We start from the raw sequence: 57,671 nt of genomic DNA on the forward strand, positions 1-57,671 counted from the left end.
CTTCTTTCTCTCCGTCTTCAGTGATATTGGTTTCCTGTTTTTGCAGATAAAATTCAATGGAGTCTGCATAGCCAGGGTTTCCCAGTTGTAAACTGTCAAACGCAATCTGCATCCGGTGCGCATATTGCAGCGACTCATAATTGGCCGTTAGTATATTGTTGGTTTGTTGCCGGAGTTTGACCAGGTAAAAAATCCCTACCCCTCCCGAGGACATTACCAGAAAGAAAAGGAAAATAGTTCCTAATCGGATTTTATTTTTAACTGTTCCTATCATCAGGATAATATGACTAAATCAACATCATTTTTTGTCAATGTTTTTAAGAGCTGATTAAAAACACCCGTTTTTAAAATAATCTGCCATAGTTTGAGATGGGGCTTTCCAATACACACGGTTGTAATTTGGCGCTCTTCTATAGTTTTAAGAATGGCCGCCGAAATATCGTCCTGTTTGTACTGAATGATTTCAGCACCCAGTTCAGTGGCGTTTTTAAAGTTATTGATTAAATGCCGTTGTATATCCAGGGGGATTTTATCCGGCGCCTCCCTGGCTGTTTGTACATAGAGCACAAACCACTGACTGTTGTAATAGGATGCCAGCCTGGCTGTTTTTCGGATGATCCTTTGTGCTATTTCATGGTTACTGGAAACACAGGCCAGGAAACGTTCGTGCCGGAAGGGATTTTTTTTATATTCAATAGAATATTCTACTTTTCTTTCCACCTGTCCAGCTACCTCCTTTAGTGCCAGTTCCCTTAACTGAAGGATTTTATCCGGCTGGAAAAAATTGGTTAATGCCTGTTGAACTTTACTATGATCATATATTTTGCCTTCCCGCAGGCGACGTATCAATTCATCGGCCGGCAAATCAATATTTACAACTTCATCCGCCACCTGCAGTATTTTATCCGGAACCCGTTCCTGCACTTCGATCCCAGTAATACCTTTTACATCTTCATTTATACTTTCAATATGCTGAATGTTTATTGCTGAAATTACATTGATTCCAGCATTTAATACATCCAGCACATCCTGCCACCGTTTTTCATTTTTACTTCCTGGAATATTGGAATGGGCCAGTTCATCTATCAATACCACTTCCGGATGAACTAAGAGGATTGCCTGCACGTCCAGTTCTTCCAACCGCTTTCCTTTATAGAAAACCTCACGCCTTGGTATCAGAGGTAAGCCTTCAACCAGGGCGTGAGTTTCTTTTCTGTTATGCGTTTCGATATAACCAATCCGCACATCCACACCATCCTTCAGTAATTGATGTGCTTCCTGCAACATGCGATAGGTTTTTCCCACCCCCGCACTCATGCCAATATAAACTTTGAGTTTACCCTTTTCATTTCGGGAACCACCTATTTTTTGTAACCATTCTTCCGGGCTATGTTGCTTTTCAGTCATACAATACTACACAGGTATAATGATTTTAAAATCCAATGGCTGTTGAGAACGTAATGGCGGTATTATTCCTGCTATTCGCTCCTTCTTTTTCAAAAATTTCATCTTTGCTGTTAAGATGACGAAGTTCCAATCTCAGCAGTACATTAGTTAAAGGAGAATAATCAACATTTACCGAAGCTCCGGTAGTCTTAAAACCATTAGGTGTTCCGGTTCCAATTATTACTCCATTTGCGTCACTGAAATATTCACCCCTGAAGGCAAACGCCCAATTAGAACTTGGAGTAATACGTAAAATGGCTACAGGTGTATACCAGGTATTCAACTCTTTATCCTTTGGAGTTTGCTGCTCCAGGCCAATATCCAGACTGGTAATCAAGCCAATTTTTTCAGACAATTGAAAAACTCCATACAAATTGTTATGATATCTCCAGAGCCTGGCACTATCCGGTTTGTCTGTTCCTATGAAAGTACTGTAGTTTAGCGTCACTTTATCAGATGGTTTGTACGTAAGCTGAGTTCCCCAGCTCAATAGTGAATTTCCTTCTACTCTTGTAATACGCTGCCAACCATTCAATGCCAGTGCTGCCAACTGCAATTTCCCATCGGCGCTGGCATAGGAAAGTTTAGCACCGCTTTCAAAATAGGGTGTATTTTCGGCTACCATACTTCTGGTAAGGGTCCAGTTGTCTTTTCCGATAGCGGATTCGAAGCCAATATGCGAGGGTATGATCCCGATGTCTAACCAGATATCATTTTTGGCGCTCAGCTTATATCCTGCATTTGCCTCAAAAATATTTTTTAGCACGCCAGGTTCGGCCGCATAGTTGGCATTCATATAGCTACCAACACCAATTGCCAGATTTGCACGGGTTCGTTCTGTAGCATATGCTGCTTTTACAAATCCAACATTCAGATTAAATTCATTGTGACGATTAAAATTGTACAAAAACCCCGGCCTGTTATTATTGTCCGGCCGGTTGAAGTCATAACTGTAATAACCTTCCACGTATCCGCTAATTGTCAGCGGATTGGTGGTTTGCTTTGTCTGTTGAGTACTGTCCTGCGCATGAGCAGCCAGGGTAGTTAAGGCGGCTGCCATCAAAACTGTCTTTTTCATTTATGATTTATTTTAAAGCATCCAGTGCTATATTCAATTTGAGCACATGTACGAGGTCTGGCCCAATAGGATTCGTTTCAATATGATTGTTAACGAGGTCTTCTACTTTGTTTTTATCCAGCTTTCTTATCCGTGCTACCCGATCCACCTGTATCAAAGCGGCAGCGGGGGATATATGTGGATCAAGTCCACTGCCGGATGCTGTTACCAGTTCAGCCGGTATTTGCTCTTTTGTGATGGCAGGATTATGAACGAGGAAACTGTCAATTCTTTCCTGAACCAACGCAAGGTAATCCGGATTGGAAGGACCTTTATTACTTCCACCAGAACCACTTGCATTATAGTTAACCGCTGATGGACGCCCCCAGAAATACCGGTCCTTCGTAAATTGCTGACCCAGTTTTTCATACCCGACAACTTTCCCGTTTACCTTAATGGTTTCGCCATCACCTCCTCCAGGCGACATTTTACCAATAACAGTCACTATTCCGAAATAGATCCCGCAACAAAGTACCAGCATTACCGCTGTCATTTTTACCGAGGGTAATAGATATTTTTTCATTTCTGCTTATTTCTTTTAGTTAGATAAATAGGCCGATGATCACATCAATCAGCTTGATTCCGAGGAAGGGCACAAGTACCCCGCCAAACCCGTATATCAGCAGGTTTCTGCGAAGGAGCGCAGAAGCGCCAATTGGTTTATAGGCCACTCCCCGCAAAGCCAGCGGAATCAGTATGGGTATAATTATCGCATTGAAAATAATGGCGGATAAAATAGCTGTCTCCGGACTTTTCAGGTTCATGATGTTCAATCCTTGTAAGGATGGTATAGAAGCCACAAACAATGCCGGAACAATAGCAAAATATTTCGCCACATCGTTGGCAATAGAAAAGGTTGTCAATGTACCCCTGGTAATTAAGAGTTGTTTTCCAATTTCCACTACTTCAATCAGTTTGGTTGGATCGTTGTCGAGGTCAACCATGTTGCCGGCTTCTTTGGCCGCCTGCGTTCCACTGTTCATGGCTACACCAACATCTGCCTGGGCCAATGCAGGAGCATCATTGGTACCATCACCCATCATGGCTACCAGTTTCCCTTTAGCCTGCTCTTCTTTGATATAATTCATTTTGTCCTCAGGTTTCGCTTCTGCAATGAAATCATCCACCCCAGCTTTTTCAGCAATGAAGCGCGCAGTGAGTGGGTTATCACCCGTTACCATTACTGTTTTTACGCCCATTTTGCGAAGTCGTTCAAAGCGGTCCTGCATGCCCGGTTTAATGATATCCTGCAGTTCAATTACTCCACGAACAATAGTATTTTCAGCTACCACCAATGGGGTGCCGCCATTTTTAGCTATACTGTTTACCTGTTCTGTTACAGCATCAGGAAACTGACCCCCATTTTTAAGGATGTAATTCCGGATACTATCCTGCGCGCCTTTTCGTATCCGCCTGCCATCCGGGAGATTTACACCACTGCTTCGGGTTTCTGCTGTGAAACCAATAAATTCCATTCCGTTGCTACGATGCATGTTAATGCCTTTCTGACCCGCCAGTTCCACAATGGATTTTCCTTCCGGGGTTTCATCTGCCAGTGAACTTAATGCAGCGAGCTCTATGAATTTTTTCTCCTCATTGCTATCAACTGCATAAAAATTAGTGGCCTTCCGGTTTCCGATGGTGATAGTACCTGTTTTGTCCAGCAACAAGGTATCCACATCGCCAGCGGTTTCAACTGCCTTGCCGCTTTTCGCTATTACATTAGCCCTTAATGCCCTGTCCATACCTGCAATTCCAATAGCAGATAACAATCCGCCAATAGTAGTAGGAATCAGGCAAACAAAGAGAGAGATAAAGGCTGCGATGGTTATCGGCGTATTGGCATAATCAGCAAATGGTTTAAGGGTAACGCATACAATTATGAATACAATTGTGAAAGATGCAAGCAGAATGGTTAACGCAATTTCATTCGGTGTTTTCTGCCGGTTGGCACCTTCCACCAGTGCAATCATTTTATCCAGGAAGGTTTCGCCTGGCGCTGTGGTTACCTGAACAATAATCCGGTCAGATAATACTTTTGTTCCTCCCGTTACAGAAGATTTATCACCCCCTGCTTCCCGGATTACAGGAGCACTTTCACCCGTTATGGCACTTTCATCAATGGTAGCAATTCCTTCGATGATTTCTCCATCCATTGGAATCGTATCTCCGGCTTCACAAACAAACCGGTCATTAAGTCTCAACTGTGCGGAGGATACAACCCGGATTTCTTCCGCAAGACTTCCTCCGCCTACGGGTGATACCAGTTTTGCAGGTGTATCCTGCCTCGTTTTTCGTAAGGTATCAGCCTGGGCCTTTCCTCTCGCTTCTGCAATGGCTTCTGCAAAATTGGCAAACAGAAGGGTAATGAAAAGGATGATAAAAACAGCCAGATTATACCCCAATGAACCCTGTGCTGTATCACCGGTGAATGCGGTATACAGTACTACAAAGAACATGATGAGGGTTCCGATTTCAACGGTAAACATTACCGGATTTTTAATCATCAATTTTGGATGAAGTTTGCTGAACGACTGTTTCAAAGCCGTATTCACCAGCGCGGGTTCAAACAATCCAATGGATTTCTTATTGTGAACAGACATATTATTTCGTTTAATCTACTATTAGCGAATGGAAAAATATTCAGCCAGGGGGCCCAGGGTCAGTGCCGGAAAAAAGGCAAGGGCTGCAATGATTACAATTACAGCAAATGTCATTATTCCAAAAGTGTAACTGTCACTCCTCAGGGTACCTGCAGTTTCAGGAATGTACTTCTTCTGTGCCAGTAATCCAGCAATCGCCAGGGGGCCGATGATGGGCAGGTAGCGTCCAAGTATCAATACAAATCCGGTGGATACATTCCAGAATATATTATTGTCTCCCAATCCTTCAAATCCACTCCCGTTATTGGCAGCGGCTGAACTGTACTCATACAACATTTCTGAAAATCCATGAGCGCCCGGATTGTTCAGCCAGGCTGCTGGTTGCACTGCCCAATTGGCTTCGGGATAATACACTAAAATATAAGAAGAAAGGGCTGTTCCCACCAGGATAATAAATGGATGTAATAAGGCAATCAGGGCCGCAATTTTCATTTCCCTGGCTTCTATTTTACGTCCCAGGAATTCAGGTGTTCGTCCCACCATCAAACCGGATATAAAGACGGCTATGATCAGGAAGATGAAAAAATTCAGAAAGCCTACACCTACTCCACCATAAAAGGCATTGATCATCATATCCAGGATTTGCATGGCTCCGCTTAGTGGTGTATGGCTGTCGTGCATGCTGTTCACAGATCCGTTTGAGGTAGCCGTAGTGGCAATACCCCAAAGCACAGAAGCTGCCGGACCAAAACGAACTTCCTTGCCTTCCATACTACCGGTTGGTTGCTGGAGTCCCAGTTTTTCCAGTTCCGGATTACCATTCAGTTCTGACCAGATCGATGTTGAAAGTATGAGCAGAAATCCAAGCGTCATCACAGAAAATATGACCCGGGATAATTTGGGCCGCTTCAGATAGTAACCAAAGGCAAAGACCAATGCAATTGGAATCAGCAGAATAGAAACGGTTTCAACTGCATTGGTAAAGTAATTGGGGTTTTCAAGCGGGTGGGATGAGTTTACTCCAAAATAACCACCCCCATTGGTTCCCAACTGCTTGATGGCAATCATGCCGGCTGCAGGACCGCGACTAACAGATACACTGTCTCCCTGCAGGGTTACAATACTGTCTTTCCCTTTCCAGGAACTGGGTGTGCCGTTAAATAGCAAAAGAACCGCCACCACCAGCGAAAGAGGCAATAAAATCCGGGTAATGCTTTGTGTAAAGAATACCCAGAAATTACCCAGTTTATCGGTTACTTTATCCCGTAATGCCCGGAATAACACGAATAATGCAGCAATACCAGTGGCAGCCGTAACAAACTGAAGAAATGCAATCACAAATATCTGAGTCAGATACGTTAATCCGCTTTCTCCGCTATAATGTTGCAGGTTACAATTTACTAAAAAGGAAATGGCGGTGTTAAAGGCCAGATCCGGTGTTTGTGATGGATTGCCATCAGGGTTAAGAAATAAACTCCCTTGTGAAATCAACAATACAAATGAATAAACAAACCATACAAGATTGATGGTAAGCAAGGCTTTTAAATGTTGTTTCCAGGTCATTTCTTCCTCCGGATTGATTCCGCAGATCCGGTAGACCAGGCGCTCTAAGGGAGCCATTAGATTCCAAATGGATTTTTCACCACGAAGCCAGCGGGCAATGCTCCTGCCAAGAAGTATTGCTAAAAGAATGGTCAGGCCATAAATCAACACTACGCCAAGAAGTTCTTTGTTCATAGTCAGTTGTTGTTAGAATTTTTCCGGTTTGATCAATACATACAGCAGGTAAATAAATACCAGCACAGATAGTACAAATAAGATGCTCATCATGATGATTAGATTTTTTCGAAGAAATCAATGGAGTTGAAAAAAAGCCAGAAACAGAGCAGTCCGGCTACCAGCAGTAAAATGGATAATAGCATACGATTCAGAATTGTTGATTGAGCTCCATCAGCCAATTCCGATGCCATATCCCAGTTCCAAATTATTCAACAGAATATCAATCAATTAAAAAAGGGAAAATTTTATTGATTGCTTGTACGAACGTTCAAAATGAAAAGCTTTTTTTCATTTTGAAAAAATTTAGTGGAGTTGGTATTCTTCCATCTTCCGGTAAAGCGTAGTCAGGCCGATACCCAGTAATTTGGCCGTTTCGGTTTTATTGTGGTTACATTGCTCCAGGACTTTCTGTATATGGGCTTTTTCCATGCTTGCCAGATCAACGCCTACTGCATCGGGTTGTGAGGGTAGGGAAGAAGGTTCCAGTTCGGTACCGTCTGTCAGGATAACACTTCGTTCTATACAATTTTTTAATTCCCGGATATTACCTTTCCAGTTCATTTTACATAACCTGGTAAGATAGGCGTCTGAAATAAACGTTACTTTTTTGTTCATCCTGGCTGCAAAGACCTGAATGAAATGATTGGCAAGCAGAGGGATGTCTTCAGTGCGGTCTCTCAGTGGTGGTAATTCTATCTGAAATACAGACAAGCGATAATAGAGGTCCTCCCTGAATCGGCCGGCTTCCATTTCTTTCTGAAGATCCCGGTTGGTGGCAGCGATCAGACGGATATTCACTTTCCTGACCTGGTTGTCACCCAACCGGTAAAATTCTCCTGTTTCCAGTACTCTTAACAGTTTGGCCTGTAAATCAATCGCCATTTCACCAATTTCATCCAGGAAAAGCGTTCCTTTGTCAGCCTCTTCCAGCAATCCTTTACCATCTTTTAAGGCGCCGGTAAATGCTCCGGCTTTATGACCAAATAATTCATTCTCCAGTAATTCGCGTGAAAATGCTGAACAGTTGATTGCCACAAAGGAATTGTCCTTTCGGTTACTTTCTGCATGGATGGCCTGGGCAAATACTTCTTTACCTGTTCCTGTTTCCCCGGTAAGTAACACGGTGGTTTCTGTTATGGCTACCCGCTGAGCAGCTGCAATAGCAAATTTGATTCGCTGAGAATTACCCAGTATGGAACTAAAGGAATAGCGGGCGCTGATTTTATCCTGCAACTCCTTTACTTTAATTTGCAGTTGTTGCTTTTCAATGGCGCGCTGAAGCAGCGGAATGATTTTATTATTATCCTCCCCTTTGGTAATATAATCAAAGGCCCCGTTTTTCATCGCCTGGATTCCATCCTGAATGGTACCAAATGCGGTCAGAACAATTATCTCGGTTGCAGGAAAATGCTTTTTTAACCAGGAAGTGAATTCAACTCCGTTTCCATCGGGTAATTTCACATCGCAGATAAGTACAGCAAAGGGTTCCTTTGCCAGCATTTCTTTCGCTGTTTTTAAAGTAGTAGCTTCTTTTACGACATATCCTTCCAATGCCAGGATCCTGGCTAGTAATCCCCTGAGTTTTACCTCATCATCTATTATCAGTATTGCTGGGTTCACTCCTGTATGCGTTTAATTTTTATATCCACCGGCGCTACAATCAATGGGAATTTTTCTATTACAACTTTTCCGGGATCCAATCCGAATCCCTTTTCTTCCGAGAGGCTGATTTCTTTCAGGAGAAAATGAAACTTCATGACAATCTTTTCCCAGAAACTTAATTCATTGTCCTGGCTCAGGTATTTTTCCATAACGATAAACTGGAAATCCCCTGCAATATTGTTTTTACCCAGGCTTTCATAGCGACTGGTTACGTTTACTTCGTGATTGATGACCAGGTCTTCTACCACCTTCCGGAAGAAGAGATCAATTTTCGGTTCAACGCGAAAGCCTAACCGAAAATCGATACGAATTATATCGTTTGGAATGATATGGGTTACCTTATACTCCGCTGTGTAAGGATCATCCAACGTATCCACATGTACAAACCAGTATATATCAGCCCGCTTGGGTTTTTTAAAGAGGATGGAATAAATGATTTTATGTTCGATTTCTTTCTCAATGTCTGCACTGGTCATATAAACAAGGTGCGTAGCATACCTGGGAACCGTTTTATCATTGCTCAACTCCTGGATCTGTGGTACGTATTGATCCAGCCGGACAAATTCCACATACCTGTTTTTAATCTTACGGGCCCGGTACCAGTCGTACATGATGAAGAATAAGCCACCTCCTACAATTAAAGTTACATATCCGCCATGTGTAAATTTTTCCATATTGGCCCACAAGAATGAAATTTCAATACTCAGGTAGACCAATAGATATAAATAAATGAGCGATGGTTTTGCTCTCTTTTGTACGAGATAGTTCGCAAACAGAATAGAAGTGGCGATCATACAAAGTGTAATTGCCAGGCCATATGCAGCTTCCATATTGGAAGCTTTTTTAAAGTAAAGCACAATCCCGATGCATCCTGCAAACAATAAAAGATTAATGGCTGGTATAAAGAGTTGTCCCCTTGCTTCTGTTGGATATACAATTTTAAATTTTGGCCATAAATTCAATCGCATGGATTCACTGATCAGGGTAAAGGATCCCGAAATAAGGGCCTGGCTCGCAATGATGGCTGCCGCCGTTGCAATGGTAATTCCGAAATAGAGAAACCATCCTGGCATAACCCCATAAAAAGGATTAAAGCCGGTTTCCAGCATGGCTGTAGTTATTACCGATCCTTTATGATTGGATAAAAGCCAGGCGCCCTGTCCCAGATAATTAAGGATCAGGCAGGATTTTACCAGGATCCAGGAATACCGGATATTCCATTTGCCGCAATGCCCGAGATCAGAATACAGCGCTTCTGCCCCTGTGGTACAAAGAAACACACCTCCAAGAATATAAAAACCTTTTGGATAGGTCACCAGGAGGTGGATACCATAGTAGGGATTGAAGGCTTTAAATACCACCCATTCATCCGTAAAGTGAAGCACCCCCAGTATAGCCAGCATGGCAAACCAGACCGACATTACCGGTCCAAAGAATTTTCCAATAAAGGCAGTTCCGAATTGCTGAAGAAAAAATAAGACGGTAAGAATGCCAATTACAATATAAATGATGGTGGTTTGGGAAATACTGGAGAAAGCAGGCACCTGCTTTAATCCTTCAATGGCAGAAGTCACGGATATCGGAGGCGTAATCATTCCATCTGCCAGCAGAGCAGCACCTCCGATCATAGCCGGAATGACCAACCATTTTCGTCTGCGTCTTACCAGTGCAAACAGGGAGAATACACCACCTTCACCCCGGTTATCTGCCTGCAGTGTTAATACTACATATTTAATAGTGGTTTGTAATGTTAAGGTCCAGATGATAAGCGAGAGCGCACCTACTACCAACTCTTCTGTAATTTGCTTTCCGCTGGTAATGGCATTTAATACATATAGTGGAGATGTTCCGATGTCGCCATAAATAATGCCCAGGGCGATTAAAATACCCGCTGCGCTGAGTTTCTGGTGTGATCCCATAATTAAGAATGAGGTGTAAAAGTAATTAGCAGCAAAAGGTTTGAAGGATTCACAACCCGCTACTTTAAAATCTTTATAAAATCTTTATACGAGGCCTGTACTTTTGCTCATGATCTCCCTGTTCCAGTTATACCGGATTAATCGCAACTATCAATACCTCTATAGTGTAGGAGCTGTGTTGCTGGTTGCCGGGAGCTGTTTTATTTTTTCCAGTCTGATTGATTATCACATTGTAGCCTTTTTCTTATTGGTTACAGTTTCCCTGGCTGCCGTCAGCTTTGATATCAAGCCTGTTTTAGTGGCAGCGTTGCTTTCTGCTCTGTTATGGGATATCTTGTTTATTCCTCCCCGCTTTACCTATGTTGTCACCAACCCGGAAGACCTGGTATTGCTGCTGATGTATTTTATAATTGTGCTGATTAATGCAGTGTTAACGTATAGAATCCGGCAGGTAGAATTACTGGCAAGGCAACGGGCGGAAAAAGGCAGGGAAGTTCATCTGTATAATACCATCCTGAATTCCCTCTCTCACGAATTAAGAACACCCATCGCTACTATCGTAGGTGCCACAGATAACCTCCTGGATAATAAGGATACCCTGAGTACGGAAAACAAATCCATTCTGTTGCAGGAGATTAGTCATGCCGCGGAACGACTGAACCTCCAGGTAGAAAACCTCTTGAATATGTCGAGGATTCAATCCGGTCAACTAAAACCTAAACCGGACTGGCTAGATTTACAGGAACTGGTATATGGACTGGTGAAAAAATTACAGGACACCCATCCAGCTAAAAGAATTGAATTCCTGCTTTCACCAGATTTGCCTTTTGTTCAGCTGGATAAAGGAATGCTGGAACAGATTTTATTTAACCTGCTGTCCAATGCATTGGTGCACACTCCAGAACGGATCAACGTGATTGTTTCGTGTACCTATACCAGTGGTTGGCTTGAATGCCGCGTGGAAGATAGTGGTACCGGATTTCCATTGGAAGAGCAGCAAAAAGTATTTGATCGGTTTTATCGGATAACCGGAACCAAAGGAACCGGAACCGGATTGGGACTTTCCATCGTAAAAGGATTTACAGAGGCTATGGGGGGTGAAGTTTTGCTTACTGACAGTAACCTGGGGGGTGCCCTGTTTATTATTAAGATACCTGCTGTTGCGGCAGCGAAAATGTCGTCAAATGAATAAGGTTCGCATACTTATAATTGAGGATGAGCCTGCATTGAGAACCATGCTGGAAATTACCTTGCAGTCGAATAATTACCTGGTTCAGTTGGCTAAAAAGGGAAAGGATGGATTGGTAATGGCAGAAAATCATCCACCGGATCTGATCCTGCTGGACCTGGGTTTACCGGATATGGGAGGACAGGAAGTACTGGCAGCGCTTCGGTCCTGGTACACCAATCCAATAATTATCATTAGTGTTTTAAAAGCCGAAGAAGAGATCATCCGGGCATTGGATGCAGGAGCTAATGACTATCTGTCCAAACCCTTCAGAACCGGGGAATTACTGGCACGAATCAGAGCGGCACTTCGTTCCGTTGTGACAGAAGACTATCAGTCAGTGCTGCAATTTTCCGGTATAGAGATCAACCTGGATGAACGAACCGTTAAACGCGACGGGGAACTGGTGAAACTAACCACCACGGAATACAATCTTTTATTATTACTGGCAAAAAATGAAGGGAAAGTTTTAACGCATGCCTTTTTGCTCAGAACGGTATGGGGACCAGGATTCATCAACCAGGCCCAATACCTCCGGGTATTTATCGCCCAATTGCGAAAAAAGCTGGAGCCGAATCCAAACGAACCGGTTTACATCCATACCGAGTCGGGGGTTGGCTACCGTTTTTTAGGTATGTTTGGATAATAATTGTGCTTATCTATGCAGGAAGCTTTCTGGAGGGAATTGCTGGCGGAATTTCATAGGCCACTGTCTAATCCCGTGTTAATTTTTTCACTCCTCCTCCTTATAATCCTGCTATCACCCATTCTGCTTCGTAAACTCAATATTCCGGGTATTATCGGGTTGATTATTTCAGGTGTAGTGATTGGTCCGTATGGGTTAAATATCCTCGCCAAAAATTCTGCAATCGATCTGTTTTCAACTATCGGGTTATTGTATATCATGTTCATCGCCGGACTGGAACTCGATCTGAATGAATTTAAAAAGCATAAAAACCGGAGCTTTATTTTTGGCGCGTTAACGTTTTTTATTCCTCTTTCAATCGGTTACCCTGTTTGTCTTTATATATTAGGGTATGATGCTAATGCCAGTTTTCTGACTGCCAGTATGTTTGCAACCCATACACTGGTTGCCTATCCGATTGTTACACGTTTTGGAATTTCCAAGCAATCTGCTGTTGCCATTGCTGTAGGAGGTACTATCTTAACAGATACAGCAGTCCTGATTATCCTGGCTGTAATTATGGGTGCCAACAAAGGAAGCCTTAACCAGGAATTCTGGATCCGGCTCGGCACTTCCCTGGCAATCTTCTCAGCTATCATGTTCTTCCTGATTCCAAGAATTGCCCGCTGGTTTTTTCGCAAACTGGAAAGTGAAAAGACATCCCATTATATTTTTGTTTTATCAGTGGTGTTCTTTGCCGCCTTCCTGGCTGAAGTAGCAGGAGTGGAGCCCATTATTGGTGCCTTCGTAGCCGGATTGGCGCTTAACAAACTGATTCCACATTCTTCCGCGCTGATGAACCGGATTGAATTCATCGGCAATGCCATATTTATTCCCTTCTTCCTTATCAGTGTAGGTATGCTGGTGGATGTAAGGGTTGTATTTAATGGGTATACGGCACTGTTTGTGGCTGCCGTCTTAACGATTACCGCCTTGTTTGGAAAATGGCTGGCAGCTTTTATCAGCCAGAAACTGTTTAGTTACAAAACAGCGGAACGCCAACTGTTGTTTGGATTGAGTTCAGCGCACGCAGCAGCTACCCTTGCTATCATACTTGTTGGGTTCAGGGAAGGAATCCTGGATGAAAATATTCTGAACGGCACAATTATCCTGATCCTGATAACCTGCCTGGTTGCCTCTTTCGCTACTGAAAATGCTGCAAAGAAACTGGTATTGGATGCGGATGCCGGTATGGCTATTGAAACGGATTCAGTTACCGACAAAGAGCACATATTATTGCCCATTGAAGAACCAGAAAGAATGGAATCCATGCTGGAACTTGCCATCCTTTTCAAGGATAAAAAGTCGCCTCACCCTATCACTGTATTATCCGTTGTGCCCAACAATGAAGAGGCAGAAAATAATCTCGCTATTGCCCGAAAAAAAATGGAGAAATCCTACCAGATTGCAGCTGCTACTGATACCAATCTGAACGTGGTTGCATCTATTGATCATAATATCAACAGCGGCATCGTTCGTACCTCCAAAGAAATCATGGCCAGCCTGGTAATGCTGAACTGGCCGGAAAAGAATACCCTGCTGGAAAAATTCTTTGGTGAGACTACAGAGAATATTTTATCGGGACTTGATCGTAATATAATGATCTGCAACATCCGTTCTGTTCTGATAACTCACAAGCGGATACTGCTTTTTTGTCCGCCACTTACTGAAATGGAGAAAGGATTTTCTTCCTGCCTTGATACTATCATGCGGCTTTCAAAAGAATTATCAATTCCTGTTTTCTGTTATTGTAATGCAAAGTCCAAAAGGGATATCAGTGCCTATCTGTCAAGCTCCAAATCGGGCACGATAAGTTTTCACCAGTTCGACGACTGGGCCGATTTCCTGGTCTTATCCAGGGTAATTTTGCCAAATGATCTGATTGTATTTTTCTCATGAAGAAAGGGCTCTATTTCTTATGATCCCGTATTTGATAATGTTCTGTTTAAACTGGATAAATACTTCAGTTCTACCTCTAAACTGATGGTATATCCAAGTCAGTTTGATACCGACCATAAGTTTGAGGAATACGAAGACATTAATCCGGAAACGCTCAATAAAGGAATTGAAAAGATCCAGAAAATCGGTCGTGAAATTGGAAATATATTCAAGGGAGGAAAGGGGGATTAAAGTAATATCTTCAGGCAAAGCAACTGCAAATGAAAACCTGGTTATTGGTCCTTAGCCTGTTTGTGGGCAGCACCCTTTATTCGCAATCCAACCGACTGATTGCACACAGGGGTGGTGTAGTGGATGAGAGCAGTCCGGAAAACAGTCTGCCCGCTTTACAAAAAGCAATTGAACAACACTACTGGATGGTTGAAATTGATCTGCGCCTTACTGCAGACAGTGTCCTGATCACCCAGCACGACCGGAATTTTAATCGGTATTTTGGTGTTGACAGCCTGGTGACTGCTATGAATTGGTCAGCTGTACAAAAACTTCGTTCCAATGCAGGAACCCGTGTACTACAATTTGAGGAAGTGCTGCAGCAATGCCAACAAAAGATCCATGTAATGATTGATAATAAAATTCAGGGCTTTAATGAATCCCTTTTCCAACGGGTACTCTCCTTGCTTGACAAGTACCAGTTGCGGGAATCAGCTCTGATGATCGGCACAGATGAATCAACTGAATTTTTCAGGGGAAAGATCAAACTTAGTTGCACCCGCAAACAACTGGAGGAGTATCAACAACGACCTGATTTTAATCCTGCACACTATTACCTTTTTTCTTCTCAAATCTCCAAAGAGGATGTGACATGGGCAGAAAAGCAGGGAATCCTGGTGGTTGGGGTACTGAATCACCGGAATCCGAATTTAGCGGAAGCAAAGGAAAAAATGAAACTGCAGGCAGCTGAACTGATCAGATCCGGTGTAAGGATTTTTCAGCTTGATTCTGCATTTAAGGATTTTGTAAACTAACATCAATTCATTGATTCTCAGAACTTCATTTTTGCCAAATTGTTAAATTACTGGTACTAATAGGTAAGATTCAATTAGATGTATATCTTTGCATTCATTAAATAATACGATTGCCTGCATCTAGCAGGCATTTTTTGTGCCCGCTGGTCGATTTAGTAACGAAAATGAAGTGTATGAAGAACCAGTCATTACCTATGCCCAATTGGAAAAAAATGTATGTAGCCTACCCGGCTGCCAAAAAAACAACCGCAGCTGTTAAACCTGCTGTTCAGGAAACGGAAGCAGTTGAAAACGAACCGGTTTCCATTCCGGAATTTCAGCGTAAAGCCTTTGTAGGCAATTATTTCGCTGGCCCGCATTGCCTCTTTGATCCGCGACTTTTTAAATAACTCCGGCTCTAGGAAGGTTCAAAAACTTGGAGTAAATTAGGGACATAACCTGTTTACTCCATGATGGACTTCCTGCTTGCTGTTTGGGAACAATTCCGTTCCTTTTTTGGTTTTGATTCACTGATTCAACTGATTGCTGAGGGAGATTACAGCAAACTCAGAACCTTTGAAGGCATTGCTGCTTTTATTTCTCCTGTCATTCCTATCATCCTGATCCTGGAATTAGTAAGAGGAATTTTTTATAAAAAGTTCAGTGTCATTTCTTATAAGATTCCCTTCTTTTCCTATGTATTGAATGCCTTCCTGGGAAGATTTATTGCCATTGGTATGACTTTCCTGGTGATCGGATGGCTGGAAGATAAAGCCCTCTTTACCGTACCATTTACCTGGTATTGGTTTGTCTATGGCTATGTGATATGGGAACTCGCGCATTTTGTTTACCACTACCTTGGGCATAAAGTACGTTTACTCTGGTGCCTGCATTCAACACACCATGCCCCCGAAACAATGCATCTCGGGGTTACGCACGCACATTTTTTTCTGGAAGCGCCTTACGCTGATTTGATTCGAACAACTATCTGTATTTTATTGGGGGTTCCTCCTCCCATGTTATTTGTAATCATGTTTATTGATGGTACCTGGGGTGCGTTTATACATGTGGGTGAGTCAGTAATGAAAAAAGGGAATATGGGAAAACTAGGTCAATGGATTCTCACTCCTTCCCATCACCGGGTTCACCATGCAAAAAATGTTGAATACATGGATACCAATTTTTGCAACCTGCTCAATATCTGGGACCGTGTTTTCAAAACCTACCAGCCAGAGAAGGAGCATGTTCAGATTAAGTATGGCATCACACGTGATATTAAACCCAATAATTTTCTGGATGCCTACTTCGGTGAAATCGTTGCGCTTGCAAAGGATGTGTATCGTGCACCTGGTATAAAGAATAAATTATTGTACCTGGTGATGCCACCGGGCTGGAGTCATACAGGTGAACACAAAACCGCACGTGTCATGAAACAACAGTTACAGGAAAATAAGTGATCAACCTAAATACCATTGCTATGCCTGCCAATCTTGCCAAACGCCAATTCAACGGAATCCTCCTGATGGTCATTGGAGCATTCATCGGTTTCATCAGTTGTGTACTGAGCCTGATCAACCCCATTCCTGAATTCTATGGTATCTTTTTGTATGGTCTTACTTCTATTGCAATCATTCTTGCATTAATCGGACTATACTTTTTACTCGAATGAAATTTTTATTACTTTTCCTGCTTGCGGGTTTTTCTTCTTATGCAGGTGAACCCGCCCCGATTGATACGAAAGCTACCAAAGAAACCAGGGCGCTTTATCGTAACCTCCACCAGTTAACTGAAAAGGGTATCCTGTTCGGGCATCAGCATGCCACTGAATATGGTCATGGCTGGAGCGGAGAGTCCAATCGATCCGATGTCAAATCGGTTACAGGTTCTCATCCCGCTGTTATTGGTATCGATTTCAGTGGTTTATCCGGCCGGCCAGACAGCCTGATAAAGCGGGAAGAAAGCCACCTTCGAAAGATTATAACGGATACGTATAACCGGGGTGGGCTCATTACCGTTTCCTGGCATTTCAACAATCCGCTTTCGGGAGGTGGATTTTATTGGAAAGAAGGCGTATCAAAGGCTTCTGTGAGAGAAATGATCCCAGGCGCTGTAGCACATGATACATATAAAAGCATTCTCAGAAGAATAGCTGATTTTTTGCATACGGTAAAGGGTGCTGGTGGTGAACCCATCCCAATGATCTTCCGGCCCTTTCATGAACTGGATGGTAGCTGGTTCTGGTGGGGGAAAAATCATTGCAGTCCGGATGAAATAAAGACGCTCTGGAGATTCACAGTCACCTATATGCGTGATTCAATGAATATTCATCAGCTGCTCTATGCCTTTTCACCGGATTGTACTTTTCAATCTGAATTCGAATTTCTGGAGCGATACCCTGGTGACGACTTTGTTGATATGGTAGGCATGGATAACTATGCCGATTTTGGTCGGGATGGAAAATATAATCTTCCCGCTGCACTAAAAAAATTACAGATCGTCCAGGCTTATGCCAACAAGTCCGGCAAGCTGGCGGCTCTTACAGAAACAGGACTTGAATCCATTCCAAACCCAAATTGGTGGACAGAAGTATTATTAAAAACGATTACAACACCGGGCTTGCGTTTATCTTATGTACTGGTATGGCGAAATGATAAAACAAGTCCAACGCATTATTATGCGCCCTTTCCAGGCCAGGTTAGTGAACCCGATTTTATCCGGTTTTACAACTTGCCTGTTACGATTTTTGAAAAGGATTTACCGGCTTTATATACCGATTAGATATTCCCTTTTTTCATTTCCTGAACGGCATAATCACAGGCTCTTGCGGTTAATGCCATATAGGTAATGGATGGGTTTACACAAGATCCGGATGTCATACAGGCCCCATCTGTTACAAATACATTTTTCACCGCATGCAGTTGATTGAACGCATTCAGTACAGAGGTTTTTGGATCTCGTCCCATGCGCGCTGTACCCATTTCATGATTGGCATTTCCAGGGAATGAAATCTTGCCACTCACCGTAATATTTTTGTATCCGGCTTTTTCAAACAATTCCACTCCGGTTTTGGCAGCATCTTCAAACATGCGTTTTTCATTGTCCCGGAACTGTGCATCAAATTGTATGATAGGTCTTCCGAATGGATCTTTTTTATCGGGATGCAGACTCATTTTATTCTCCTGATAAGGCAGACATTCACCAAAATGATAAATGCTGATCTTCCAGGGACCTGCTTCACTCATATTCGCTTTTAGCTCTTCACCAATGCCTTCTGCCTGTCCGCGTGTCCGATAGGCGCCTCCCCCAAAATGATATCCTCTCAAAAAATCGCCGGTTGCCTCAGTAGCATTCCGGAATCTTGGTATATACATATTGGTAGGTCTTCTTCCCTTGTAATAACGATCTTCAAATCCGTCAACATCTGCTGCTATTACCAGCCCTTTATGATGATCCATCAGGTTCAGTCCCAATTGCCCACTGTCATTTCCTAAACCATTCGGGAAACGATTGGATACAGAATTTAACAGGATAGCTGTTGTGCCGATCGTGGATGCATTGATGAACAAAAGCTTAGCATAGTACTCTTCTGTTTGTTTTGTCTCTGTATCAATGATCTCTACGCCGGTTGCTTTTCCTTTCTTTTCGTCATATAAAACCTTATTCACCAGTGCATGTGTTCGGATGGTTAATCTTCCTGTTTCCATGGCTGCAGGCAGCGTGCTGGAATTCGAACTGAAATAGGCACCAAAGGGGCAACCTCTGTGGCACAGACTTCGCGACTGACATACACCCCTTCCCTTGAGCGGTGCCGTTAGGTTAGCGGATCTTCCAATGATTACTTGCCGGGTGGAATAGGCTTTGGCAATTTTTGCTGTAAAGTCCTTTTCCACACAATTCATTTCGAAAGGAGGTTGAAATACACCGTCTGGTAAATGCGGAATACCATCTCTATTCCCACTGATGCCTGCAAATGATTCAACATAATCATACCAGGGCGCCAGGTCTTTATAACGGATAGGCCAGTCCACCCCATGCCCATCTTTGAGATTCGCTTCAAAATCAAGATCACTCCAACGGTAGCAGGCTCTTGCCCATAAAAGGGAACGGCCTCCCAGCACATCCGCCCTGATCCAGTCGTACCGTTTTATTTCTTCATACGGGTTTTCCAGATCCCTGGTATAGAAATGTTTATTGTCTTCATTGATGGAATAATGCCTGGTTTGGATGGGATATTTTTCCCGGTCGGCTTTACATAAACTGTTGCGGTGTTCAAACTCCCAGGGATGCATCAACGAAGTTGGATAACTGGGATGCTGAACCGGCCCGCCTCTTTCTAATAAGAGAACGCGTAAACCTTTTTCACATAATTCTTTTGCGGCCCACCCTCCGCTAACGCCGGATCCAACAATGATGGCATCATAGGTATTTTGATGTACAACTTTGGTATTTAAGTAAACGGAATCTCCAGGCATTTTTCAATATTGGATAGATTATGCAAAATGTGTTTTCATTGCTTGCGGAAAATCTGCCAGCGCTAGTTCTGGTTCGGCAATTTCGGGATGCCATAATTTTTCCCATTCAAAACTATAAAACCCTTTATAGTTATCCCTTGCAAGCAGGTCTATTCCTTCAAAAATAGGCACCTGCCCCTTTCCTAAAAAGGTATAGCGAAGTTTTCCTTCATCTTTAATGGCATCCTTTACATGTACATGCCGGATGTATTTTTTCAACGCCGGATATACTTTGGCGGGGGCTTCACCAGTTACCGTCCACATGTTGGAAATATCCCAGATCAAACCGATTTTCGGATTATTTACTTCTTTCATGATCTTTTCCAGATCAGCCAGATAAACAAGGTCGCCATGTGTTTCCATCAATACTTCAACACCTGATCCTTTGGCATGTGCGGATAATTCAAGCAATCCTGCTTTAATCAGATCCATGGTTTCTTCCCTGCTCTGTTCTTTGGGAAAATTATTGGGGAAGACCCTCACATAGGGACATTTCAGTTGCTCGGCAAGGTCAATAAAACGTTTGCCATCCTCCAACTGTTCTTTTCTTTTAACCGCTTCCTTAAAATGCAAGGTGGAGGAAGATCCCAATCCAACAAAACGCAGTCCTTTTTCCTTCATACGCGCCATGGTTAATGACCTGGCCGATGCTGAATTGAATACGGGCGATTTCACTAAATCGAGTTCACGCTGAATACCCCGGATCTCCAATCCTTTATAGCCATGTTCGGCTGCGAATTGCGTGATCTTGTCAAAGTTCCAGTCGGGGCAACCTAGTGTAGAGAAACTTAGTTTAGGAGCGTATCCGGTTTTTGCAAATGCAGGAAGATATAAAAGACCTCCCAGCAAAACCGAACTTGTCTGTAAAAATTCCCTGCGTGAACGGGTTGATTTCGCTTGCATGTCGAAAAGATAATAAATAGCAGGGAATTAGCGGTAATATTCAGGTAATATTGGGATAGTAGATTACCTGAAAGCAACGATTATGGATGCGTTTATTTATACTCTCCTTGCAATCGCAGTATTGGTTTTTATAATATGGACCTGGAGGGTCAATCGTAAGGAAAAGAAGAAATTAAGTAACCGGCTGAACAGGGACTTCCCTCATCGCGAAACCCATAAAGAAACAGGGGACCCTGATGATCTTAAACAGGATTAACTATAAATCGATTTCCTCTTCAATGGCAACATAGTTGGTTAATCTGCCAGCTTCATTTGCCACAGGATAGCCCTCAATCAGGCAATTGTAGAGTGTCCCATCCTTTCGATAATTCAGAATGGTGCAGTTGAAGGGCTTCATTTCAGTCAGTGCATTCCGGATCATCAGCCTGCTGCTTAGCTGTGTAGCTGGCCCCTGGAATAGTTTCGGTGATTTTCCTATTACTTCCCAGGGTTGATATCCATTCATGCGCTCAATATTTTTACTGGCAAACAGAATCTTCAGATCTGCAGTGGTAACCAGTATCGTTTTATTTTCCCATACCAATGCATTATCTAGTGACCTGCCTGGAGAATACTTCCAATAGCCCGACTCCTGCAAGTGGTTCAGGTAAGAGATATCCTTGCTGAATTCTTCTCTTCGGGATCTGCCCTCCAGTATGATATCCCAACAAAGCAATGGATGCGACATATAAAACTTTTATTGAAACTACGTTAAGGTTCATTGAATCGCATCATTTGTTGAATATTAAGAAGTCAGAATTATGAAAGCCTTATAGCTTTGTTTCATATTACTGATTTATCAGATAGAAATGTTACACAAATTCTATTTCCGTCACTAGCAAGTATGGTTCAACTTATTACAATATGTGGATTTGCTCTGGGTAGCATTTGTCAAACTGAATCGCAGAAAGACTCATTACCCAAGCGCTACGATGTGCTGAAAACGCAGCACAAAATTCAGATTGATGGGAAAGTAGATAAGGTCTGGAAAAAAGCTGCGTGGACCAGTTATTTCCAGGATATTGAAGGCAGCAAAAAGCCGGTTCCAAGATTTAAAACCCGGGTTAAAATGTTGTGGGATGAGCAGTACCTGTATATCCTTGCCGAAATGGAAGAGCCTCATCTCTGGGCTACACTTACCGATCGGGATGCTATCATTTTCAACGATCACGATTTTGAAGTATTTCTGGATCCTAATAACGACCAGGAACAATACTTCGAATATGAAATCAATGCACTAGGTACGATCATGGACCTGTTTATGACCAAGCCGTATAAAAAAGGCGGACCTATGGTGATGGGCTGGAACTCGGATCGATTGTTATCTGCAGTACAACTTAAAGGTACGCTTAATGATAACCGTGATATTGATAAAGGCTGGATAGTTGAAATGGCGATTCCCTATAAGGATCTGGAACGTCCAGGCCGTATTTCACAACCTCAACCCGGTGCTACCTGGAGAATCAATTTTTCAAGAGTGCAGTGGACCATGGACATGGATGGACAATCCTATAAAAGGAGAATAGGGCCGGATGGTAAGCGGCTTCGCGAAGATAACTGGGTATGGTCTCCACAGGGATTAATTGATATGCATGTGCCTGAACATTGGGGATACATTACATTCAGAGAAAAGTGAACTAACAAGTATGAGTAACCGCAGAAATTTTATAAAAAACAGTTTGCTTACAACAGCCTCCCTTTCAATTGGGTCTTCTCTCAGCGCTGCAGATTTGGATTTCAAAAAAAGAAAGGCAAAACACTGGATCTGGACCAGACCGAATCCCAAGGATTCAGAAGCAGAATTGTATGAACGATATGCTGCATATGCTGCAGCCGGAGTTCGGGGTGTTTTATTTGAAGATGATTCCGAGAAACATTTCAGGGCCGCCAAAAAAATGAAGCTGGAAGCGCATCGCTGGAACTGGACCATGAACAAGGGAGTAAAAACCCTGATGGAGCAACATCCAGAATGGTATGCGATTTCGAGAGAAGGGAAATCGGTTATTGATCATCCGCCCTATGTTGGATATTATCGCTGGTTATGCCCCTCCAAACCAGAAGTTCAGGCTTACCTGAAACAGGAAGCAGAACAGATTCTTTCGAAAGATTATATTGATGGTCTGCACCTCGATTACATCCGGTTTTGTGATGTGATACTTCCGCTTAACCTTTGGAAGAATTACAACCTCGTGCAGCAGCAGGAATTGCCTGCTTATGATTTCTGTTATTGTTCTACCTGCAGAGCTGAGTATAAAAAAATATCCGGTAAAGATCCGCTCGATCTGCCTTACCCGGATGGCGTTTTGTCCTGGCGTCTCTTCCGTTACAATGCCATCAACAAGGTAGTTAACCAATTAGCAGAAGTTGCCAATCGTCATAAAAAATGGATCACTGCGGCAGTATTTCCAACTCCCGAAGTGGCGCGCAGGATTGTACGGCAGGACTGGACCAACTGGAACCTGGATGCTGTATTCCCCATGATCTACCATAAGTTTTACCAGGAAGATGTTAAATGGATTGGCGATGCGGTAACGGAAGGGGTTCATTTCCTGGCTGGAAAATTTCCGCTGTATGCTGGTTTGTACCTTCCCGATTTTGATTCCATGGAAGAACTAAAAACGGGGATTGAACTATCAATGGCAAATGGTGCAGCAGGAGTATCCCTGTTTGGTAATGTAACTCCTGAGGTATTGGCTACCCTTAAGAGTACGCAATTTGCTTAACATAGAAATGTGTATCTACCGGCATTCTCGGAAAAAAATCCGGTAATGCTTCTACAGCGATTTTATGAAAGTCATTTTTTTCATAGAATCGCTGTGCTGCTTTTAGCTGCTCTACTGTTCCAAGATAAATACTGCTGATTTCATGTTCTTTACACCAGTTAATGGCAGTATCCAGTAATGCCTGACCCAACCCTGTTTCCTTTCCACGATAATCAGCCCGTACAAACATCTTTCGTATGGCAGCAGCCTGGTGCCCGATGTCAATCAGTCCGATGCTGCCGATTACATTTTCCTGATCTGTTGCAACCCAAAAATTGCCTTTGTTTTTCTGATAAAATTCAGGAATAATCAAAAGGTCAGGTTGATCTTTAATTGTGACAGGCACACCAAATTCGATTTGCTGTATGGGTAATATCAGGTTGATAACACCCTGCTGGTAGTTATCATGATAAGGATGAATGGAAAATGTTTTCATCAGGAAAATACAATGGTTTTATTGCCAGAAACAAAAATACGGTCTTCTAATACCAGTTTTAATGCATCCGCAAGTACGGATTTTTCAATTTCATGTCCCGCTTCAATCATGTCGGTTAAGCCATCATCATGTTTTACCGGTATGATCTGCTGAGTAATAATGGGGCCTTCATCCAGATCGTTGTTTACAATATGCGCCGTGGCACCGATCAGTTTCACACCCCGTTCAAATGCTTTTTTATACGGATTGGCACCAATGAAGGCAGGCAAAAAAGAGTGATGGATATTGATGATCCGATCTTTGTAACGTTGTACGAACTCTGGTGTGAGTATACGCATAAATTTAGCCAGCACAAGGTAGTCGGGTTGGTAGGTTTCCAGCGTTTGCAGGATGGTTTCTTCAAACGCTGTTTTGCTTATACCCTCATGACTTATATAATGAAAGGGAATTTCAAATTTTTCAGTAAATGATTGTAGCATGTTATGATTGCCGATTACTGCAAGTATCTCAGCGTGCAGTTCATTAAAATAATGACGAACTAACAGATCGCCAAGGCAATGGTATTCTTTAGTTACCAACAGTACGATCCTTTTCTTATTTCTGGGTATGATTTCAACTATTGCGGAGGGTGGCAACAAATACTTAAGTTCCGATTCCAGTTCCTGAGGTTCTAATTCTCCGGCGATTTCAAGCCTTGCAAAAAACTGTCCGGTTTCGGTTTCCACGTATTCTTTCATCACCAGGATATTGTATCCCCGTTTGAAGAGAATCCCGGCGATACCGGCAATAAGTCCTTTCTGATCCGGGCATTTAATTCTTATGACGTGATTTTTTTCCATGCTGCCTGCTTGAGTAACAAATTTACCTGCTTTCTTAAATTCGGCTACATTTGCTTTGCTCCCAGTTCAAATAAACAATATGATAAAAGTTGGCGAATTCAATACACTGCGGGTTATCCGGACAGTAGATTTTGGTGTTTTCCTCGATGATGGAAAAGAAGGTATTCTCTTGCCCAAACGATTTGTACCTGCTGGATTAAAGGTCGGTGATGAATTGGAAGTATTTGTTTATCATGATTCAGAAGACAGGTTGATTGCTACTACGCAGAAACCACTGGGTACTGTTGGAGATATCGTGGCATTAAAAGCAGTGAGTGCAACAAAACTGGGAGCTTTTTTGGATTGGGGACTGATGAAAGATCTCTTTGTTCCCAAGTCGAAACAACTCGGTACGATGCGGGTTGGTGGTATTTATATTGTCAGAATTTATATTGATGAACAGACAGGGCGTGTTGCCGCTACAGAAAAAATTGAAAACTTTCTTTCCAATGAAGACCTCGACCTGAAAGAAAAAGATGCTGTTGATCTGTTGGTCTATCGTCGTACGGATATCGGTTATCTCTGTATTATAAATGGAAAACATACCGGTGTTTTACACTTTAGTGATATCTACCAGAATATCCAGGTTGGCGACCGGCTTAAAGGTTATGTACGTAAGATCCGCGAAGAAAATAAAATTGATCTGGCACTTGGCGAGCGTGGCTACCAGCGGGTGAGCGGAGAAGCAGGAAAGATACTGGAACTGCTCGACCAGCACGGTGGTTTTTTGCCCTACCATGATAAGTCTGATCCTGAGGATATATATGATAACCTCGGGATGAGCAAAAAAGCCTTCAAGATGGCAATCGGTAACCTCTTCAAACAGAAACTCATCCGTATCAAGGAAAACGGAATCGAGAAAATTTGAACTCAGGAGTAGATCCTTTCGATCTCATCCCGGTACTTTTCCTGGATTACTTTGCGTTTCAGACTCAGTTTAGGGGTCATTTCGCCGGTTTCAACGGACCAGTCCTGGGGCAGTAATTCAAACTTTTTAATTTGTTCTACGTGGTTGAAATATTTGTTGAAACTCTCTACCAGGTCGAGGTATAACTCAGCCACTTTAGGATGGCGGATCATCTCCTCATTGCTGGAATATTCAATATTTTGCTGCCGGCACCAGTCGCGCAGGTTGGCAAAGGAAGGCACGATCAGGGCCCCTACAAATTTTCTTTCTGCACCCACTACCAGCACCTGTTCTACATATAAAGACTCCTTGAGTTTGTTTTCAATTGGAAGAGGCGCCACGTATTTGCCTCCGCTGGTTTTGAACATTTCTTTTTTGCGGTCGGTAATCTTCAGGAATTTACCCTCTTCAAACAATCCGATATCACCCGTACAGAACCAGTCGCCCTGCATCACTTCAGCTGTCAGGTCCGGCCGTTTGTAATATCCCATCATAGTGTTCGGTCCGCGGGATAAAATCTCTCCATCTTCAGCAATCTTCACTTCCACACCGTTAATAAGTGTACCAACGGTTCCAAATTTGCGGCCGTGTTTGCCATAGCGGTTCACTGCAATTACCGGAGACGTTTCAGTAAGGCCATAGCCCTCCATAATCGGAATTTGTGCGGCTGTAAAAATCCGGATGAGTTTTACCTGGCAGGCCGCGCCGCCACTAACAATCGCTTTGAGATTCCCGCCCAATGCTTCTCTCCATTTACTGAATACCAGTTTATTGGCAAGTGCAAGTTGCGTATTGTACCAGAATCCCTGGTTTTTATGCAATTCAAAATGATCGGCAAGGTCATGTGCCCAGAAAAAGAGCTTACGCTTAATACCCGTTAGTTCCATTCCTTTCAGCATAATCTTTTCGTACACTTTTTCGAGCAGGCGGGGTACCGTAGTGAATAGGGTAGGCTTAACTTCCTTGAGGTTATCACCTATGGTTTCCATGCTTTCAGCATAATAAATAGTGGTGCCGGAAAACAGGTAGATATAGGTAACCATTCGTTCAAAAATATGGTTAAGAGGAAGGAAGCTGAGGGCTTTTTGTCCCTCTACACCAATTTCCAGGAAAGCCGATTCTATACTGCTCAACACATTACTTAGTACATTCTTGTGCGATAACATCACACCCTTCGGAGTGCCTGTAGTACCCGATGTATAGATGATGGTGAAGAGATCTTCGTAGGTGATTTTTGAGACGATCGCCGGAATTTGTTGCTGTGCTTCCTCACTGTTGTTCCGGATTACATCTTTCCAGTGTGCGGCATTAGTAACGTGTTCGAACGTAAAAATGTGCTGGAGACTGGGCACCCTCGACTGGACGCTCAGGATTTTGTGATAGAGTTCTTCATCGTTCACAAACGCCATTTTAACGCCGGCATCATTCAATACAAACTCAAGTTCCTTGGCGTTGATTGTTGGGTAAACAGGCGTAAGGATGGCTCCTATCTGTTGAACGGCCAGGTCCACTATCACCCACTCCGGGCGGTTTTTGGAAAGGATGGCAATTTTATCCCTGCCTTCCGGCGTCATATCGCCACAGCTCATACCAAGGTTGAGCAGGCCCCCACTTAGCTGGTCTACGAGTTCCTTCACTTCCTGAACCGAATACTCTTTCCATTGTCCGTTTTCCTTGCCTGCAAGCAGGGGTTGGGCGGGATTTTTGTCCATAAGTACCTGCAGACAGTCAAAAAGGCGTTGTGGCTGATTCATATGCATCAATCGTTAGTGTGTGAATAATCCATTTCAAATATAGGTAACCACCTCCATAAAAAAACCGGGAGCCGAAGCTCCCGGTTGATCCAACTCAAAACATCACTAGAAAAAAGCGAGTTATAATTTGTTGGCGTTGATATTCAATTTGATATTAACCTCCGGACGGATGAATTTATCACCCAGGCTCTGGTCATTGCCATAGAACATACCCCACTGGGTACGGTCAATATTGAAGTTAGCAGAAGCTTTCACGCCTGTCTCTGCTACAGTTACCTGTGCAGGGAAGCTAACATTCTTGGTGCTGTCTTTCAGTGTCAGGTTACCGCTGATTTTGTGGGTAGCAGTACTGTCGCCGGAAATAGGCTCAACTCCGGTAATCACGAAGCTGGCAGTAGGAAACTTCGCAACATCGAAGAAATCAGCGCTCTTCAGGTGACCTTCCAGTTTGTCTTTCATTTCACCGTTCATGTCCAGGTCTGTCAGAGAATTTACGTCAATGGTGAAATTTCCTGCAGTGATGTTTCCTTCAGCAATGCTGAACTCACCGGTAGAAATTTTCATAGTACCATTGTGCTGACCAACGGGTTTGGTTCCCAGCCATTCTACTACGCTGGAAGTGGTGTCGATACTGTAGGTAGCCCCTGTGCCGGCAGCAGCAGCCTGTGCGTCAGCGGTAGTTGCAGTTTCTCCTTCCGGAGCATTGTTACAAGCAGTTGCCAGGGCGGCAAAAGCAGCGAATACAAAAATTGCCTTTTTCATTGTGTGTTGAAATTTTCTTTGTCGAACAAAATTAATAAAAAGTATAACACCAATGTTCAAACATTGATTAAATTATTTGTCAAAATTTGGTAAATATTTTTAAACAATTGAAAATCAATGCTTATTTCTTATTGTCCAGGAATCGATAATCCTGGTTCGCAGGTAATTTGAATACCCTGCCACGCTGGTATTGCAAAAAGGCTTCATATGTGGTGGCATTGGCCTGGGACCATTGCTGGAATGCAGGCAGGTTTTGAGCTGCACCGAAGAGCCACTGATTATAGGCTTCAAAATAGCCTTCTCTTAATAATTGACGGTGATATTCAAACAGACGGAAAGGATAAGCGACCGGCTCTTTTTCATACCAGTCGAGTATGAATTTGCTGCGCAGTTTGGTTAGGCTGGCTGCACTGATTCCGGAACTTACCGTTCCGGCATGTTTGTCGAAGATTCCGCTTACAGTCAGTTCAAATCCATTTTTGGGGTTGGCTGGCTGTAATTCACCCATCTTGCCATAGTATTTTTTGTATCCGTTTAGCAGGAGTTCCTTGATCTCCGGAGTACGCCGGCTGTAACTTTCCAGATTAACGAAAATCTCCCCATAGATCAGTGCCCAGATTTTGTCCTTGGTCAGGTAATAATGCTTGGCAGCATTATAATAATTACCGGAATAATTGGGATCTGCCGCTATTCCCTTTTCCCATTGCTCTACGGCCGCTTCAAATTTCTCTTTAGCCCAGAGGTATTCTCCAAATTCATTGTACAGTACACCACTATTGGGATGAATACGTATCCCGTTTTTATAGAGTTTTTCTGCTTCCTTATTTTCTTCAATAGCGCGATAGGTGAGTCCCAGTAACTGAAAACTACGAATATCCGGCTTGTCCGTGTTCACCAGCTGTTTTCCCAATTCCATGGCTTTTCCATAGTTACGGGCCAGGTAATAAGTGAATAGCAAATCATTTTGCAGGTCTGCATTCGCTGGTTCAAGGGATAATGCCTTATTCAAAACCAGCACAGCGTTGGAATAGTCGGATTCCTGCATATATTTCCTTGCATTGGCATGTAAGGATTTGACATCTTCCTGTGCAGCCAGTTCAATACTGCTTCCCAACCAAATCAGACAACACAGAAGAAGGACTTTTCGCATTATTCGTAGATTAAATGAGTCAATAAGCCATCGCGTAACTTGGGCTCAAACCAGGTACTTTTTGGGGGCATTACATTTCCGCTGTCGGCAATATCAAACAATTGCTGTATACTAACGGGATGAAGACTGAAAGCGATTTTCATTTCGCCGCTGTTCACCCGCTTTTCCAGTTCGCCTAACCCGCGTATGCCGCCAACAAAATCAATTCGTTTATCCGTCCGCTGGTCTTTAATGCCAAGCATAGGATCCAGTATCAGTTCCGAAAGAATGGTCACATCCAGCACACCAATCGGATCAGTTTTATACGTTCCTTCTTTGGCTGTCAGTTTAAACCATTGCTCTCCCAAATACATACCGAATTCATGCAGCCTGGTGGGAGAAAAAGCGGAAGGCATACGCTCCACTTCAAAATGATCATATAAGGCCCTCAGAAAATCTGATTCAGTATGTCCATTCAGATCTTTTACCACCCGGTTATAGTCCATGATATGTAATTCACCGGCAGGAAACAAGGTCGTTAAAAAATAATTGGCATGATCATGATAACCTGCCTCCAGTGATTTCCGCACTTTTGCTGCGGAAGCTGCCCGGTGATGTCCATCCGCTATGTAGGTATATGGTACTTCTTTGTCAAATAGTTCTGTTAACTGCGCGATGGCTGCCTCCTCGTTAACCACCCAAATAGTATGACCGATACCATCTTCTGCTACGAAATCGTATAATGGTGTCCGTTGCTTCCAATCTTCAATCAGTGAGTTAATGGCTGCTACATCGCGGTAAGCCAGGAATACATTTCCTGTTTGGGCACCGCTGGTGCGAATATGATTGATTCGATCCTGCTCTTTTTCAGGCCTTGTGAATTCATGTTTTTTGATAATGTCCGCTTCATAATCATCTACAGATGAAACTGCAACAAGTCCAGTTTGATGCCTGCCATTCATTACGAGTTCATAAATATAATAGCAGGGTTTATCCTCTCTGATAAGTATGCCTTTCGAAAGAAAATCCTGCAGATTGGATTTTGCTTTTTCATATACTTCAGCGGTATGAATATCAGCAATTCCCGGTAGATCCACTTCGGATTTGGTAATGCGTAAAAAACTGTTGGGATTGTTTTTTGTCTGTTCAGCAGCTTCTGCTGAATTTAATACATCATAAGGTGGAGACGCTACCTGGGCGGCTTTTTCTGTCTGCGGGCGAACTGCTTTGAATGGTTGTATCCTGGCCATGTTATTTAAATGTAAGGATTATCCTTTTTTTGTTGCGAATTCTTTCATGAATTCGGTTAATGTTACTACACTTTCATAGGGTAATGCATTGTACATGCTGATGCGGAAACCACCAACGGAACGATGTCCTTTCACACCATAAAACCCTTCCGCTTTTGCGGCTGTTAAAAATTCTTTTTCTACCTCCGTATCCTGTATGGTGAATACCGCATTCATCCGGCTCCGGTCTTTTTTGGCTACCGGTGCTGTATAGATGCTGTTCTGATCAATGGTATCATACAAGAGTTGTGCCTTCTTTTCATTGATTTGCTGAATAGCTGCTACTCCTCCCTGTTGTTTCAGCCAGCGTAAGGTGAGCATACATACGTATACGGCAAAAACAGGTGGCGTATTCAGCATGGAACCGTTTTTAATATGCTCCCTGTAATCCATCATAGTGGGGAGGGCCCGATCTGCTTTACCAAGAATGGAAGGATCCACAATCACCAGGTTTACCCCTGCTGCACCAATGTTTTTTTGCGCTCCTGCATAGATCAGCGAAAAGCGATTGAAGTCCATCTGCGTGCTCAGTATATCACTGCTCATATCTGCTACGAGTGGAACATTCGTTTCGGGAATTGAATGCATCTGCGTGCCTTCTACCGTATTGTTGGTAGTATAATGAAAATAGGCTGCATCATTGGGAATCGTATAACCATCAGGGATATACGAATAATTTTTGTCCTTCGAGCTGGCTACTACTTCTACAGTGCCATATAGTTTGGCATCTTTTATTGCTTTAACTCCCCATGTTCCTCCATCCAGATAGGCAGCCTTACGATCTGCTGCCAGGAGGTTCATTGGCACCTGGAAAAACTGTGTGGAAGCACCGCCGTGAAGGAATAATACTTCTTTCTGGTCATTTAGCTGCATCAGTTCTTTCACCAGTGAGCGGGCTTCGTCCATTACTGCCTGGAAAGCATCGGTGCGATGCCCGATTTCCAATATGGAGAGCCCCATGTTATTATAGTTGAGAATGGCTTCGCTGGCCGCCTGGAAGACTTCTTTGGGTAAGATAGACGGGCCTGCATTAAAGTTATGTACCACTTCGTTGGCTGGTTTGGTGAGTCCGCAAGTTCCTTAAAAAATGTCAATTCTCCTTGCCCTTAGTCGCAGGATTTACCCTTGATAGGTTGGCTTCTCCATAAAATACTCAGGCTGTCAAGTCCTGGCTCTGCATTCGGTTGGGTTTTGTTTGTAACCAATTGTTGCAGGGATGGCTGTCCCGCATTTACCCAGGCCGTGTACCAATAATCTGCTACTGCCTGCACTGATTGTCGCATCCGGCGTTCTACCATTCCTTTCAGGGCCTGGTTATACAGCCTGCTGAACTCGCTTGAATACTGTCTCACCAGGGTTTGCTTGCGCCACTCAAAGGCAAATTTCTGATCGGGTGGAATGGTTTTACTCAGTATCGCTTCCAGCTCCAGCACCGAATCCACAGCGGCTGCACTTTCCAGGATGATCTGCCAGGTTCTTTCCGCTGGCTGTGGGATATAACTGGCTTTTTCCAGAAAGAAATCCCATTCCTGATCCGCCAGCAATTCAGGTAGCCGGCTTTCCCAGAAGCCATGAATGCCATGCTGGTTGGTTTTCTGGCCATTGTGATTGGAACTGGTATGCAGGGGCACATGCGCATCTCCGATATAATGCCCGAGATCAGCAGAAAGCTTCAGGATCGAAGCGGTATTCTTTCCCCTGAAAGCACTGGTCAGCATACCGAGCACTTGTAAAATACGCCAGGGAAGAATGCCATGCTGTTGCAGGCTGTCCTCCCCGAATTTTTTACGGGCATCTTCCCATTTTCGGGGTAATTCGGTAAATGGGTATTGGCCATATTGGTCCAGGTCGATGAAATGTCTTGGCCCTTCTGCTTTTACCACATATCGACGTTTATCCGGATCGGTTGCATGGGTTTGCAGGAAAGCCTGTGATGGCTTGTAGAATACCAGCATTTCCGGAGGCAGCAGATAAACCGCATACCCATTGATTTTTTCATGTGCAAAGAAACCCCAGCAATAAACGGGGTTATACAGCAGAAGAACTGCTGCCAGTAAACATATAGTTCGCATATCCAACAATTTCCTACTCGCGGGGAGGGGTAGGTTCCTGGTCGGGTTCGGCGATTCCTCCCGATACCACATATTTCATGGCATCAGCTGGTTTGATATGATCCAATGGACGCACCCTGCTCCTGGGAACGAGATAGGTTTGTCCTGCAAAGGAGTAAGAAAATGGAATGTATACCGTGATATAATCAGAGAATCCGAATTCGCTGGCATCCTCATCTGTTATAAACCCGATCTGGAATACATCGGGCTGATGCAGAGATACCGCCACCGGTTTATTGAATTTACGTTTGTTACCTGCAAATGCCTCGAAGAAATCCTTGATGGATGAATAAATGAATTTGATGCCTGGAGCTTTCTCCAGGAACTGGTCGAAAAAACTGAAGAGTCTGCTGGTGATAAAGTTGGAACTCAGGTACCCGATAACTATCAGCGCCACAATAATGATGATAAACCCTAAGCCATAATTCCGGGTGGATAGTCCGCCCTCGGGTGTTTCTTCCTGGAAGATGGGAAGCAGGTTATCCACCGAAGAAACAAACCAATAAACCAAATAACCCGTAATTACTACAGGAGCAGTAACCAGTAATCCTTGTAAGAAATACTGGAAAATTTTTTTCCAACGCCAGCCATCGGTTCGAATCGGTTGATTGTCCATAGTTCAGTTCCTGGTGCAAACCTACTAAAATGCGGGCAGGCACCCTGCCGGTATTTTAACCCGACTTCGTAGGGCGTGGCGCTACTCCGCTTTTGGCGGATGGCATTCGCCAAGGGAGTGTTGAAGGACGGTGGAACACTCAATTTCTGGACGAATGGTAAAATAATGTGATGGAAACTTTTGTTACATTTAAAGTTTCCATAGTTTTGTGCCCGATTATGAGTGAACAGGAAACAAGGGACCGCATTCTTATCCGGAGCCGTGATTTATTTATGAAATACGGCATCCGGAGCGTGAGTATGGATGATATCGCCAGTGAAATGGGGATCAGCAAAAAAACGATCTACCAGTATTTTGCCGATAAGGAAGAACTGGTGCTGGAAGTGATTCAATGTAAAATCTGTGAATCAAGGGACCGATGTGATATCGATAAGTTCAGTGCAGAAAATGCCATCGATGAAATGTTTAAAGCGATGGAAATGGTGGAAGAGATGTTTCGGAATATGAACCCCTCCGTGATACTGGATCTGAAAAAATATCATCCTAAAGCCTATGAAAAATTTCTGCAACACAAAAACGATTTCATCTACAATACCATTCGAGACAATCTGATCAGAGGCATTCAGGAACAACTCTACCGTCAGGAACTGAATGTCGACATCATCGCCCGATTCCGTATTGAAAGCATGCTTATGCCATTGGATCCCGTGTTTTACAGCGGGAACAAATTAACCCTTGCCGATGTTGAGCAGCAGATTATTGAACATTATCTGTTTGGTATCGTCACACTGGAAGGGTATCGGTTGGTTCTGGAGTATCAGCAAAAAAAGAAAAAGATCTAAATCAGTTAACAATGAACAAGCAAACGTTGTGGAGGTTCTTATCAGTTGGATTACTACTTATACTGATAAGCAGCTCTTTGGACAGCTACGCACAGGAAGGAAGAAAAACAGAAGCCTTAAGCATCCAGGAAGCAGTTGCCTATGCCAAACAGCACAGTTACCAGGTAAAAAAAGTGCTGGAAGATATTCGTATCCAGCAACAGGTAAACCGCGAAGTTACTGCCAGCGCCCTGCCCCAGGTGAATGGTTCTTTTAATCTAATTGATAATATCAAACTGCCGGTCAGCCTGGTTCCCGGAGAATTTTTTGGTGGAGCACCCGGCACTTTTATTCCGGTACAATTTGGTGTACAGTACTCATCCACCACAGGTGCTGAGCTCAACCAGATCCTGTTCGACGGACAGGTATTCGTAGGATTGCAGGCACGGAATGCAGCTATGGAATTCGCCCGCAAAAATGCAGAGATCACCGAAGTTTCCATCGCTGTCAATGTTCATAAAGTTTACTACCAGTTATTGATCGGTGAACAGCAACTGGAGCTTTTTCATGATAATATAGAACGCTTTGAAAAGCTCTACCATGATACCCGTGAGATCTATAAAAATGGATTTGCAGAACAATTGGATGTAGACAAGGTCAATGTTACCCTTACCAACCTGCGTACCGATAGCCTGAAACTTAAAACCCAAATCAATAACGGTTACTTAGGACTGAAAATGTTGCTGGGTATGCCCCTGACCGACAGCCTTGTGCTAACAGATAAACTCAGCGATGATCTGATCAAGGAAAATTTACTGGATTCTGCCTATTCGGTTAATGATCGCCGTGAATTTCAGTTATTACAGATCGGTAAAGAACTGAATGATTATAATGTCAAACGATATAAACTGATGGCCCTCCCAACCGTCAGCGTATTTGGGAATTATTTCACCAACGCTCAGCGAAACGAATTCGATTTCTTCAAATCTGGTGGACGCTGGTTCCAGCAAAGCACCCTCGGGCTTCGCATCAATGTTCCCATTTTTGATGGCAACCGTCGCCGTGCCTTATTAGAACAGGCAAGGTCAGCAGTGAGAAAGACAGAGTATGATATGGAACTGCTCAAGCTTTCCATTGAAAACGATGTAGCCAGTGCCAGGAACCGATACCGTGCATCCGTGCTGGCTGTAGACGCACAAATGGAAAATGTGGAATTGGCAGAGCGGGTGTATGATCAGACTAAAAAGAAATACGAACAGGGCCTTGGCTCGAATACCGAAATAAATGCAGCACAAACGGAATTAAGAACTGCTCAAACCAACCTGTTCACAGCTTTATATGAAGCTGCTTTAGCCAAAGTAGATTATCTGACGGCAATTGGAAAAATTTATTAATCAACTGAATCCATCTAAATCGATTTATATGCAAACCGGTATACAACAACTACTCTTGTCTTCTTCCCTCTTGCTTTTGGTAGCATGTGGTGGCAGCCTGCTGGAGAAGAAAAAAGCAGAACTAGCTTCTTTGAAAGAAACGAAAGTGACCACAGAAACAAGGATTGCTGAACTGGAAAAAGAAATCCTGTTATTGGATTCCACTGCCATTCCCCCTGAAAAGCCAAAACTGGTTGTTACCACTCCCTTATCGTCAGCACCTTTTACTCACTATATTGACCTGCAGGGTAAAATTGAGGCCCAGAATATTTCCTATGTAACTCCACGTGGAATGGGCGGACAGGTACGTGCTATCTATGTGAAACAGGGTGATGTTGTTTCAAAAGGAAAACTGCTGTTGAAACTGGATGATGCAGTGATCCATCAGCAACTGGAAACGGCCAAAACACAACTGGACTATGCTAGAAACCTGTACTCCCGGCAGAAAAATCTCTGGGATCAGAATATCGGTACCGAAGTTCAGCTGATCACCGCCAAAAACAATGTAGACCAGGCGGAACGCCAGATAGGTATTCTGGAAGAGCAATTGGCGATGACAAACGTATATGCCCAGGTGAGTGGGATTGCGGATGAAGTAAATATCAAGGTTGGTGAAACCTTTACCGGTTCTCCAATGAATGGTATCCGTATTGTAAATACCAGTGAATTGAAGGCAGTTGCACAAGTTCCGGAAAATTACCTGGAAAGAGTTAAAGTGGGAAGCCCGGTAAAAGTAATACTGCCCGATATCAGCAAAACATTCAATACAAAAGTGAGTGTATCAGGAAAGCTGATCGATCCAAACAGTCGTTCTTTCTACATCGAATCCAAAATGCCGACTGACAAACAGATACGTCCTAATCAGATAGCCAATATCCGGATCGAAGATTATACGGTGAATGATGCTATTACCATTCCTGTGAATACTCTGCAAAATGATGAAAAAGGCAAATTCGTACTTGTAGCAGTGAACGAAAATGGTAAACTCAGAGCCAAAAAACGTCCGGTTGAAACAGGCGAACTCTATGGCAATGAACTGGAAATCCACAAGGGACTGCAGGCCGGTGATATCCTGATCATTGAAGGATTTCAGGGGCTCTATGATGGGCAGTTGATAACAACTTCCCTATGATTTCAAAGCCATTGACATTCACCATTCACTATTCACCATTCACGGTGAATGGTGAATAGTGAATGGTGAGTACAACTAATTGCAAACGAGTAAACTAATAAAATGAGTGCGCTTGAAAATATGAAGGAGAAGTTCAAACAATTTGGACCTACTACCTGGAGTATCAAAAATAAAACGTCGATTTATCTCCTGATGATCTTCGTGAGTATTATTGGAGTATTCCAGTTTGTGACACTGCCCAAGGAGCAGTTCCCGGATATTGTGATTCCTACAATTTATGTACAAACTGTATATGTAGGAAACTCACCCAAGGATATCGAAAACCTGGTTACCCGTCCCATTGAGAAACAAATCAAAGGGATTACCGGTGCTAAAATCAAAAAAACCACCAGTACCTCACAGCAGGATTTTAGTGCCATCATCGTGGAATTTGATACGGATGTAAAAACAGATGTGGCCCTGCAGAAAGTGAAGGATGCGGTGGATAAGGCAAAAAAAGATCTGCCTACTGATCTTACGGAAGAACCTTCGGTACTGGAGGTTAGCTTCTCCGAACAGCCAATCATGTATGTGAACGTAAGTGGTGATTTTGATTTGCAGCGACTCAAAAGTTATGCGGATGAATTACAGGATAAGCTCGAAGAATTGCCACAAATCAACCGGGTTGATCTGGTAGGTGCTCCTGAGCGGGAATTCCAGATCAATGTGGACAATAACCGGATGGAAGCAGCCAATATCACGTTTGATGATATCGCCAATGCCGTTGCCCGGGAAAACCTGGATATTTCAGGTGGTTTGCTGGAAGTGGGCAACATGAAAAGAAACCTGCAACTGAAAGGTCAGTTCAAAACAGCCTTTGATATTGAGAAAGTGATACTACGCAATACCAGTGGTGCACCCATTTATCTTAAGGATATCGCTACTATTAAAGACACTATCAAAGACACGGAGAGTTATGCCCGTTTAAATGGCAAAAAAGTAATTACGCTTAACATCATCAAACGTTCCGGTGAAAACCTGATTGAAACATCTGATGAAGTGAAAAGAGTGGTGGATGAGTTGAAAGCAACAGAGTTTCCTCGTGAACTGAACCTGGTAATTACGGGTGATCAGAGTAAGGCTACCCGCGTTTCCTTCAACGACCTCGTAAACTCCATTGTGATCGGATTTATCCTGGTACTCATCATTCTGATGTTTTTTATGGGGGTTGTCAATGCCTTCTTTGTAGCATTAAGTGTACCACTTAGTATGTTCGTTGCCTTCCTCTTCTTACCGGCCGCTGAACTGATTGTTGGGGGAAATGTTACCCTGAACTTTATTGTGCTTTTTGCCCTGCTGTTCGGACTCGGAATTATTGTAGACGATGCCATCGTTGTTATTGAAAACACCCACCGGATCTTTATGGAGGGTAAGGGCAAAATCAATTCAGAGAAATCAGCAATGATGGCAGCAGGCGAGGTATTCATTCCTGTATTGGCAGGAACCCTCACCACGCTGGCTCCTTTCGTTCCGCTTTTATTCTGGCCGGGTATTATCGGTAAGTTCATGATCTATCTTCCTACCATGCTGATCTTTACCTTATCGGCTTCTCTGGTGGTCGCTTTTATCATGAACCCGGTATTTGCAGTGGATTTTATGAACCACGATGAAGGAGATGGCAATAAAACTTCCATTTTTAAAAAGAAAGGATTCTGGATCGCTGTTATCCTGGGTGTATTGCTGATTACAGCAGGTACCAGTTTCGGTCAGGCATTACCGGGAGCGATTAACTGGTATTTCTTCTGGGGTAATTTGCTATTGTTCTTTGTGGTGCTGGCCATTCTGAATGTTTTTGTCCTGGATAGAACCATTCATAACTTCCAGAATCGTGCACTACCCTGGATCATGTCGCACTATGAAAGTTTGCTGCGCTGGTCGCTCCATGGATGGAGGCCTGTAAAAATTCTTCTCGGTACAATTGGATTACTCATTTTTTCATTTGTATTCTTTGGTCTTCGTAAAGTACCTGTTGTATTCTTTCCTTCCGGAGATCCCAACTTCGTTTATGTATACCTGAAATTACCTGTAGGAACTTCCGTTCAATACACCGACTCAATTACAAGACAACTGGAGCAACGGGTGTATAAAGTGTTGGATATGGATGGAGGTAAAAAGCAAAACCCGATTGTAGAATCAGTAATCTCCAATGTGGCGGTAGGTGCCAGTGATCCAATGAGTGGTGATCGTAGCACACGTCCCGAGCTTGGAAGAATTCAGGTTTCTTTTGTGGAGTTTGAAAAACGCCATGGTGAATCCACCAAACCCATACTCGATTCCATACGGGCAGTTGTAAAAGGTATTCCCGGAGCAGAGCTGAGTGTTGACCAGGAACAAAGCGGTCCGCCTACCGAACCACCTGTTAATATAGAAATCGCCAGTGAAGATTTTGACAATCTCACGAAATCTGCTGTTGCTCTCAAAAACTACCTCGATTCCATACAGGTTTCCGGTGTGGAAGAGTTGAAAATGGATATCGATTTGAACAATCCTGAAATTTCGCTTACTATTAACCGTGAGCGTGCATTGAGGGAAGGCGTTTCTTCGGCCCAGATCGGTATGCAGATCAGAACAGCGCTGTTCGGTCGCGAGATCTCCAAGATAAAAGATGGGGAAGATGAATACAAAATTCAACTGCGAAATACCGCAGTGCAGCGCCAAAACCTCGTGGATCTGCTCAATATGAATATTGTTTTCCGTGATTTTGCCAGCGGAGGCGCGATTAAGCGAATTCCAATCAGCTCACTGGTAGATGTTGATTTCACCAGTACACTGGGAAGTGTTAAGCGCAAAAACCAGAAGCGGGTTATCACGTTGCGCTCAAATGTATTGTCCGGTTTCACACCAACGGAAGTGAATCAGCGCATTAAAGATCATATTGATAATTTCAATCTCACTGCAGAGGGAGTTACCATCCGTCAAACAGGTGAAGGGGAACAACAGGCAGAAACAGGAGCATTCCTTATAAAAGCACTTTTTATTGCATTGATGCTGATTTTGTTCATCCTGGTATTGCAGTTTAATTCCATCAGTAAACCGGTTATTATTCTTACGGAAATTGTATTCAGTGTAATCGGAGTATTACTTGGTTTTGGAATTACCAAAATGGAAGTGAGTGTGGTGATGACAGGTATTGGTATTGTGGGACTTGCAGGTATTGTGGTGAAGAATGGAATCCTTGTGATCGAATTTGCGGATGAATTGAGGGCACGTGGCATGAAAACCCGGGAAGCCGTTATCCAGGCTGGTAAAACCCGGATCATTCCAGTATTGCTGACTGCATTGGCTGCGATTCTGGCGCTGATTCCGCTGGCAGTTGGATTTAATATCAACTTTATTACTCTGTTCGCAGAACTGGATCCGAAAATTTTCCTTGGTGGGGACAACGCAGTATTCTGGAAGCCACTGAGCTGGACAATCATTTTTGGATTGACAGTTGCCTTCTTCATGACCCTGGTTGTAGTACCTGCCATGTACCTGATGTCTGAAAGATTGAAAAGGCCCATGCGCAACCAATTCGGAGGAAAATGGGTCTCTATCATGGGAATTCCACCATTGACTTTGTTCTTTATTCCAATGGTACTCTACACTATGTTGAAACATAGGATTAGTGTTGCCAGAAGAAAACGCAAGATCAAAGGCAATGAATCTGATCCTGCCTACAAAGCATTTGTTGGCAGTTGGTTCTAAAACTTAGTAATTTTATTCCATGAGAAGTAATCACGAAATTGACTACAGGATTTATGGGGAAGAAATGCAATACGTTGAAGTAGAGCTGGACCCCAATGAAACGGCCGTTGCTGAAAGCGGAAGTTTTATGATGATGGACGATGGCGTTCAAATGGCCACTATTTTTGGCGATGGTTCCAAACAGCAAACCGGTGGTTTTCTGGGTAAGCTGGTGAGTGCAGGTAAACGCGTGTTAACAGGTGAAAGTTTGTTCATGACAACCTTTACCAATATGGCGCATGGAAAAAAGAGAGTAAGTTTTGCATCACCTTATCCCGGTAAAATCATTCCACTGGATCTGATGCAGTTGGGAGGAAGGGTGATCTGTCAGAAAGATGCTTTTCTCTGTGCTGCAAAGGGTGTGAGCGTGGGAATCGCATTACAACGCAAACTGGGTACCGGTATTTTTGGTGGTGAAGGTTTCATCATGCAGAAACTGGAAGGAGATGGTATGGCCTTTGTGCATGCAGGTGGCCATGTTTTTGAGCGTGAACTCCAGCCCGGAGAAACCTTGAAACTGGACACTGGTTGCGTGGTTGCTTACACACAAACAATCGACTTTGATATCCAGTTTGTAGGAGGAATCCGGAATACCATTTTTGGTGGTGAAGGATTGTTTTTTGCAACGCTTCGCGGACCAGGTAAGGTATGGATTCAAACCCTGCCAATCAGCCGCCTTGCCAGCCGCATCATGCAATATGGGGGACCCCGGAGAAAAGAAGAGGGTGGTATCCTGGGCGGACTTGGAAACGTTCTGGATGGAGATGGATGGTAAAACCAATCAACACTATAGAAAGCCGGGCTTAGTCCCGGTTTTTTTATGGCTTCCGCTCAAGTAATTTTTTTCGGATGGGTTGGAATTCAGTCCAGGGAATAAAATGTCCACCATCCAGCCAAAGCGTGTCCAGTTTGGGGGCATTGATCAGTTTCTTCAAACCGAACTCAACATTGACAGGTGGTACCCAACTATCGGTTCGTCCGTGTATAAAATAAACCGGCAGGTTAATAGCACTTAATGCCGGCTCCATCTGTTTCAGGTCCTTTTTCAGATAGATCAGTTCCGTATTAGAAGGCCTGAATGCACCGGGTAAAAAAAGCTTGAGTGGTGTTTTATCCATCACATACCGCCATCTTTCCGGTTTCTCAGCAGCCGGATCTATGCTTCCGGAAATAATTACCAACCCGGTTGCCAGTTGTGGATAATCCAGGGCCAATTGCAGGATCATCGGTCCACCCAGGCTATGTCCCACAAGCCAGAAGGCCTCCTTATTTTTAAGTGATTCAAGTACAGGTCCGATTATCCGCGATTGGTCCGGCAGGTTCAGCGCTTTTCCGAAATTACTGTATCCGAAACCCGGGCGATCAATACTGATCAGGCGGTAGTGCGCTCTCAGTGTACTATCTTTTAAATAACGGTCAAAAGCATTCCAGCTTCCCGGTGTTCCATGAATGAAAACGAGTGTGGGCAGGCTATCATTTCCTGTTTGCACATAATGCAGCGGAAAGCCCTCCTCATTTATAGTAGCTGTTTTCAACGGGATGCCATCTTTTTGAAAGCTGCTGATCGCTTTTGAATCAGCAGTTCTGAATGTGAAACAACTTTGTGCGAGGATCAGCCATCCACCCAAAACCAGTAAAATCAGCAACAATGATTTTTTCATAAATAGCCTAACTTGTACAAACAGATTTAAAATTAGTTCGATATGAAGAAAGGTTTCCTGATTGGTAGTTTGTTGATACCCGCTGTATTGTTTGCGCAAAAGAAACCCACGGTGAAGGAATTGGATAAATGGAAAACACAGACTTCTTCGGTTATACAGGAACGTTATAATCTTTATAAAGATATTGCATTTAAGATATGGGACTATGCAGAGTTAGGTTATAAAGAAGTAAAAAGTTCCGCCTTATTACAGGAGACATTGAAGAACAGTGGGTTCAGCGTAGAAGCAGGGGTGGCCGGCATTCCAACTGCATTTGTTGCCACCTATGGTTCAGGATCGCCGGTATTGGGAATATTAGCTGAATTTGATGCATTACCGGGCTTATCGCAACAGGCAGTTGCTGAAAAAAATCCGATAGCCGGACAGGCAAACGGACATGGATGCGGGCATCATTTATTTGGGACCGCCTCTGTAGCGGCTGCCATCGCAGTGAAAGAACAACTTCAGGCCCAGGGATGGAAGGGTACGATTAAAGTTTATGGAACACCGGCGGAAGAAGGAGGTTCCGGAAAAGTATATATGGTTCGGGCCGGGTTATTTGATGGAGTGGATGGGGTATTGCACTGGCATCCGGCTGATGAAAATACTACCTGGGCGGATGGTGCACTGGCTAATAAATCAGCCAAGTTTCGGTTTTATGGAACTGCTGCACATGCAGCGGCAGCACCAGATAAAGGAAGATCCGCTTTGGATGCAGTAGAGGCAATGAATCATATGGTGAACATGATGCGGGAACACATTCCATTCGATGCGAAAATCCATTACGTAATTACACAGGGTGGGAAGGCTCCGAACGTGGTACCTGATTTTGCTGAAGTGTACTATTATGTACGGCATCCAAACAGGGAAATTGTTATGCAGTTGTTTGAACGCATTCAAAAAGCAGCTGAAGGGGCTGCAATTGGAACTGAAACCCGAACTGATTTTGAGATTATTGGGGGAACATATGATTTGTTGCTCAATAACCAGCTTGCGGAAATCATGCAGGCGAACCTTGTTAAAGTAGGAGGGGTTACTTACACTAGTTCTGAAAAGGAGTTTGCCAGTAAAATACAGGATGGCCTGGGATTTAAAACTGATCCGATTGAAACAGCAGGAACGGTAAAGCCCATCCAGATTAATACCGGAAAAACCACCGGCTCAACGGATGTGGGCGATGTAAGTTATACGGTACCAACGGTGGGCTTACGTGCCGCCACCTGGGTTCCGGGTACACCAGCCCATAGTTGGCAGGCGGTTGCCTGTGGGGGAACGGAAATCGGAATCAAAGGAATGATGGTGGCCGCGAAGACTATGGCGATGACCTTACTGGACCTGTTGCACCAACCGGAGCAATTGAGTAAGGCCAAAGCGGAGTTCGATGCTGCCCGTGGTCCAGGCTTTCGATACATTCCATTGTTAGGAGATCGCCCGCCCGCCCTCAATTACCGAAACTGATTCAACGTGCCAGTTCAATGATCTGGATGGTGTTGGCACCGTCAGTAGATTTCCATTGCTGAAAGTGGCGTTTGTCGCGCACAATGATCCAGCTTTTGGCAAAATCGGTATTGTTGCCACTAATAGTTACAGTATTGCCGTGACGCACCCATTCAAAAGGCTGGTTATCGAATTTGGTGATGCCAAGAATAGAATATTGTATATCCTTTTCACCTGTTCCATTTCGGTTGAATTCCATCGAACCCACATTACTAATAATTAGACCGGATTCTCCCTGTTTGATTACTTCAAATCGTTGTACATTCCAGTTCCCAACTGGCCTTGGTGAACAGGCGGTGAAGCCTGTGATTAATGCTGCTAATGAGCCTGTTAAAAATAACTTATACATGCCCGTTATAGACCAAGAATCATTCCGTTTAATAAAGGCTTGATTTTTTTCGAAAAACATAAAAAAACAGGGCTAAGGTAGTATAGCCCTGGGGAAAATATTGCTCAATATGTGAAGATTGTTATCAGTTTGAAGCACTGCTAGCTTCTTCAGCAAGCTGAATCATGGCAGAAATTTCATCTACTGTTTGTGATTCATTTCCTCCATATCCAACTGATTTAAAACGTACTTTACCATTTTTATCCAGGATGAATTTGGTTGGGATACCATCTACTTTGAAACTACTTACCATTTTATCCTCAGTATCCAGCGCATGTTGGGTAAAGGAATAGGGTTTGCCCTTAAAGAATTCCTCAACATTTTTCTTTTTGTCTTCTGCCTGCTCCCAGGTATTAACAAAAAGAAAAACTACATCCGGGTTTTTAGCATGTTTTTGTTGTGCGGTATACATGGCAGGGAAGGAGGCTATGCAGGGACCACACCAGGTTGCCCAGAAATCAACTACTACAACTTTTCCTTTCAGGGAAGCCAGGCTCACTTCTCCACCATTCAGATCTTTTAATTTAAAATCAGGAGCTGGTTCATTCAGGATAGACGCCCTCAATTCCTTCATTTTATTCTCTTTCATTTGTTGAGTGAGGCCGTCGAAGTATTGATCAAATGGCTGTTTCTTTTTGGAGGCAGTGTACAGTGTTTCCAGCTGTTTCTTCATACCACTCGAGTAGGCCCCTTTAATAACAGACTTTTCCAGAAAATCAAGGGCTTTGGCAGCACCTTTTTCTTTTTCCAACAATAAGGCATACCGTTCATTATATTCAGAAGATCCGGTACCAACTAAATCAATGGAACGCTGCATATATTTAAAGCCTTCCTTATAGTTCCCCTGTTGATATAGTATGTAGGCGTACGTGTCTGAAAACATTCCTTCTGCTTCATCCAATTCTTTCAGGTAATCTGTTCGGGTGTTATAGCTGGGTTTGTTACTCAATGCCTTTTTCTCCAGGTCTAAAACCTCTAATGATTGTTTGGATATTTTAGCAGCCTCCTCAAGATTTGCCCCTTTTTCGGCAGCATTCCATGCAATGCTGTTCAGCATTGATGCCAGATTAATTCCTTTCTGGTTAGTTTCTACTATTTCCCGTGCTTTGGAAAGATTTCCTTCCCTGCCATGCATTACTGCAATATTGGATTCAATATTGGTAATTACGTTTTTTTGCCATTCCTGCGGCGCTCCTTTTATGGAATTTTTAAAACTGTCAAGCAAGGCGGCTTTTCCAGCGGCGGTTTTTTCAGCATTGAACCTGGGATATAATTCTCGCACTTTCCAGGAACCATCCGGATATTTCAACTTTAAATAGGCTGTCAATAATTTACTCAATGGCTTATTGCCATACCGGTCAGCAAAAAAAGGAGCCTGGAATAAATCATCTTCTATTATGTTTGGATCAGAAGGTAAATCTGCCAGATAATTGATCAATGCAGTACTGTCTTTTTTTTGTTGATAATATGTAATGGTTTCATTAAAACTGGCATCTTTGGGTAAGCCCTGATCATAGTATTTATTGAAATAATAATCAGCCTTTTTCTCGTCGGGTTCAAAGCCCATTCTTTCTCCACTTCCCCGATAAAAATTCCACATGCTGTAATAGGATTCCTTTATCGGTTCACCTGAATCATCCATCACAAAAAAGGCATAGCCCTTCTTATCATTATTATCCGTTTCTTTTCCTGCAACAATTTTTACAAAAAATGCAGCGGCACTGTCTGGCAATTGAAAGTTACCTGTCCAGTTAGTTTTGTTTTTTTTCAACTGCAGCTCACTTGCTTCCATTCTTTTTCCGATAAAATAGTAGATAGCCGCTGTTAATGTGGGTTGCTTTTTAAAAGTTGCCGATTCCGGCTGGTAGTTAAAGGTGATGTTACTACCTGGACGAGGAGATTCCGGTTGTATCTGTAATCGGGAATAGCTTACCTGTTGTGCAACAGCAGAAATACCGGTGACAATTACAGTCAGCAAGAGCAGTAGTTTTTTCATTCCGTAAGGTTTATGTTATCATAAATGTACCGCATAAAAAGAAAACCGTTTAAGCCGGGAGGCGTTAAACGGTTTATAAAATTTTACTACATTAAACTAGTATACTTATGCGCCAGGGTTCGGACCGGGTTTGGGTCCTTTTGGAGCTCCACCTCCCTGAGTTGGACCACCACCCTGGTTACCACCTCCCTGTCCCTTAGGATTTCCACCTTGCGGCCTTGGTGGACGTGGGCCTCTTTCCTGTTGTTGTGGTCTTGCGGGTCTTGCTCCCGACTGCTGACCACCACCCTGCGCCGGACGATTTTGCTGCGGCCTGCCCTGTTGGGTTGCCGGAGTTTTTCCCTGCTGTTGGGGACCAGCTGGTCGATTTCCTCCCTTCTGTCTTTGTTGTTGCTGTTGCTGCTGTTGTTGTTTTCTGCGGCGATCATTTTTCTCCAGGCTGCGCAGGCTGATTTGTCCCACTACATCCACAAATTCCGGCTCTACTTCCTTGGGCTTGGTACTGGTTACATCTACCGCTTCCAGTTCATCCGGGATGATTCCCTGCGCATTCTGTGAAAGAATCTTACGTACCCGCTCTATCGTCAGTGGATACTGTTTGTTACTATCAGGTAATGTATACCACATCAGGTTTTTGAAAATATCCTTCTTGATCAGCGTTGCCGTTCCTTTTGCAACCCGAATGGTATCTGCGCGATCCGGAAAACTTTGAAGCGCATCCAGGTAGGTATCCAGCTCATAATTCAGACAGCATTTCAAACGGCCACATTGTCCGCTTAATTTGGTCTGGTTAATACTCAGGTTCTGGTAACGGGCTGCCGTCGTATTTACACTTTTGAAATCTGTAAGCCAGGTACTGCAACAAAGTTCCCGACCGCAGCTACCAATTCCACCAACTTTTGCGGCTTCCTGGCGGGCCCCGATCTGTCGCATTTCAACTTTCACTTTGAACTCGCTGGCGTATATTTTGATTAACTCACGAAAATCCACCCGATCATCCGCTATATAAAAGAAGGTAGCTTTTCGTCCGTCTGCCTGAATCTCTACTTCGCTGATCTTCATTTCCAGTTTTAACTGGCGGGCAATGGCACGTGCGCGAATCAAGGCTTCGGCTTCCCGGGCCTTATTGGTTTTCAGCAATTCCAGGTCTCGTTCATTTGCCCTGCGCAATACTTTCTTCATCTCGGGGTCAAACTCATTTACCCCGCGTTTTTTCATTTGAATTCGTACAATCTCGCCCATCAGATTTACTTCGCCAACATCCACCCCGCTTACTCCTTCTACTGTTACCAGTTCCCCTTTTTCAAAAACGGTGAGGGTATTGTTGCGAAAAAAATCCTTTCTGCTGCCATTATTAAAAGAAATCTCAACCACTTTACATGCCGCTTCCGGATCTGCAAAGGGAAGATTCTGTAGCCAGTCGTACGCATTCATCCGGTTGCATCCGCCCGTTGCGCATCCGCCGTTGCTTTTACAACCATTTGGTTTTCCTGTTCCACAACTACTGCATCCCATATATGTCTAATAAAATGAATGTGAATTAATTGTATTTTACAAATATAGGCGAAAACTACCACGGCTCCACCCTGGCCCGATCGCGAAGAATATGGAATAACTGGAGGCTCAAAGCATGAAAGAGCATTTTCGCATTAGCATTTCTTTCAATATAATAGGCGGCTTTATCCAATTCCTCTACAATAGCTTCCTGTTGTGCCAGGTCGGCCATTTTATTAATTCGTAGTATGAAGTCTCGTTCGGCAACAGGAAGATTGGAAGCCCATTCACTGTTTTCACCCAAAATCCGGATCCGGATACTCTGTTGCAACAGGTGATTGAAAAAGCGAAGGAACTGCTTTTGCTTTTCTCTTCCCTGTTTGCTTATGTCCTCGATCCATTTAACCAGGGAGACAGGCCCATTTTTCAAAATGGCATTCAGCCACTCCCGTACCAGTAATTGCCAGTCTTCGCCTGCATGATTCAGTTCGGCAAGCGCTTCGCGATAATTTCCTTCTGTGATGGCTGCGATTTGACGCGCCTGTTTTTCATCCACACTTCGTTTCATTATCAATGCATTGGCAACGTCCTGATCCGACAAGGGAGGAATTCTTACCAGCTGACAACGCGATAGTATGGTAGGCAGGATTAATGCTTCACTTTCCGCAACTAACAGAAAGAGTGTATTCGGTGGGGGCTCTTCAATCAGTTTTAGCAGTTTGTTGCCTTCCTTGCCCAGCATTTCCGGCATCCACATCACAAGGATCTTATACTTGCTTTCAAAGGTTTTCAGGCTTAGCTTCCGTATGATCTCATTACATTCTTCGGAAGTAATATTACCCTGTTTGTTTTCAGCCTGGATGAACTGCAGCCAGTCGTAAAGGCTGCCATAAGGCTGCTCACCGATAAAACTTCTCCACTGGGTAATATAATCCGTACTGATGGGCTTGTCGCCACTTTTTTTAGGTATAACCGGATAGGAATAATGGATGTCTGGGTGCACCAGTGCAGTAGCTTTTGTGCAGGCTGCACAACTACCACAAGCTGCGGATGGAAATACAATCTCTTCGACTGGTTCAGCTTCACCAAATAAGGAGGGACCTTGCGGAACCGGGTTCAGTGCCAGCTGGACTTTCTCACATACTATATATTGTGCAAAGGCAAGCGCCAGGGGTAATCCGCCAGAACCATCTTTCCCTAATAAAAGCAAAGCATGGCTCAATCGGTTGGATTGAACCATGTCGCGTAATTGATCTTTTATTTCTTCCTGGCCTACTATATCGTCGAAAAACATTCGGCGAATATACTAATTCAGGTACTTGGTAATTGCTTCGTCAGTGGGTTTAACGCCGCTTGGGAATACAGCCAGCAGTTTACCGTTTTCATCAATCAGGAACTTGGTAAAATTCCATTTGATTGGTTCTTTTACTCCCATCTTACCCGCTTCTTCGGTGAGGTATTTAAACAGGGGATGGATATCGGATCCTTTCACACTTACTTTTTCGGCCATCGGAAAACTTACCCCAAAGTTTTTCTTACAAAAACTGGCGATCTCTTCATTGGAGCCGGGTTCCTGTCCACCGAAATTGTTGGCTGGAAAACCTACCACCGTTACTTTTGAACCGTATTTTTCATACAGCTCCTGGAGGTCAGCATATTGCTTGGTATAACCACATTTGGAGGCTGTGTTCACGATCAGCATTTTTTTGCCTTTGAACTGGGCCATATCCATAGGTTTACCATCAAGTGTCTTTAGTTTAAAATCGTAAATACCTGTAGTAGCTATCAGCAACATAGATATTATTAATGTTTTGAGCATAAGAATACATTTATCAGTTATCTAACAAATATCCGTCATTATTGTTTTTCATAAGCGCCCAGGTCGGGCATCCCGACAGGTCTTTTTTTTCCATCCAGGTCAAGTGTTGTGCCGGTAATGATTCCACGATCGATAGCAGGAGACATATCTTTCAGCCGGAAATTATAGGTGCCTGATCCAGGTTCCAGCAATTCAAATTGCGGATCAAGATTGGTTTCGGTATCAGCTACTTCGATATGCTGCACGGGCTGGCTCATTTTCCAGATACCAGTTTCAAACCGGACCAGGTATGGCTGCGTACCTTCCCGAAGGGCTACCATTTCATTTTCGACAGTACCACCTCCACTCCATATTATACTGTTGCGGAAGAATGCCTCCAGTGCAGCTTGCACAGGGTTGCCATTCACCAGAACAGAGTTGCTGATTAATACCACCGGATCTTTGTGTACAATAAGGTTATTGGAATAAGCAGCAAGCGTGGCATGATTAAAATTATATTTTCCGCCGCCGCCGATCTGCAGGTTCTTGCCACAATTACTGATCAGCAGGTTATTGGCCCGAACTGAACTGTTGATGCAAAGCAGTCCGGCATCAAATGCATTGTCAATGATGACCTGGTCCATTTCCAATTTGTATTCACCAACTGTTTCCCTTCCTTCCAAAACAACAGCCTGGTAGGCATTCCGGATATTCGTGTATGCAAAACGGTTAGTATGGCTGGTATTGGTAAAATAAATCCCTGGCCAGGAAGCGGGGAAACCAGCATAGGGCTGGTCTAACCGATCACCTGTGAATACTACCCGATCTGTTTGAGCGGTATCGCCTGCTGCCTGCAAGCTTCCCTTTACGAGGATAGGAGCATCTGCATGCACATAGATCCGGGTGCCTTTGGAAATGGAAAGTGTGGTGTTTTCTTCAATGGTGAAAGGACCAATTAAAACATAGGGTAATGAATTGTCCCAACTGGTATTGCTGCTGATGATTCCATTCCGGATATAACGTGCATTTTGTCCGTATGCATCCAGCTGGATCCACTTTTCCTGTCCGTTCCATTGAATGGAAATACTATCCCGGACCAGGAAAGGAAGTGTTTCACTATTGGCGGGAATCTGAAGGTTTACGAAAACATGTGCACTGTCGCCGGCGGCTATTTCCACAGCTTCCACCAATGGCCCTGGTTCACCATTCACATTCATTCTGAATACTCCTGTGTTTGAACCTGCAAGGCGAATGGAACTGATGCGGATGCGTTGATCATTATTATTAATGATCCGAAAAGATTGGGTTATTGAACCTGCTGTTGTGAATACAGTATCGAAGTGAAGACTATCTGCACTGAGACCTAAAGGAGCATCCGAACTGGTTAGCAAGCTGTCTTTGCTACAGGATATGATAAGCATACTGAAAATAAACAACCACAGAAATCGCCCCATACCATCAAAAATAAGGCAGGCAGCAGGAAATGGGAAATTTTAATGGGGTAGGGTATAAGCAAAACAGAGCAGGCTTAGTCGGGTACCGGGCACCTGAAGTATTTTTTCACCCATGGCCTCCAGGGTGGCACCGGTTGTGATGACATCATCAATTAATAATACGTGTTTCTGTTCGATGGCAGTAGGTTTACTGACGCGGAAAACTTCCCGCATATTTTGCCAGCGTTCGGATCGGTGCTGTGTTGTTTGGGAACGGGTTGGGGTAATTCTTTCCAGGCAATCGGAATATAAGGGAAGGCCGGTTTGCTGTTGAATGCCGATTGCCAGCAGTTCAGCCTGGTTATATCCTCTTGTTGCTTTTCTTTTGGGATGAAGTGGCATCGGCAGGAGGCAGTCTATTTTTGAAAACCAGTCTGCAGATTGAAGGTGAAAGCCCATCCATGCGCCCAATTGAAGTCCTAACTCTTTTCTGTAAGCATATTTTAGCTGGTGTAAAATTTCTTGTACGATGCTTTTGTGTGTGAAATAGGTGGTAGCAGCAGCATGTTCAAGTGAAAGCCTGCCATAAAAAATCTTTTCTACCTCATTGGCTGGCAACTGAGTAAATCCGGTTACGGGTAGTTCAAAAAGGCAGGAACTGCAAATGCCAGCATTCTCCGGTAATTGATTGGTACCGCAAGCAGCACAGATGTGTGGAAAGAAAACAGATTGGATGGCATGCAGTAATGGCGAGTTCATTCGCCAAGCTACAAAGGTGGGCTCTCGGTTGCAAGCGTGTTTTCACCGGATTGTTACATCACCCAAATAACAACTGATAAACATCTTCTACTCTTGCCAGCGGTACTATTTCTATATTACCAGTATGGGTGATGTTTCCTTTTTGTCCAAATCGGGAGATGAGTATTTTCTCTAGTCCGAGTTTTTCCGCTTCAGAAATTCGTTGTTCTACTCGATGTACGGAACGAATTTCTCCACTGAGTCCAACTTCTCCGGCAAAACAGGTGGTTGATGGAATCGGGATATCGGTAAAGGAACTGAGCAGCGCACATAATACCGCCAGGTCGATAGCCGGGTCCTCTACTTTTAATCCGCCGGCAATGTTCAGAAATACATCTTTGGTGCCGAATTGAAAGCCGCCTCTTTTTTCCAATACGGCTAATAAAAGCTGTAAACGTCGCGAGTCAAATCCTGAAACAGTACGTTGGGGCGTGCCATAAACGGATGGTGTAACCAATGCCTGCACTTCAATCAGGAAGGGACGCATTCCCTCAATAGCGGCTGCGATGGCGATGCCGCTGAGTTGTTCACCAGTATGGGATAACAGAATATCACTTGGATTGAGTACTGGTTTCATACCGGCAGAGCTCATTTCATAAATGCCTAATTCGGAAGTGCTTCCAAAACGGTTTTTCTGAGTGCGAAGAATCCGGTAGGCATAGTGGCGGTCGCCTTCAAATTGTAACACAGAGTCTACCATGTGTTCCAGGATTTTTGGTCCGGCTATTGCACCGTCTTTCGTAATATGCCCGATCAGGAATACCGGTGTATTGGATTCTTTTGCATACCGTTGCCATTCTGCTGCTGTTTCTCTTATTTGAGAAACACTGCCAGGAGAAGATTCAATGGTAGGGGTATATAAGGTCTGAATGGAATCGATGATAACCAGGTCGGGCTGGAGTTGTTTTATCTCCTGAAAAATTTGCTGGGTATTCGTTGCCGTTAGTAAATAGAAGTTTTCACTTTCGTAGGGAAGTCTTGCTGCCCGAAGTCTTACCTGTTGTTCGCTTTCTTCTCCACTTACATATAAAACTTTCACCTGGTTGAGTTGCAATCCTAATTGTAAGAAGAGTGTTGATTTGCCGATTCCCGGTTCACCTGCAACAAGAATAATGCTTCCATTTACAATTCCTCCTCCGAGTACACGATTCAATTCGGTATCGGGTGTTACCAATCTTGCTTCTTTGGTTACCGGAACATCCTGTAATCTTGTAACAACTGCTTTATATGCTGAACCTTGTTGCCATGGATTGGAAGGTGCTGATTCTTTTTGTTTGATTTCTTCAACGAAGCTGTTCCATTGTTGACAAGCGGGACATTTACCTAACCATTTGGGACTTTCATATCCACATTGCTGACAGAAGAATGCTGATTTGGTTTTGGCCATGATGAAGGTGAAATGTGAGACGTGAGAAGTGAGACGAAATATGTTTTTGAATGCAAACTTAGATGAAAGTAAAAAGGCCAGCATTGCTGCTGACCCTTTACTTACTAACCCATTAAATTCTTGCACTAAATTACGAATAAGGGGCACATTTCAAAATAAATTTTTGCCCCTGTGAATAACTTTTGCAGGTTGGGGGCGGGGTGGGCGAGACCTTTAAGGTGGTATTTAAATCGTTGATAATAAATAAATTATGTTTACATATTAAAAATGACGAAAACCTCTCATAGGTAATATTGTCAGGTTGAATTCGGGTGATTTTACCCGGGTGACAAAACGGCGGAAGTCCCGCGTAAAAAAGGCTGATTTGGAGGAAATTAGTTAAATTGGAAAGTGGTTTGATAATAGAATTGTTGCTTAAAAATTGACTTATGACACCTTCCATTATGTTCGTTTCGTTGTTGTTTGTGGGCATCAGTTTGCTGGTTTCCTACATGCTGAAGAGTAAGATCCGGAAGTATTCGGAAACACCGATGCGTTCAGGGCTATCCGGACAGGAGATCGCGCAGCGTATGTTAAAAGAAAATGGTATATATGACGTGCAGGTAACCATGGCTCAGGGTTTTCTGAGCGACCATTATAATCCATTAACTAAAACGGTTGCTTTAAGTCCGGATATCTACCAGGGTCGGAACGTGGCAGCTGCTGCAGTGGCTGCACATGAATGTGGCCATGCCATCCAGCATGCAACAGCGTATCCCTGGTTAACCATGAGATCCAAGCTGGTACCGGTTGTTCAAATGAGTTCCATGCTGGTACAGTGGGTACTATTGGCGGGTATTATGCTAATTAATACCTTCCCCAGCCTTTTGCTTGGCGGTATTATACTTTTTGGTCTTACTACTTTGTTTTCTTTAATCACCTTGCCAGTAGAGTTTGACGCCAGCAAAAGGGCCCTTGCCTGGCTGGAGCAGACCAATATCACTACTGCTCAGGAGCAGCCACAGGCAAAGGATGCGCTGAAATGGGCGGCCATGACCTATGTTGTTGCGGCGATAGCCTCATTGGTAACATTGATCCAATACATCTTTATATATATGGGAAGAAGCAGAGAATAACTGCTTCTTAAAAATGTAAAGCCGGTTTGTAAAGTACAAACCGGCTTTTTTTATACATAAACAAATAGTTATAAAAAATATATAAAGCAAACGGTTAAAAAATCATGTTAATTATTGAATATTGTTATTGAAGATAAATATGTAATTTAAATTAATATAACATATTTTTCTAAACTTTTTTTACCATAAAAACAGCAGAATTGGAAACTAAACTGTCTAGCTATTAATAATTTGATATTTTTTTAACAAAAAACCCTCAAATTTGTCGGGTTGAATTTTTAACCGCCACCTTTTTTGGCAAAACTAACACACGTGAATATGGCTGCAAGAAAAAAAATGGCCGGATGGCTCTGGAGCCTTGTGCTTCTGTTCGCTGCACTTACGGTGCAGGCCCAGGACCGGCAAATCACCGGAAAAATTACGGATCGTTCAAATGGTTCTCCCATGGTTGGAGCTACCGTTACAGTTAAGGGAACTACAATTTCGACTTCTACAGAAGTTGATGGAACATTCAGACTCTCTGTTCCCGCCAATGCAAAAACTTTAGTAATTACATCCATTGGATTCCAGTCTACTGAAGTGCCTGTAACTGAAAGAGTGGATGTTAGCATGGTAACGGGAAATGATGCCCTAAGTGAAGTGGTTGTTGTCGGGTATGGTTCACAGGTTCAGCGTGAACTAACCGGTAACATTGCACGGGTTAAATCAAAGGACATTGAGAACCTTCCCTTACCAACCGTTGACCAAGCTTTACAAGGTAAAGCCGCGGGGGTATTCGTAAATGCCCAATCCGGAAAGCTTGGTCAGGCCGTTACAGTCAGGGTTAGGGGCAACTCCTCAATTAGTGCGAGTAGTCAACCACTATATGTATTGGATGGCGTGCCCATTACAACCGATGATCAGAGTTCATATGGTGGTAATATGAACCCCCTAATTGATCTTAACCCTAATGATATTGAGTCAATCGATGTACTTAAAGATGCTGCAGCGGGTGCTATTTATGGTTCACGAGCTGCTAATGGGGTGGTTTTGATCACTACTAAAAAAGGCAAGACTGGTAAAACTAATATTTCTGCAAATTTTCAAACAGGATTTTCAGAAGCCACTCGAAGAGTGGATTTCATGAATGCAAAAGAATATTCTGAACAACTATTGAAAGCAGCTGGATATACAGATAACTTCGACGGACTCGACCCATCTGACCCTACCAGTACTACAAGTTATGTTCTTGATTTCCTCGACTTTTTTAGCTTTGGAGAGTGGTCGCCAACATCCACTGCGAACTATGATTGGCAGGATAAGGCGTTCCAGCGTGGCAATTATAACCAGGCTGATATCCAATTGTCTGGAGGTAATGATAAAACACGTTTCTACAGTTCATTACAATATCTGGATCAAATTGGAACAATAGTAGGTAATGATCTGAAGAGATTGTCTGGTAGAATTACACTTGACCATAAGGCTAATAATTGGTTGAATGTCGGATTTACCAGTAGTTTGGCAAGAACTACAACAAGACGTCTGCCGGATGACAACGCCTTTTCAAACCCTTTACAGGCATCAGCATTGCCCAACATCACACCATTTACTGATCCGGAAACCGGTTTGATGACTGGAACTCCTCCAGGTGAAGTAAACACTCCTCTTTATTACAATCCATTCCTTACAGTTAAATATGGCAGATTCACACAGCAGAGTTATCGTAATTTTAGTAATGCATATGCTGCTGCAACTATTCTGCCGGGATTAACCTTTAAAACAGAATTTGGATTGGACCTGTTATCGCAAGAAGAAGAAAGTTATTTCCAGTCACAAACAGTGCGTAACCAAACAAGAGCTGGAAATGGCTTAGGCTCTTATTCTACAGCGTTTGTATTTAATTACAACTCAAACAATTATTTTACTTATCTGAAAAATTTCGGGAAACATTCCATTGAAGGAACGCTTGGAATGCAGTACCAGAAGTCGTTATCTAAATATAGTTTTACAGAAGGTTTGCAATTCCCATCTGATTCCTACCAGAAAATTATCAGTGCTGCAACTAAATCAGATGGAAGTTCATCTGAGACAGAGTTTGCTTTCCTTTCTTATTTTGGACGTGTAAACTATAAGTTTGACGACAAATATCTCTTATCGCTCAGTCTGCGTAGAGATGCTTCATCCCGTTTCGGTAGAAATTCACGCTACGGATATTTCCCAGCTGCTTCAGTTGGCTGGATCATTTCGGATGAGAAGTTTTTCAATAAAAGCGACTTTTTATCTTTCCTGAAGTTAAAAGCCAGCTATGGTGTTGTGGGTAATGCTGAAATCGGAAACTTCCCTCAACTTGGCCTGTTTACCGGGGATGCCGGATATGCAGGAAGTGGTGGTCAGCGTCCTTCCCAAATTCCTAACCCGGATCTGAAATGGGAAACTACCGCACAGTTTGATGTAGGTATTAATTATGGATTTTTCAATAACAGAATCACCGGTGAAATTGATTACTATATTAAAAAGACCTCCGATTTGTTGCTGAATGTAAACGTACCAGCAACAACAGGATTTAACACACAAGTTCGAAATGTTGGTAGTCTTGAAAATAAGGGCGTTGAGTTTGTATTGAATACAGAAAACCTGGTTGGTAAATTCAGATGGTCAACCAATATTAACCTTGCATATAATCGTGGCCGTGTTACTGATATTGATGGTCAGATTATTGAAGGTGGTATCAGCAGTATGAACCGCGTTATGGAAGGCCAACCAATTGGTGTTTTTTACACAGTTGAATATGCTGGTGTAGATCCGCAGAATGGTGATGCACTTTTCTATAGAAATACAAACAATAACGGACAGTTAGACAAGACAACCGTTAATGCCAGTGGTTACAATCAGGCGCAACGTATAGTTACAGGCGATCCGAATCCGGATTGGATTTTCGGAATTACCAATAACTTCTCCTATAAAGGATTTGATCTTTCAGTTTTCTTTAATGGCGTTTTTGGAAACCAGATCAATATTTATGGTATGGGTCGGTATTCCTCTGCTAACTTCCGCTTCGAAGACAACCAGACAAGGGATCAACTTGCTGCCTGGACCACACCAGGCCAGGTTACCAATGTTCCACAAGCAAGATTGTTCTTCAACAATGGTGCACAGGTTAGTAGCCGTTACATCGTTGATGGTTCCTTCATGCGCTTACGTAATATAACCTTAGGATACAACCTGCCAAAAGCTATAACATCAAAAATTAAACTGGACAGAGTGCGATTGTATGTTAGTGGTCAGAACCTGTTAACATTTACTAATTATCCATATTGGGATCCGGAAGTTAATGCTGATTCATTTGATTCCAATATTGCTAAAGGAAATGACTTCTACACACCACCACAGCCAAAAACTGTTTTATTTGGTCTGAACATCGGTCTGTAATTGAAGTGTTTGATTGTTTATTTTAATATTTAAATTATGAGAATTTCGATAATAGCTATAGCATTAA

52 protein-coding genes (2 of these 52 running past the window's edge) are annotated in these 57,671 nt (G+C 43.3%); 21 read left to right on the forward strand and 31 right to left on the reverse strand.

Annotation, left to right across the window (positions count from 1 at the left end; genetic code table 11):
• The 10 genes from L0U88_RS14470 to L0U88_RS14505 form a co-directional block, all read right to left on the reverse strand.
• Nucleotides 1-274, reverse strand: partial view of a sensor histidine kinase gene (locus L0U88_RS14470; protein ID WP_234866788.1) — the beginning only. The gene continues 1,421 nt to the left of window position 1, outside the view; only the first 274 of its 1,695 coding nucleotides appear in the window; its start codon is at nt 272-274; its stop codon lies beyond the left edge, outside the window.
• Nucleotides 274-1,407, reverse strand: coding sequence for a sensor protein KdpD (locus L0U88_RS14475; RefSeq protein WP_234866789.1), 1,134 nt, complete (start codon nt 1,405-1,407; stop codon nt 274-276). Before L0U88_RS14475 ends, L0U88_RS14470 begins: the two co-directional genes overlap by 1 nt.
• Before the next feature lie 25 nt (nt 1,408-1,432).
• Nucleotides 1,433-2,524, reverse strand: a complete 1,092-nt coding sequence (locus L0U88_RS14480) for a porin (RefSeq protein WP_234866790.1) — start codon at nt 2,522-2,524, stop codon at nt 1,433-1,435.
• A gap of 7 nt (nt 2,525-2,531) precedes the next feature.
• Nucleotides 2,532-3,086 carry a potassium-transporting ATPase subunit KdpC gene (gene kdpC / locus L0U88_RS14485; RefSeq protein ID WP_234866791.1) on the reverse strand — a complete coding sequence of 185 codons (555 nt, stop codon included), beginning with the start codon at nt 3,084-3,086 and terminating at the stop codon, nt 2,532-2,534.
• Nucleotides 3,087-3,105: 19 nt separating this feature from the next.
• The gene (kdpB, locus tag L0U88_RS14490; RefSeq protein ID WP_234866792.1) at nt 3,106-5,166 is read right to left on the reverse strand and encodes a potassium-transporting ATPase subunit KdpB; all 2,061 of its coding nucleotides are present in this window, start codon (nt 5,164-5,166) and stop codon (nt 3,106-3,108) included.
• 21 nt (nt 5,167-5,187) lie between these two features.
• A complete protein-coding gene (gene kdpA / locus L0U88_RS14495; RefSeq protein WP_234866793.1) occupies nt 5,188-6,903 on the reverse strand; it encodes a potassium-transporting ATPase subunit KdpA in 1,716 nt (571 codons plus the stop codon).
• Between the two features lie 12 nt (nt 6,904-6,915).
• A complete protein-coding gene (gene kdpF, locus L0U88_RS21105; protein ID WP_353620668.1) occupies nt 6,916-6,996 on the reverse strand; it encodes a K(+)-transporting ATPase subunit F in 81 nt (26 codons plus the stop codon).
• A 5-nt stretch (nt 6,997-7,001) separates the two neighbouring features.
• Nucleotides 7,002-7,136, reverse strand: a complete 135-nt coding sequence (locus L0U88_RS20930) for a hypothetical protein (RefSeq protein WP_255723132.1) — start codon at nt 7,134-7,136, stop codon at nt 7,002-7,004.
• 112 nt (nt 7,137-7,248) lie between these two features.
• Complete coding sequence (locus L0U88_RS14500; RefSeq protein WP_234866794.1) at nt 7,249-8,565, reverse strand: sigma-54-dependent transcriptional regulator; 1,317 nt, start codon at nt 8,563-8,565, stop codon at nt 7,249-7,251.
• Nucleotides 8,562-10,526, reverse strand: a complete 1,965-nt coding sequence (locus L0U88_RS14505) for a KUP/HAK/KT family potassium transporter (RefSeq protein WP_234866795.1) — start codon at nt 10,524-10,526, stop codon at nt 8,562-8,564. Before L0U88_RS14505 ends, L0U88_RS14500 begins: the two co-directional genes overlap by 4 nt.
• A gap of 109 nt (nt 10,527-10,635) precedes the next feature.
• On the opposite strand from L0U88_RS14505, the gene L0U88_RS14510 reads away from it, so the two are divergent.
• The 9 genes from L0U88_RS14510 (at nt 10,636) to L0U88_RS14550 (ending at nt 18,120) form a co-directional block, all read left to right on the forward strand.
• Nucleotides 10,636-11,718 carry a sensor histidine kinase gene (locus tag L0U88_RS14510; protein WP_234866796.1) on the forward strand — a complete coding sequence of 361 codons (1,083 nt, stop codon included), beginning with the start codon at nt 10,636-10,638 and terminating at the stop codon, nt 11,716-11,718.
• Entirely contained in the window at nt 11,711-12,400 is a 690-nt protein-coding gene (locus L0U88_RS14515; protein ID WP_234866797.1) for a response regulator transcription factor, read from the forward strand. The genes L0U88_RS14510 and L0U88_RS14515 overlap by 8 nt, the downstream gene beginning before the upstream one ends.
• A 15-nt stretch (nt 12,401-12,415) precedes the next feature.
• Entirely contained in the window at nt 12,416-14,338 is a 1,923-nt protein-coding gene (locus tag L0U88_RS14520) for a cation:proton antiporter (RefSeq protein ID WP_234866798.1), read from the forward strand.
• An 84-nt stretch (nt 14,339-14,422) separates the two neighbouring features.
• On the forward strand, nt 14,423-14,569 hold the full coding sequence (locus tag L0U88_RS14525) for a hypothetical protein (protein WP_234866799.1): 147 nt from the start codon (nt 14,423-14,425) through the stop codon (nt 14,567-14,569).
• 29 nt (nt 14,570-14,598) lie between these two features.
• A complete protein-coding gene (locus L0U88_RS14530) occupies nt 14,599-15,363 on the forward strand; it encodes a glycerophosphodiester phosphodiesterase (RefSeq protein ID WP_234866800.1) in 765 nt (254 codons plus the stop codon).
• Nucleotides 15,364-15,536: 173 nt separating this feature from the next.
• Nucleotides 15,537-15,752 (forward strand): hypothetical protein, encoded by a 216-nt coding sequence (locus tag L0U88_RS14535; RefSeq protein WP_234866801.1) that lies wholly within the window; start codon nt 15,537-15,539, stop codon nt 15,750-15,752.
• A gap of 60 nt (nt 15,753-15,812) precedes the next feature.
• Nucleotides 15,813-16,799, forward strand: coding sequence for a sterol desaturase family protein (locus tag L0U88_RS14540; protein ID WP_234866802.1), 987 nt, complete (start codon nt 15,813-15,815; stop codon nt 16,797-16,799).
• A 20-nt stretch (nt 16,800-16,819) separates the two neighbouring features.
• Complete coding sequence (locus tag L0U88_RS14545; protein ID WP_234866803.1) at nt 16,820-17,011, forward strand: hypothetical protein; 192 nt, start codon at nt 16,820-16,822, stop codon at nt 17,009-17,011.
• Nucleotides 17,008-18,120, forward strand: coding sequence for a glycoside hydrolase family 26 protein (locus L0U88_RS14550; protein WP_234866804.1), 1,113 nt, complete (start codon nt 17,008-17,010; stop codon nt 18,118-18,120). The genes L0U88_RS14545 and L0U88_RS14550 overlap by 4 nt, the downstream gene beginning before the upstream one ends.
• On the opposite strand, the gene L0U88_RS14555 is transcribed toward L0U88_RS14550, so the two are convergent.
• The 3 genes from L0U88_RS14555 to L0U88_RS14565 all read right to left on the reverse strand — a co-directional run bounded on the left by L0U88_RS14555 (nt 18,117) and on the right by L0U88_RS14565 (nt 21,483).
• Nucleotides 18,117-19,814, reverse strand: coding sequence for a GMC oxidoreductase (locus tag L0U88_RS14555; protein ID WP_234866805.1), 1,698 nt, complete (start codon nt 19,812-19,814; stop codon nt 18,117-18,119). The genes L0U88_RS14550 and L0U88_RS14555 overlap by 4 nt on opposite strands.
• 18 nt (nt 19,815-19,832) lie before the next feature.
• On the reverse strand, nt 19,833-20,756 hold the full coding sequence (locus tag L0U88_RS14560; protein WP_234866806.1) for a sugar phosphate isomerase/epimerase family protein: 924 nt from the start codon (nt 20,754-20,756) through the stop codon (nt 19,833-19,835).
• Between the two features lie 256 nt (nt 20,757-21,012).
• Nucleotides 21,013-21,483, reverse strand: a complete 471-nt coding sequence (locus L0U88_RS14565; protein WP_234866807.1) for a PAS domain-containing protein — start codon at nt 21,481-21,483, stop codon at nt 21,013-21,015.
• A 156-nt stretch (nt 21,484-21,639) separates the two neighbouring features.
• Here L0U88_RS14565 and L0U88_RS14570 point away from each other — a divergent pair, with 156 nt between their 5' ends.
• Nucleotides 21,640-22,431, forward strand: a complete 792-nt coding sequence (locus L0U88_RS14570; RefSeq protein ID WP_234866808.1) for a carbohydrate-binding family 9-like protein — start codon at nt 21,640-21,642, stop codon at nt 22,429-22,431.
• Nucleotides 22,432-22,441: 10 nt separating this feature from the next.
• Nucleotides 22,442-23,518 (forward strand): glycoside hydrolase family protein, encoded by a 1,077-nt coding sequence (locus L0U88_RS14575; RefSeq protein WP_234866809.1) that lies wholly within the window; start codon nt 22,442-22,444, stop codon nt 23,516-23,518.
• On the opposite strand, the gene L0U88_RS14580 is transcribed toward L0U88_RS14575, so the two are convergent.
• Together L0U88_RS14580 and purU are read right to left on the reverse strand one after the other, a co-directional pair.
• Nucleotides 23,496-23,993 carry a GNAT family N-acetyltransferase gene (locus L0U88_RS14580; protein ID WP_234866810.1) on the reverse strand — a complete coding sequence of 166 codons (498 nt, stop codon included), beginning with the start codon at nt 23,991-23,993 and terminating at the stop codon, nt 23,496-23,498. The genes L0U88_RS14575 and L0U88_RS14580 overlap by 23 nt on opposite strands.
• Complete coding sequence (purU, locus tag L0U88_RS14585) at nt 23,993-24,832, reverse strand: formyltetrahydrofolate deformylase (RefSeq protein ID WP_234866811.1); 840 nt, start codon at nt 24,830-24,832, stop codon at nt 23,993-23,995. The genes L0U88_RS14580 and purU overlap by 1 nt, the downstream gene beginning before the upstream one ends.
• 79 nt (nt 24,833-24,911) lie before the next feature.
• On the opposite strand from purU, the gene L0U88_RS14590 reads away from it, so the two are divergent.
• Entirely contained in the window at nt 24,912-25,739 is an 828-nt protein-coding gene (locus tag L0U88_RS14590) for a CvfB family protein (RefSeq protein WP_234866812.1), read from the forward strand.
• A gap of 2 nt (nt 25,740-25,741) precedes the next feature.
• On the opposite strand, the gene L0U88_RS14595 is transcribed toward L0U88_RS14590, so the two are convergent.
• The 7 genes from L0U88_RS14595 to L0U88_RS14625 form a co-directional block, all read right to left on the reverse strand.
• Complete coding sequence (locus L0U88_RS14595) at nt 25,742-27,532, reverse strand: AMP-dependent synthetase/ligase (RefSeq protein ID WP_234866813.1); 1,791 nt, start codon at nt 27,530-27,532, stop codon at nt 25,742-25,744.
• Between the two features lie 120 nt (nt 27,533-27,652).
• Nucleotides 27,653-28,294, reverse strand: coding sequence for a YceI family protein (locus tag L0U88_RS14600; RefSeq protein WP_234866814.1), 642 nt, complete (start codon nt 28,292-28,294; stop codon nt 27,653-27,655).
• Between the two features lie 121 nt (nt 28,295-28,415).
• Nucleotides 28,416-29,444, reverse strand: a complete 1,029-nt coding sequence (locus L0U88_RS14605) for a tetratricopeptide repeat protein (protein WP_234866815.1) — start codon at nt 29,442-29,444, stop codon at nt 28,416-28,418.
• Nucleotides 29,444-30,673, reverse strand: coding sequence for a DUF1015 domain-containing protein (locus tag L0U88_RS14610; protein WP_234866816.1), 1,230 nt, complete (start codon nt 30,671-30,673; stop codon nt 29,444-29,446). The genes L0U88_RS14605 and L0U88_RS14610 overlap by 1 nt, the downstream gene beginning before the upstream one ends.
• Nucleotides 30,674-30,691: 18 nt before the next feature.
• On the reverse strand, nt 30,692-31,759 hold the full coding sequence (gene serC / locus L0U88_RS14615) for a 3-phosphoserine/phosphohydroxythreonine transaminase (RefSeq protein WP_234866817.1): 1,068 nt from the start codon (nt 31,757-31,759) through the stop codon (nt 30,692-30,694).
• A gap of 59 nt (nt 31,760-31,818) precedes the next feature.
• Nucleotides 31,819-32,784, reverse strand: a complete 966-nt coding sequence (locus L0U88_RS14620) for a zinc dependent phospholipase C family protein (RefSeq protein ID WP_234866818.1) — start codon at nt 32,782-32,784, stop codon at nt 31,819-31,821.
• A gap of 13 nt (nt 32,785-32,797) precedes the next feature.
• The gene (locus tag L0U88_RS14625; RefSeq protein WP_234866819.1) at nt 32,798-33,439 is read right to left on the reverse strand and encodes a DUF502 domain-containing protein; all 642 of its coding nucleotides are present in this window, start codon (nt 33,437-33,439) and stop codon (nt 32,798-32,800) included.
• Nucleotides 33,440-33,609: 170 nt separating this feature from the next.
• On the opposite strand from L0U88_RS14625, the gene L0U88_RS14630 reads away from it, so the two are divergent.
• The 5 genes from L0U88_RS14630 (at nt 33,610) to L0U88_RS14650 (ending at nt 41,365) form a co-directional block, all read left to right on the forward strand.
• A complete protein-coding gene (locus L0U88_RS14630; protein ID WP_234866820.1) occupies nt 33,610-34,281 on the forward strand; it encodes a TetR/AcrR family transcriptional regulator in 672 nt (223 codons plus the stop codon).
• Between the two features lie 11 nt (nt 34,282-34,292).
• Nucleotides 34,293-35,654 carry a TolC family protein gene (locus L0U88_RS14635; RefSeq protein WP_234866821.1) on the forward strand — a complete coding sequence of 454 codons (1,362 nt, stop codon included), beginning with the start codon at nt 34,293-34,295 and terminating at the stop codon, nt 35,652-35,654.
• A 28-nt stretch (nt 35,655-35,682) separates the two neighbouring features.
• Nucleotides 35,683-36,825: an efflux RND transporter periplasmic adaptor subunit gene (locus tag L0U88_RS14640; protein WP_234866822.1), complete on the forward strand. Its 1,143-nt coding sequence runs from the start codon at nt 35,683-35,685 to the stop codon at nt 36,823-36,825.
• A gap of 102 nt (nt 36,826-36,927) precedes the next feature.
• Nucleotides 36,928-40,551 (forward strand): efflux RND transporter permease subunit, encoded by a 3,624-nt coding sequence (locus L0U88_RS14645; protein WP_234866823.1) that lies wholly within the window; start codon nt 36,928-36,930, stop codon nt 40,549-40,551.
• Between the two features lie 19 nt (nt 40,552-40,570).
• The gene (locus L0U88_RS14650; RefSeq protein ID WP_234866824.1) at nt 40,571-41,365 is read left to right on the forward strand and encodes a TIGR00266 family protein; all 795 of its coding nucleotides are present in this window, start codon (nt 40,571-40,573) and stop codon (nt 41,363-41,365) included.
• A gap of 43 nt (nt 41,366-41,408) precedes the next feature.
• Here the strand turns inward: L0U88_RS14650 and L0U88_RS14655 are convergent, their stop codons facing one another.
• Nucleotides 41,409-42,251: an alpha/beta fold hydrolase gene (locus L0U88_RS14655; RefSeq protein ID WP_234866825.1), complete on the reverse strand. Its 843-nt coding sequence runs from the start codon at nt 42,249-42,251 to the stop codon at nt 41,409-41,411.
• 42 nt (nt 42,252-42,293) lie between these two features.
• Here L0U88_RS14655 and L0U88_RS14660 point away from each other — a divergent pair, with 42 nt between their 5' ends.
• Nucleotides 42,294-43,748: an amidohydrolase gene (locus tag L0U88_RS14660; RefSeq protein ID WP_234866826.1), complete on the forward strand. Its 1,455-nt coding sequence runs from the start codon at nt 42,294-42,296 to the stop codon at nt 43,746-43,748.
• Nucleotide 43,749: 1 nt separating this feature from the next.
• On the opposite strand, the gene L0U88_RS14665 is transcribed toward L0U88_RS14660, so the two are convergent.
• The 8 genes from L0U88_RS14665 to radA form a co-directional block, all read right to left on the reverse strand.
• Nucleotides 43,750-44,136: a hypothetical protein gene (locus L0U88_RS14665; protein ID WP_234866827.1), complete on the reverse strand. Its 387-nt coding sequence runs from the start codon at nt 44,134-44,136 to the stop codon at nt 43,750-43,752.
• Nucleotides 44,137-44,260: 124 nt separating this feature from the next.
• Nucleotides 44,261-46,171, reverse strand: coding sequence for a redoxin family protein (locus L0U88_RS14670; protein WP_234866828.1), 1,911 nt, complete (start codon nt 46,169-46,171; stop codon nt 44,261-44,263).
• A gap of 105 nt (nt 46,172-46,276) precedes the next feature.
• Nucleotides 46,277-47,686: a regulatory iron-sulfur-containing complex subunit RicT gene (gene ricT / locus L0U88_RS14675; RefSeq protein WP_234866829.1), complete on the reverse strand. Its 1,410-nt coding sequence runs from the start codon at nt 47,684-47,686 to the stop codon at nt 46,277-46,279.
• A 55-nt stretch (nt 47,687-47,741) separates the two neighbouring features.
• Nucleotides 47,742-48,959, reverse strand: a complete 1,218-nt coding sequence (locus L0U88_RS14680; protein WP_234866830.1) for a DNA polymerase III subunit — start codon at nt 48,957-48,959, stop codon at nt 47,742-47,744.
• Nucleotides 48,960-48,971: 12 nt separating this feature from the next.
• The gene (locus L0U88_RS14685) at nt 48,972-49,484 is read right to left on the reverse strand and encodes a glutathione peroxidase (protein WP_234866831.1); all 513 of its coding nucleotides are present in this window, start codon (nt 49,482-49,484) and stop codon (nt 48,972-48,974) included.
• A gap of 38 nt (nt 49,485-49,522) precedes the next feature.
• Entirely contained in the window at nt 49,523-50,917 is a 1,395-nt protein-coding gene (locus L0U88_RS14690) for a choice-of-anchor Q domain-containing protein (protein WP_234866832.1), read from the reverse strand.
• 39 nt (nt 50,918-50,956) lie between these two features.
• Nucleotides 50,957-51,655, reverse strand: coding sequence for a ComF family protein (locus L0U88_RS14695; protein ID WP_234866833.1), 699 nt, complete (start codon nt 51,653-51,655; stop codon nt 50,957-50,959).
• A gap of 58 nt (nt 51,656-51,713) precedes the next feature.
• Nucleotides 51,714-53,081, reverse strand: a complete 1,368-nt coding sequence (gene radA, locus L0U88_RS14700; RefSeq protein WP_234866834.1) for a DNA repair protein RadA — start codon at nt 53,079-53,081, stop codon at nt 51,714-51,716.
• A gap of 428 nt (nt 53,082-53,509) precedes the next feature.
• Between radA and L0U88_RS14705 the strand changes: the two genes are divergently transcribed.
• From L0U88_RS14705 to L0U88_RS14715, 3 genes are all read left to right on the forward strand, one after another.
• A complete protein-coding gene (locus L0U88_RS14705; protein ID WP_234866835.1) occupies nt 53,510-54,196 on the forward strand; it encodes a zinc metallopeptidase in 687 nt (228 codons plus the stop codon).
• A gap of 318 nt (nt 54,197-54,514) precedes the next feature.
• The gene (locus L0U88_RS14710) at nt 54,515-57,604 is read left to right on the forward strand and encodes a SusC/RagA family TonB-linked outer membrane protein (RefSeq protein WP_234866836.1); all 3,090 of its coding nucleotides are present in this window, start codon (nt 54,515-54,517) and stop codon (nt 57,602-57,604) included.
• A gap of 36 nt (nt 57,605-57,640) precedes the next feature.
• Nucleotides 57,641-57,671, forward strand: the 5' end (the start) of a protein-coding gene (locus tag L0U88_RS14715) for a RagB/SusD family nutrient uptake outer membrane protein (protein ID WP_234866837.1). Its footprint extends 1,331 nt past the window's final position; only the first 31 of its 1,362 coding nucleotides appear in the window; the start codon lies at nt 57,641-57,643; its stop codon lies beyond the right edge, outside the window.

The organism is Flavihumibacter fluminis, assembly GCF_021491375.1.
Lineage (GTDB): Bacteria > Bacteroidota > Bacteroidia > Chitinophagales > Chitinophagaceae > Flavihumibacter > Flavihumibacter fluminis.

Bases quoted from the DNA above. Each gene is read 5' to 3' on its own strand.
- L0U88_RS14475 (WP_234866789.1), bottom strand. From the start codon at position 1,407: ATGACTGAAAAGCAACATAGCCCGGAAGAATGGTTACAAAAAATAGGT.
- L0U88_RS14480 (WP_234866790.1), bottom strand. From the start codon at position 2,524: ATGAAAAAGACAGTTTTGATGGCAGCCGCCTTAACTACCCTGGCTGCT.
- kdpC (WP_234866791.1), bottom strand. From the start codon at position 3,086: ATGAAAAAATATCTATTACCCTCGGTAAAAATGACAGCGGTAATGCTG.
- kdpB (WP_234866792.1), bottom strand. From the start codon at position 5,166: ATGTCTGTTCACAATAAGAAATCCATTGGATTGTTTGAACCCGCGCTG.
- kdpA (WP_234866793.1), bottom strand. From the start codon at position 6,903: ATGAACAAAGAACTTCTTGGCGTAGTGTTGATTTATGGCCTGACCATT.
- kdpF (WP_353620668.1), bottom strand. From the start codon at position 6,996: ATGATGAGCATCTTATTTGTACTATCTGTGCTGGTATTTATTTACCTG.
- L0U88_RS20930 (WP_255723132.1), bottom strand. From the start codon at position 7,136: ATGGCATCGGAATTGGCTGATGGAGCTCAATCAACAATTCTGAATCGT.
- L0U88_RS14505 (WP_234866795.1), bottom strand. From the start codon at position 10,526: ATGGGATCACACCAGAAACTCAGCGCAGCGGGTATTTTAATCGCCCTG.
- L0U88_RS14510 (WP_234866796.1), top strand. From the start codon at position 10,636: ATGATCTCCCTGTTCCAGTTATACCGGATTAATCGCAACTATCAATAC.
- L0U88_RS14515 (WP_234866797.1), top strand. From the start codon at position 11,711: ATGAATAAGGTTCGCATACTTATAATTGAGGATGAGCCTGCATTGAGA.
- L0U88_RS14520 (WP_234866798.1), top strand. From the start codon at position 12,416: ATGCAGGAAGCTTTCTGGAGGGAATTGCTGGCGGAATTTCATAGGCCA.
- L0U88_RS14525 (WP_234866799.1), top strand. From the start codon at position 14,423: ATGGTATATCCAAGTCAGTTTGATACCGACCATAAGTTTGAGGAATAC.
- L0U88_RS14530 (WP_234866800.1), top strand. From the start codon at position 14,599: ATGAAAACCTGGTTATTGGTCCTTAGCCTGTTTGTGGGCAGCACCCTT.
- L0U88_RS14535 (WP_234866801.1), top strand. From the start codon at position 15,537: ATGAAGAACCAGTCATTACCTATGCCCAATTGGAAAAAAATGTATGTA.
- L0U88_RS14540 (WP_234866802.1), top strand. From the start codon at position 15,813: ATGATGGACTTCCTGCTTGCTGTTTGGGAACAATTCCGTTCCTTTTTT.
- L0U88_RS14545 (WP_234866803.1), top strand. From the start codon at position 16,820: ATGCCTGCCAATCTTGCCAAACGCCAATTCAACGGAATCCTCCTGATG.
- L0U88_RS14550 (WP_234866804.1), top strand. From the start codon at position 17,008: ATGAAATTTTTATTACTTTTCCTGCTTGCGGGTTTTTCTTCTTATGCA.
- L0U88_RS14555 (WP_234866805.1), bottom strand. From the start codon at position 19,814: ATGCCTGGAGATTCCGTTTACTTAAATACCAAAGTTGTACATCAAAAT.
- L0U88_RS14560 (WP_234866806.1), bottom strand. From the start codon at position 20,756: ATGCAAGCGAAATCAACCCGTTCACGCAGGGAATTTTTACAGACAAGT.
- L0U88_RS14565 (WP_234866807.1), bottom strand. From the start codon at position 21,483: ATGTCGCATCCATTGCTTTGTTGGGATATCATACTGGAGGGCAGATCC.
- L0U88_RS14570 (WP_234866808.1), top strand. From the start codon at position 21,640: ATGGTTCAACTTATTACAATATGTGGATTTGCTCTGGGTAGCATTTGT.
- L0U88_RS14575 (WP_234866809.1), top strand. From the start codon at position 22,442: ATGAGTAACCGCAGAAATTTTATAAAAAACAGTTTGCTTACAACAGCC.
- L0U88_RS14580 (WP_234866810.1), bottom strand. From the start codon at position 23,993: ATGAAAACATTTTCCATTCATCCTTATCATGATAACTACCAGCAGGGT.
- purU (WP_234866811.1), bottom strand. From the start codon at position 24,832: ATGGAAAAAAATCACGTCATAAGAATTAAATGCCCGGATCAGAAAGGA.
- L0U88_RS14590 (WP_234866812.1), top strand. From the start codon at position 24,912: ATGATAAAAGTTGGCGAATTCAATACACTGCGGGTTATCCGGACAGTA.
- L0U88_RS14595 (WP_234866813.1), bottom strand. From the start codon at position 27,532: ATGAATCAGCCACAACGCCTTTTTGACTGTCTGCAGGTACTTATGGAC.
- L0U88_RS14600 (WP_234866814.1), bottom strand. From the start codon at position 28,294: ATGAAAAAGGCAATTTTTGTATTCGCTGCTTTTGCCGCCCTGGCAACT.
- L0U88_RS14605 (WP_234866815.1), bottom strand. From the start codon at position 29,444: ATGCGAAAAGTCCTTCTTCTGTGTTGTCTGATTTGGTTGGGAAGCAGT.
- L0U88_RS14610 (WP_234866816.1), bottom strand. From the start codon at position 30,673: ATGGCCAGGATACAACCATTCAAAGCAGTTCGCCCGCAGACAGAAAAA.
- L0U88_RS14620 (WP_234866818.1), bottom strand. From the start codon at position 32,784: ATGCGAACTATATGTTTACTGGCAGCAGTTCTTCTGCTGTATAACCCC.
- L0U88_RS14625 (WP_234866819.1), bottom strand. From the start codon at position 33,439: ATGGACAATCAACCGATTCGAACCGATGGCTGGCGTTGGAAAAAAATT.
- L0U88_RS14630 (WP_234866820.1), top strand. From the start codon at position 33,610: ATGGAAACTTTTGTTACATTTAAAGTTTCCATAGTTTTGTGCCCGATT.
- L0U88_RS14635 (WP_234866821.1), top strand. From the start codon at position 34,293: ATGAACAAGCAAACGTTGTGGAGGTTCTTATCAGTTGGATTACTACTT.
- L0U88_RS14640 (WP_234866822.1), top strand. From the start codon at position 35,683: ATGCAAACCGGTATACAACAACTACTCTTGTCTTCTTCCCTCTTGCTT.
- L0U88_RS14645 (WP_234866823.1), top strand. From the start codon at position 36,928: ATGAGTGCGCTTGAAAATATGAAGGAGAAGTTCAAACAATTTGGACCT.
- L0U88_RS14650 (WP_234866824.1), top strand. From the start codon at position 40,571: ATGAGAAGTAATCACGAAATTGACTACAGGATTTATGGGGAAGAAATG.
- L0U88_RS14655 (WP_234866825.1), bottom strand. From the start codon at position 42,251: ATGAAAAAATCATTGTTGCTGATTTTACTGGTTTTGGGTGGATGGCTG.
- L0U88_RS14660 (WP_234866826.1), top strand. From the start codon at position 42,294: ATGAAGAAAGGTTTCCTGATTGGTAGTTTGTTGATACCCGCTGTATTG.
- L0U88_RS14665 (WP_234866827.1), bottom strand. From the start codon at position 44,136: ATGTATAAGTTATTTTTAACAGGCTCATTAGCAGCATTAATCACAGGC.
- L0U88_RS14670 (WP_234866828.1), bottom strand. From the start codon at position 46,171: ATGAAAAAACTACTGCTCTTGCTGACTGTAATTGTCACCGGTATTTCT.
- ricT (WP_234866829.1), bottom strand. From the start codon at position 47,686: ATGGGATGCAGTAGTTGTGGAACAGGAAAACCAAATGGTTGTAAAAGC.
- L0U88_RS14680 (WP_234866830.1), bottom strand. From the start codon at position 48,959: ATGTTTTTCGACGATATAGTAGGCCAGGAAGAAATAAAAGATCAATTA.
- L0U88_RS14685 (WP_234866831.1), bottom strand. From the start codon at position 49,484: ATGCTCAAAACATTAATAATATCTATGTTGCTGATAGCTACTACAGGT.
- L0U88_RS14690 (WP_234866832.1), bottom strand. From the start codon at position 50,917: ATGGGGCGATTTCTGTGGTTGTTTATTTTCAGTATGCTTATCATATCC.
- L0U88_RS14695 (WP_234866833.1), bottom strand. From the start codon at position 51,655: ATGAACTCGCCATTACTGCATGCCATCCAATCTGTTTTCTTTCCACAC.
- radA (WP_234866834.1), bottom strand. From the start codon at position 53,081: ATGGCCAAAACCAAATCAGCATTCTTCTGTCAGCAATGTGGATATGAA.
- L0U88_RS14705 (WP_234866835.1), top strand. From the start codon at position 53,510: ATGACACCTTCCATTATGTTCGTTTCGTTGTTGTTTGTGGGCATCAGT.
- L0U88_RS14710 (WP_234866836.1), top strand. From the start codon at position 54,515: ATGGCTGCAAGAAAAAAAATGGCCGGATGGCTCTGGAGCCTTGTGCTT.